50 protein-coding genes and 1 riboswitch are annotated in these 56,425 nt (G+C 72.3%); of the genes, 24 read left to right on the top strand and 26 right to left on the bottom strand.

Features of this window, described 5'->3' with window-relative positions; genetic code table 11:
* Positions 1-166: 166 nt before the first annotated feature.
* Positions 167-1,123, top strand: coding sequence for a transposase (locus E1266_RS06410; RefSeq protein WP_243718261.1), 957 nt, complete (start codon positions 167-169; stop codon positions 1,121-1,123).
* 71 nt (positions 1,124-1,194) lie between these two features.
* Here E1266_RS06410 and E1266_RS06405 read toward each other — a convergent pair whose 3' ends face one another.
* The 3 genes from E1266_RS06405 to E1266_RS06395 form a co-directional block, all read right to left on the bottom strand.
* Entirely contained in the window at positions 1,195-1,491 is a 297-nt protein-coding gene (locus E1266_RS06405) for a hypothetical protein (RefSeq protein WP_132044733.1), read from the bottom strand.
* An 11-nt stretch (positions 1,492-1,502) separates the two neighbouring features.
* A complete protein-coding gene (locus E1266_RS06400; RefSeq protein WP_132044731.1) occupies positions 1,503-1,694 on the bottom strand; it encodes a DUF1059 domain-containing protein in 192 nt (63 codons plus the stop codon).
* Positions 1,695-1,876: 182 nt separating this feature from the next.
* A complete protein-coding gene (locus E1266_RS06395) occupies positions 1,877-2,755 on the bottom strand; it encodes an alpha/beta hydrolase (protein WP_132044728.1) in 879 nt (292 codons plus the stop codon).
* 69 nt (positions 2,756-2,824) lie between these two features.
* Between E1266_RS06395 and E1266_RS06390 the strand changes: the two genes are divergently transcribed.
* Positions 2,825-3,511, top strand: a complete 687-nt coding sequence (locus E1266_RS06390; protein ID WP_132044726.1) for a glycerophosphodiester phosphodiesterase — start codon at positions 2,825-2,827, stop codon at positions 3,509-3,511.
* A gap of 56 nt (positions 3,512-3,567) precedes the next feature.
* On the opposite strand, the gene E1266_RS06385 is transcribed toward E1266_RS06390, so the two are convergent.
* The 8 genes from E1266_RS06385 to ligD (E1266_RS06350) form a co-directional block, all read right to left on the bottom strand.
* Positions 3,568-5,082, bottom strand: a complete 1,515-nt coding sequence (locus E1266_RS06385) for a DEAD/DEAH box helicase (RefSeq protein ID WP_243718262.1) — start codon at positions 5,080-5,082, stop codon at positions 3,568-3,570.
* Positions 5,083-5,585: 503 nt separating this feature from the next.
* Positions 5,586-5,870, bottom strand: a complete 285-nt coding sequence (locus E1266_RS06380; protein WP_132044741.1) for a GlsB/YeaQ/YmgE family stress response membrane protein — start codon at positions 5,868-5,870, stop codon at positions 5,586-5,588.
* Between the two features lie 117 nt (positions 5,871-5,987).
* The gene (locus E1266_RS06375; protein ID WP_132044724.1) at positions 5,988-6,221 is read right to left on the bottom strand and encodes a DUF3107 domain-containing protein; all 234 of its coding nucleotides are present in this window, start codon (positions 6,219-6,221) and stop codon (positions 5,988-5,990) included.
* 145 nt (positions 6,222-6,366) lie between these two features.
* Positions 6,367-6,996 carry a TetR/AcrR family transcriptional regulator gene (locus E1266_RS06370; RefSeq protein ID WP_132044722.1) on the bottom strand — a complete coding sequence of 210 codons (630 nt, stop codon included), beginning with the start codon at positions 6,994-6,996 and terminating at the stop codon, positions 6,367-6,369.
* Positions 6,997-7,182: 186 nt separating this feature from the next.
* Positions 7,183-7,392 (bottom strand): hypothetical protein, encoded by a 210-nt coding sequence (locus tag E1266_RS06365; protein WP_132044720.1) that lies wholly within the window; start codon positions 7,390-7,392, stop codon positions 7,183-7,185.
* A gap of 39 nt (positions 7,393-7,431) precedes the next feature.
* On the bottom strand, positions 7,432-8,781 hold the full coding sequence (locus tag E1266_RS06360; RefSeq protein WP_243718260.1) for an NAD(P)/FAD-dependent oxidoreductase: 1,350 nt from the start codon (positions 8,779-8,781) through the stop codon (positions 7,432-7,434).
* A gap of 150 nt (positions 8,782-8,931) precedes the next feature.
* Positions 8,932-9,843, bottom strand: coding sequence for a non-homologous end-joining DNA ligase (gene ligD / locus E1266_RS06355; RefSeq protein WP_132044718.1), 912 nt, complete (start codon positions 9,841-9,843; stop codon positions 8,932-8,934).
* Between the two features lie 14 nt (positions 9,844-9,857).
* Complete coding sequence (gene ligD, locus E1266_RS06350) at positions 9,858-10,832, bottom strand: non-homologous end-joining DNA ligase (RefSeq protein WP_132044716.1); 975 nt, start codon at positions 10,830-10,832, stop codon at positions 9,858-9,860.
* Positions 10,833-10,961: 129 nt separating this feature from the next.
* Between ligD (E1266_RS06350) and E1266_RS06345 the strand changes: the two genes are divergently transcribed.
* Positions 10,962-11,864, top strand: a complete 903-nt coding sequence (locus E1266_RS06345; protein ID WP_132044714.1) for a Ku protein — start codon at positions 10,962-10,964, stop codon at positions 11,862-11,864.
* A 51-nt stretch (positions 11,865-11,915) separates the two neighbouring features.
* Here E1266_RS06345 and E1266_RS06340 read toward each other — a convergent pair whose 3' ends face one another.
* The 3 genes from E1266_RS06340 to E1266_RS06330 all read right to left on the bottom strand — a co-directional run bounded on the left by E1266_RS06340 (position 11,916) and on the right by E1266_RS06330 (position 16,852).
* Complete coding sequence (locus E1266_RS06340; protein WP_132044712.1) at positions 11,916-12,218, bottom strand: hypothetical protein; 303 nt, start codon at positions 12,216-12,218, stop codon at positions 11,916-11,918.
* A gap of 174 nt (positions 12,219-12,392) precedes the next feature.
* Complete coding sequence (locus E1266_RS06335) at positions 12,393-14,540, bottom strand: MMPL family transporter (protein WP_132044710.1); 2,148 nt, start codon at positions 14,538-14,540, stop codon at positions 12,393-12,395.
* 140 nt (positions 14,541-14,680) lie between these two features.
* Complete coding sequence (locus E1266_RS06330) at positions 14,681-16,852, bottom strand: MMPL family transporter (protein ID WP_132044708.1); 2,172 nt, start codon at positions 16,850-16,852, stop codon at positions 14,681-14,683.
* A 179-nt stretch (positions 16,853-17,031) separates the two neighbouring features.
* On the opposite strand from E1266_RS06330, the gene E1266_RS06325 reads away from it, so the two are divergent.
* Together E1266_RS06325 and E1266_RS06320 are read left to right on the top strand one after the other, a co-directional pair.
* Complete coding sequence (locus E1266_RS06325; RefSeq protein ID WP_132044706.1) at positions 17,032-17,751, top strand: TetR/AcrR family transcriptional regulator; 720 nt, start codon at positions 17,032-17,034, stop codon at positions 17,749-17,751.
* Positions 17,752-17,768: 17 nt separating this feature from the next.
* On the top strand, positions 17,769-18,350 hold the full coding sequence (locus E1266_RS06320) for a GNAT family N-acetyltransferase (RefSeq protein WP_132044704.1): 582 nt from the start codon (positions 17,769-17,771) through the stop codon (positions 18,348-18,350).
* Positions 18,351-18,394: 44 nt separating this feature from the next.
* On the opposite strand, the gene E1266_RS06315 is transcribed toward E1266_RS06320, so the two are convergent.
* From E1266_RS06315 to moeZ, 3 genes are all read right to left on the bottom strand, one after another.
* The gene (locus tag E1266_RS06315; RefSeq protein WP_132044702.1) at positions 18,395-19,498 is read right to left on the bottom strand and encodes an SGNH/GDSL hydrolase family protein; all 1,104 of its coding nucleotides are present in this window, start codon (positions 19,496-19,498) and stop codon (positions 18,395-18,397) included.
* Positions 19,499-19,524: 26 nt separating this feature from the next.
* A complete protein-coding gene (locus E1266_RS06310; RefSeq protein ID WP_165965955.1) occupies positions 19,525-20,598 on the bottom strand; it encodes an SGNH/GDSL hydrolase family protein in 1,074 nt (357 codons plus the stop codon).
* Positions 20,599-20,761: 163 nt separating this feature from the next.
* Positions 20,762-21,943 (bottom strand): adenylyltransferase/sulfurtransferase MoeZ, encoded by a 1,182-nt coding sequence (gene moeZ, locus E1266_RS06305; RefSeq protein ID WP_132044698.1) that lies wholly within the window; start codon positions 21,941-21,943, stop codon positions 20,762-20,764.
* A gap of 296 nt (positions 21,944-22,239) precedes the next feature.
* Between moeZ and E1266_RS06300 the strand changes: the two genes are divergently transcribed.
* The 7 genes from E1266_RS06300 (at position 22,240) to E1266_RS06270 (ending at position 32,706) form a co-directional block, all read left to right on the top strand.
* Positions 22,240-22,986, top strand: a complete 747-nt coding sequence (locus E1266_RS06300) for a hypothetical protein (protein WP_132044696.1) — start codon at positions 22,240-22,242, stop codon at positions 22,984-22,986.
* 28 nt (positions 22,987-23,014) lie between these two features.
* On the top strand, positions 23,015-24,349 hold the full coding sequence (locus E1266_RS06295; protein WP_132044694.1) for a S8 family serine peptidase: 1,335 nt from the start codon (positions 23,015-23,017) through the stop codon (positions 24,347-24,349).
* Positions 24,350-24,366: 17 nt separating this feature from the next.
* Positions 24,367-24,675, top strand: coding sequence for an MGMT family protein (locus tag E1266_RS06290; RefSeq protein ID WP_132044692.1), 309 nt, complete (start codon positions 24,367-24,369; stop codon positions 24,673-24,675).
* Between the two features lie 118 nt (positions 24,676-24,793).
* A complete protein-coding gene (locus tag E1266_RS06285; RefSeq protein ID WP_243718259.1) occupies positions 24,794-28,045 on the top strand; it encodes an ATP-dependent DNA helicase in 3,252 nt (1,083 codons plus the stop codon).
* Between the two features lie 46 nt (positions 28,046-28,091).
* Complete coding sequence (locus E1266_RS06280) at positions 28,092-31,460, top strand: ATP-dependent DNA helicase (RefSeq protein WP_132044688.1); 3,369 nt, start codon at positions 28,092-28,094, stop codon at positions 31,458-31,460.
* A 94-nt stretch (positions 31,461-31,554) separates the two neighbouring features.
* Positions 31,555-32,334, top strand: a complete 780-nt coding sequence (locus E1266_RS06275; protein WP_132044686.1) for a methyltransferase domain-containing protein — start codon at positions 31,555-31,557, stop codon at positions 32,332-32,334.
* A gap of 54 nt (positions 32,335-32,388) precedes the next feature.
* The gene (locus tag E1266_RS06270) at positions 32,389-32,706 is read left to right on the top strand and encodes a hypothetical protein (protein ID WP_132044684.1); all 318 of its coding nucleotides are present in this window, start codon (positions 32,389-32,391) and stop codon (positions 32,704-32,706) included.
* 20 nt (positions 32,707-32,726) lie between these two features.
* Here E1266_RS06270 and E1266_RS06265 read toward each other — a convergent pair whose 3' ends face one another.
* Both E1266_RS06265 and E1266_RS06260 read right to left on the bottom strand, forming a co-directional pair.
* Complete coding sequence (locus E1266_RS06265; RefSeq protein ID WP_132044682.1) at positions 32,727-33,761, bottom strand: restriction endonuclease subunit S; 1,035 nt, start codon at positions 33,759-33,761, stop codon at positions 32,727-32,729.
* Entirely contained in the window at positions 33,754-35,148 is a 1,395-nt protein-coding gene (locus tag E1266_RS06260) for a class I SAM-dependent DNA methyltransferase (protein WP_132044680.1), read from the bottom strand. Before E1266_RS06260 ends, E1266_RS06265 begins: the two co-directional genes overlap by 8 nt.
* Before the next feature lie 76 nt (positions 35,149-35,224).
* On the opposite strand from E1266_RS06260, the gene E1266_RS06255 reads away from it, so the two are divergent.
* The 4 genes from E1266_RS06255 to metH all read left to right on the top strand — a co-directional run bounded on the left by E1266_RS06255 (position 35,225) and on the right by metH (position 42,050).
* The gene (locus E1266_RS06255) at positions 35,225-36,418 is read left to right on the top strand and encodes a glycosyltransferase (RefSeq protein ID WP_132044678.1); all 1,194 of its coding nucleotides are present in this window, start codon (positions 35,225-35,227) and stop codon (positions 36,416-36,418) included.
* A 173-nt stretch (positions 36,419-36,591) separates the two neighbouring features.
* The gene (locus E1266_RS06250; RefSeq protein ID WP_132044676.1) at positions 36,592-37,845 is read left to right on the top strand and encodes a lipase family protein; all 1,254 of its coding nucleotides are present in this window, start codon (positions 36,592-36,594) and stop codon (positions 37,843-37,845) included.
* Between the two features lie 59 nt (positions 37,846-37,904).
* The gene (locus E1266_RS06245) at positions 37,905-38,297 is read left to right on the top strand and encodes a DUF6221 family protein (RefSeq protein ID WP_132044674.1); all 393 of its coding nucleotides are present in this window, start codon (positions 37,905-37,907) and stop codon (positions 38,295-38,297) included.
* A 36-nt stretch (positions 38,298-38,333) separates the two neighbouring features.
* Positions 38,334-38,414: riboswitch (S-adenosyl-L-homocysteine riboswitch) on the top strand.
* Positions 38,415-38,423: 9 nt separating this feature from the next.
* Positions 38,424-42,050, top strand: coding sequence for a methionine synthase (gene metH, locus E1266_RS06240; RefSeq protein WP_132044672.1), 3,627 nt, complete (start codon positions 38,424-38,426; stop codon positions 42,048-42,050).
* Positions 42,051-42,107: 57 nt separating this feature from the next.
* Here the strand turns inward: metH and E1266_RS06235 are convergent, their stop codons facing one another.
* Positions 42,108-42,899, bottom strand: a complete 792-nt coding sequence (locus E1266_RS06235) for a DUF2249 domain-containing protein (protein WP_132044670.1) — start codon at positions 42,897-42,899, stop codon at positions 42,108-42,110.
* Between the two features lie 63 nt (positions 42,900-42,962).
* Here E1266_RS06235 and E1266_RS06230 point away from each other — a divergent pair, with 63 nt between their 5' ends.
* Together E1266_RS06230 and E1266_RS06225 are read left to right on the top strand one after the other, a co-directional pair.
* The gene (locus E1266_RS06230; protein WP_132044668.1) at positions 42,963-44,069 is read left to right on the top strand and encodes a hypothetical protein; all 1,107 of its coding nucleotides are present in this window, start codon (positions 42,963-42,965) and stop codon (positions 44,067-44,069) included.
* The gene (locus E1266_RS06225; RefSeq protein ID WP_132044666.1) at positions 44,066-46,573 is read left to right on the top strand and encodes a multicopper oxidase domain-containing protein; all 2,508 of its coding nucleotides are present in this window, start codon (positions 44,066-44,068) and stop codon (positions 46,571-46,573) included. Before E1266_RS06230 ends, E1266_RS06225 begins: the two co-directional genes overlap by 4 nt.
* Here the strand turns inward: E1266_RS06225 and E1266_RS06220 are convergent.
* The 4 genes from E1266_RS06220 to E1266_RS06205 all read right to left on the bottom strand — a co-directional run bounded on the left by E1266_RS06220 (position 46,563) and on the right by E1266_RS06205 (position 51,098).
* Positions 46,563-46,952: an STAS domain-containing protein gene (locus E1266_RS06220; protein ID WP_132044664.1), complete on the bottom strand. Its 390-nt coding sequence runs from the start codon at positions 46,950-46,952 to the stop codon at positions 46,563-46,565. The two genes, E1266_RS06225 and E1266_RS06220, sit on opposite strands and share 11 nt — an antisense overlap.
* Positions 46,953-47,111: 159 nt before the next feature.
* Positions 47,112-48,413, bottom strand: coding sequence for an ABC transporter substrate-binding protein (locus E1266_RS06215; protein ID WP_132044662.1), 1,302 nt, complete (start codon positions 48,411-48,413; stop codon positions 47,112-47,114).
* Positions 48,394-48,822 carry a DUF742 domain-containing protein gene (locus tag E1266_RS06210; protein ID WP_132044660.1) on the bottom strand — a complete coding sequence of 143 codons (429 nt, stop codon included), beginning with the start codon at positions 48,820-48,822 and terminating at the stop codon, positions 48,394-48,396. Before E1266_RS06210 ends, E1266_RS06215 begins: the two co-directional genes overlap by 20 nt.
* On the bottom strand, positions 48,822-51,098 hold the full coding sequence (locus E1266_RS06205; RefSeq protein ID WP_165965954.1) for a nitrate- and nitrite sensing domain-containing protein: 2,277 nt from the start codon (positions 51,096-51,098) through the stop codon (positions 48,822-48,824). Before E1266_RS06205 ends, E1266_RS06210 begins: the two co-directional genes overlap by 1 nt.
* 362 nt (positions 51,099-51,460) lie before the next feature.
* On the opposite strand from E1266_RS06205, the gene E1266_RS06200 reads away from it, so the two are divergent.
* The 4 genes from E1266_RS06200 (at position 51,461) to E1266_RS06185 (ending at position 54,528) form a co-directional block, all read left to right on the top strand.
* Positions 51,461-52,627: an SRPBCC family protein gene (locus E1266_RS06200; RefSeq protein WP_132044656.1), complete on the top strand. Its 1,167-nt coding sequence runs from the start codon at positions 51,461-51,463 to the stop codon at positions 52,625-52,627.
* Between the two features lie 68 nt (positions 52,628-52,695).
* Positions 52,696-53,796, top strand: a complete 1,101-nt coding sequence (locus E1266_RS39825; protein ID WP_132044654.1) for a hypothetical protein — start codon at positions 52,696-52,698, stop codon at positions 53,794-53,796.
* Positions 53,793-54,065 carry a hypothetical protein gene (locus tag E1266_RS06190; RefSeq protein WP_207945454.1) on the top strand — a complete coding sequence of 91 codons (273 nt, stop codon included), beginning with the start codon at positions 53,793-53,795 and terminating at the stop codon, positions 54,063-54,065. Before E1266_RS39825 ends, E1266_RS06190 begins: the two co-directional genes overlap by 4 nt.
* Before the next feature lie 10 nt (positions 54,066-54,075).
* Positions 54,076-54,528 (top strand): hypothetical protein, encoded by a 453-nt coding sequence (locus tag E1266_RS06185; protein ID WP_132044652.1) that lies wholly within the window; start codon positions 54,076-54,078, stop codon positions 54,526-54,528.
* Positions 54,529-54,597: 69 nt separating this feature from the next.
* Here the strand turns inward: E1266_RS06185 and E1266_RS06180 are convergent, their stop codons facing one another.
* Together E1266_RS06180 and E1266_RS06175 are read right to left on the bottom strand one after the other, a co-directional pair.
* Positions 54,598-54,903, bottom strand: coding sequence for a hypothetical protein (locus E1266_RS06180; RefSeq protein ID WP_165965953.1), 306 nt, complete (start codon positions 54,901-54,903; stop codon positions 54,598-54,600).
* An 87-nt stretch (positions 54,904-54,990) separates the two neighbouring features.
* Positions 54,991-55,380 carry an ATP-binding protein gene (locus E1266_RS06175; RefSeq protein WP_132044648.1) on the bottom strand — a complete coding sequence of 130 codons (390 nt, stop codon included), beginning with the start codon at positions 55,378-55,380 and terminating at the stop codon, positions 54,991-54,993.
* Positions 55,381-55,557: 177 nt separating this feature from the next.
* Here E1266_RS06175 and E1266_RS06170 point away from each other — a divergent pair, with 177 nt between their 5' ends.
* Together E1266_RS06170 and E1266_RS06165 are read left to right on the top strand one after the other, a co-directional pair.
* Positions 55,558-56,334 carry a helix-turn-helix transcriptional regulator gene (locus E1266_RS06170; RefSeq protein WP_165965952.1) on the top strand — a complete coding sequence of 259 codons (777 nt, stop codon included), beginning with the start codon at positions 55,558-55,560 and terminating at the stop codon, positions 56,332-56,334.
* On the top strand, positions 56,331-56,425 hold a 95-nt coding region (locus E1266_RS06165), incomplete at its 3' end, for a DUF397 domain-containing protein (protein WP_132044644.1). The genes E1266_RS06170 and E1266_RS06165, both read left to right, overlap by 4 nt.

The following is a 56,425-nucleotide window of genomic DNA, read 5'->3' as shown; positions in this document are numbered from 1 at the left end:
GGGGGAGGCCGATCCGCCTCCGGGCGGGTCGGTGTCGCTCTCGGCGGCGTCGAGGGTTTCCTCCAGTAGGTGGAGGATCTGGGAGTTGAGGGAGCGCCGGTCTCGGGCGGCCTGCTCGACCAGCCGGGCGTGGAGTTCTTCGGGAAGCCGCAGCGATATCCTGACCATGGCACTACGGTGGCTGCATGGCGACGCCAGGTCCCGGGCCAAGGCGCTCAAGGACATCGCCGCGGGCCTGCCGGTGCGGCGGCGGGCGGGGATGCCCCGGTTCAAGAAGAAGGATGTGGCCGATCCGACGCTGAACTACACCCGCCGCGGGTTCCGCCTCAGGGACGGGCGGCTGCATCTGGCCGGGGGGATCGCGGTGCGGGTGGTGTGGTCGCGGGATCTGCCCGCCGGCCCGTCCTCGGTGCGGGTCTACCGCGATTCGCTCGGGCACTGGTACGCCTCCTTCGTCGTCGCGGCGCGGGTCGAGCCGCTGCCCGCCACCGGGCGGGTGATCGGCGTGGACTGGGGTGTGACCGAAACGGCGACCACCACCAGCGACGATCACGACCTGCCGCACTCTGGGCACGGGGAGAAGGCCGCTGCGCGGATCGGCCGGTACCAGCGGCAGATGGCCCGGCGCCGCGCCCCCAGCGGCGGCAAGCAGACCAAGGGGTACCGCAAAGCCCGGCGGCAGGCGGCCAAGGCGCATGAGAAGGTCGCGCGGCAGCGGACCGACGACGCCCGCAAGTGGGCCAAGAAGGTCGCCCGCGACTTCGACGCGGTCGCGGTCGAGGACTTCCGCCCCAGGTTCCTGGCCCGCTCGACGATGGCGCGCAAGGCCGCCGACGCCGCGATCGGCGCCGCCAAGCGGGCCCTGGTCGAGATGGGCCGCAAGCATGGCCGGGATGTCCGGCTGGTGGACCCGGCGTACACCACGATGGACTGCGGTGAGTGCGGTGCGAGAGCCAAGCATCGCCTGCCGCTGTCCGAGCGCATCTATACCTGCACCGCGTGCGGAGCTTCCCGGTCCCGGGACAAGAACTCCGCGCGTGTGATGCTGGTCCGGGCGGGTCTGGACCCGGACGGTGCCGATGGCGCAAGACCTCCCGCCCCGCCGGGGCGGGAGGCGGCCTGAGCCGTGAATCCCCGCATTTCTCATGACGGGAGGGGACAACGAGAATCCCCTCCCTTCAGAGAGGGGAGCAGTCAAATCGGTTCGTCGCGGATGACGTCCAGGTTCATGAAGCGCGGGCCGCTGGTGCAGCGGGCCTGGAGCTCCGCGGCGATCTGCTGGGTCTCGGGCAGGTCGTTGTTCAGCATCGCCGCCTCGTAGGACGGGAACTCCACGATCTCCACGAAGTGGGCCGGGTTCTCGCGGTCGCGCGTGTGCGTGTCGCGGGACACCGTCCGCTTGCCCTCGGTCGCCGCGGCCCACCGGTCGAACAGCGGGTCCAGCTCGTCGGGACGGTCGGTCTCGTACTCGATGATCTGCATGAAAGTCATGTGCTGCCCCCCTAACGGACGCTCACGTGCTCGTCCTTGAGCGAGTGGCGGATCTCTTCGCGGAACTCCGGGCTGTCGGTGTGCCCGTGCACCGATGCCGCGTGCTCGGCGGCGGCGCGGACGACCTCGTCCTCCTCGCCGCTGATGGTCAGCGTGCATCCCGACTCGCTCGGCATCTCCCGGCAGTCGGCCACTTTGCGCATCGTTCCTCCCCGTGTCGGTGGCCGGGCGGCCGACGCGTGCGGAGGAGAACATGCTTCGCGGCGCCGGCCTCCTGGCCGTCCCCATGCACCGCCGAATCACTACTTATCGTGACATACCCCCAGGTCAGCCGGAACTATCCGGGGAGAGTCTGCCCGGCCCTTCCGGAGAGCGCCACGCCCTTTCAGCGGGAGTTCTGCTCTGCCTCGTGCCAGAAGGTGCGGAGGGCGGCGGCGGTGGTCTCCGGTGCCTCCCAGGCGGGGGAGTGGGCGGCGCCGGGGATCACGACCTTGGACGCGTTGAGGCGCTCGGCCATCGCGGCCTGGGCGGCGGGCAGCCAGGCGTCGTCGTCCTCCCCGTAGAGGACCAGGACGCGCAGGTTCGTGCCGGCGCAGTGCTTGGCGAGCTCGTCGACGCGGTCCGGGGCGGTGAGGATCTCGTTCGCCATGCAGATCAGGCCGGTCTCGGAGTTGCCGAGGGTGCGGGCCTTGACGAAGGCGATGATCTCCGCTTCGAGACCCTTGCCCGTGTAGTCGGGTTCGAGCGCGATCTGCCAGATGGTCTCCATGCCGAGTTCCGGGATGGCGTCGCGGAGTGCCTTGGCCCGGTCGGCGGTCGGGCCGGTGACGGCGGCGGGACCCGAGCTCATCAGGGTGAACGAGGCGGGGCGGACCGCGCCGGCGAGCACGGCCTCACGGCAGACCAGCCCGCCGAACGAGTGGGCGACGAGGTGCGCCGGGTCGGGGCCGAGGGCCTCCAGCAGGGACGCGATGTCCTCGCCGAGCGCGGCCCGGGTGTAGGCGGCCGGATCGTCCGGGCCGATCGACTCGTACTGGCCGCGCATGTCGATCGACACGACCCGGCGGCCGGACGCGGCGAGCGTCTGCAGGACGGCGAGGAAGTCCTCCTTGCTGCCGGTGAGGCCGGGCACGAGGAGGGCGGGAGGGCGCTCGGGCACACCGGATCCCGGGAGGGCCTCCAGGGCGGCGAACGAGCCTCGGGAGGTCTCGATGTTCGTCCGGCTGACGCCGGGGGGCAAGGTCAGGAACCGGGGCGTGCTCACGGAGGACCACCATACTCAATCGGCGGCAACGGACACCCGTGAAAAACCTTCGGTGGTAGCGTCGGCAGAGTGCGTCCGAAGCCTGCCATCTCCGCGCACCGCCGTGACGAAGCCGGGCTGACCGGCCTGTCCATGGCCGTCGACTCCGGTGCGGAGTACGTGGAGATCGACATCCGGCGGACGGGGGACGGGCGCCTCGTCGTCCACCACGACGCCGAACTCGCCGGGCTGCCGCTGAACCGGCTCACCTACGACCGGGTGCAGGAGCTGGCGCCGCGGCCCGTCCCGCTCGTCAGCGAGGCGATGAAGATCATCGGGGGCCGGGCGCAGGGCCATCTGGACCTCAAGGAGCGCGGCACCGAGCACGAGACGGTGGAGCTGGCCATCGAGGCGTTCGGACCGGACCGCTTCGTCGTCACCACCCGCGAGGTGCTGTCGCTCGTGCAGATCAAGCGGGCCTTCCCCGAGGTGCGGACGGCGCTGTCGGTCGGACGCAACCTGTGGGAGCGCGGCATCGCGCACGACTTCGCGCCGCTGCGCCTGCTCCGCAAGGCCGGCGCCGACATGGTCGCCGTCAACCACCGGCTGGCGCGCGTCGGCGTGCTGCGCCAGTGCGGCCGCGCGGGGATCCCCGCCATGGTGTGGACGGTCAACGCCGAACCGGTGATGCGGCGGTTCCTCGGCGACCCGCGCGTCGCCGTCCTCGTCACCGACCACCCCGACGTCGCGCTGAAGCTGCGTGACGGGCGGCCCTGACGGGGACCGCGACTCAACCGCGAGACCGGCGGGAGGCCCCGCGGTTGATGCCGGTGCTAGGCGCTCTGCGGCGCCTCGGTCGTGTCCGCGGCCGGCTTGCCGGCGCGGGTGCGGCGACGGTTCCGGCTGCGCTTGCGCTCGGTCGCCACGGCGTCGACGACGTTGTCGTCGGCGCCGCCCTCCGAGCGGGCGGACGAGCCCCCGCGCCCCCCGGCGGCCGTGCCGCCGGCCTCCGCGGCGGTGTTCTTCGCCGCGGCCTCGACGGGCTTGCCGCCGCGGGTGCGGGCCCGGTCGCGCTTGCGGCGCCGCGGCCGGGGACGCTCACGCTCCCGGTCGTGCCCGCGTTCGGTGCTGCGGGTCCGGCCGGTCTCGCCGATGTCCTCCAGCTCCTCGGCGTCCAGCCCCGCGCGGTCGTGCCGCTTGTCCTTGGGCAGCCGGCCCTTCGTGCCCTCGGGGATGCCGAGGACGGAGAAGAAGTGCGGGGACGTGGAGTAGGTCTCCTCGGGAGCGGCGAACGGCAGGTCGAGCGTGCTGTTGATCAGCTTCCACCGGGTGAGGTCGGACCAGTCGATGAACGTGACGGCCACGCCCTCCTTGCCCGCGCGGCCGGTCCGGCCGATGCGGTGCACGTAGGTGTCGGCGCTGTCGGGGCACTCGTAGTTGACGACGTGCGTGACGTCGTCGACGTCGAGGCCGCGGGCGGCGACGTCGGTGGCGACGAGCACGCCGATCTTGCCGCTGCGGAACGCGCGCAGCGCCCGCTCGCGCTGGCTCTGCCCGAGGTCGCCGTGGACGGCGGCGGCGTCGAAGCCCCGCTGCACCAGGTCGGCGGCGACCCTGTCGCAGGCCCGCTTGGTCTGGCAGAAGATCATCGTCAGCCCGCGGCCCTCGGCCTGCAGGAGACGGGCCACCATCTCCGGCTTGTCCATCTGGTGGGCCTGGAACACGTGCTGGACGACCTGCGGCGTCGCGTCCGACTCGGTGTGCGACTCGGCCCGGACGTTGGTCGGGCGGGTCAGGTAGGCGCGGGACAGCGCGACGATCTCGCCCGGCATGGTCGCCGAGAACATCATCGTCTGCCGCTTCGCCGGGATCCGCTCGATGATCCGCTCGATGTCCGGCAGGAAGCCGAGGTCGAGCATCCGGTCGGCCTCGTCCAGCACCAGGATCTCGATCTGCGAGAGGTCGAGGTGCTTCTGCTTGACGAGGTCGAGGAGGCGGCCCGGGGTGCCGACGACGACGTCGACGCCCTCCCGGAGCGCGTCGATCTGCGGCTCGTACGCGCGCCCGCCGTAGACGGACAGCACGCGGGAGCCGAGCTTGCCGCCGGCGACCAGGAGGTCGTCGGTGACCTGGAGGGCCAGCTCGCGGGTCGGCGCCACGACGAGCGCGCGCGGTGCGCGGCCGCCGTGCTCGATGCGCTGCAGCAGCGCCGCACCGAACGCGAGGGTCTTGCCGGTGCCCGTGCGGGCCTGGCCGATGATGTCGTGGCCGCCCAGCGCGATCGGCAGGGCGAGCTCCTGGATGGGGAACGCTTCTACGATGCCCTCTGCTTCAAGGGCGTCTGCTATCTCGGGGACGACCCCGAGTTCACGAAAGGTAGTCAGGGCTTTCAGCCTCCAATATGCGGGGTCTCCTGCTCCCGGGTGCGGCGCGGCGCGCGGCGGGCGCCACCGCGTGGGCACACCCGCCTAGCGTCTGCCATGGCCGCGCGCTCGCGCGGGAGGGACCAGCCGTTGCTCAAAATCCGTCGGCGACCGCAGTCAGGGGTTGAAAGCAGTCACTCGCTGTGGCTGCGTGCGGTCACACTCCGCGACGCAGTGTACCGACCGTCTGTTGCATACACCAATAGCCGATCACCGGATCAAACGCGGCCGCGCTTTCGGCTATTCCATCGCCCGCCCCGCCAGGGGGCGCCGAAGGTCCGCCGCGTCGGGGCGGAGGGGGCGGATGCTCCTGTTGAGAAGGGTGTCAGAACGGCCACATCCGGACAGCCGGGCCCGGGGACGGGGGAAGCCCCCGCCCGTTCGGGCGGGGGCTTCCGGCCGTTCATGTCGCCGTGCTCGTCATGGGGTCAGTAGGAGCGGCGACCGGTGCGCCAGCCTCGGCGTCCGCCGCCGCGCGTGTTGAGCGACGTGAGCGCCACCACCCCGATGGCCGCGATCACCAGCGCGAACACGATGGCGACGAGGGTGCCCGCGCCCAGCGCGTCCGCGATGACCCCGCCGAGGACGGCACCCGCGATCCCGACGAGGATCGTGAGCAGAATGCCGATCGGATTGCGGCCGGGGACGAGCAGCCGCGCCAGGGCTCCGACGACGGCACCGACGACGATGAACCAGAGAATCGTCGTGAGCATATCGATCATCCATTCCTTTCGTGGGCCGGCGGCCCGTGGTCGGGAATCGATATGCCCTTCCTGCCGGATTCAAACAAAGCGGAGGTCAAGACACCGTGTCGCCGTGCCGAAGCGCGATCAGGCGTACTGGGAGCCGAATCCGACGTTGCGCTGCTCGTCCTCGGAGATCTCCAGGTAGCCGACGCGTTCGGCCGGGACGACGATCCGCCCGGCGCGCCGGTCCTGGAGGGCGAAGATGCCGCCCGGCCGGGACAGCGCGTCCGCCAGCGCGTCCTGGACCTCGTCGGCCGACTGCGCGGTGTCGACCACGAGTTCCTTCGGCACGTTCTGCACACCGATGCGCACCTGCACGCGATGCTCCCGTCGTCCGTCACGTCCCGCCGCCCGCCGGCGGGCCCCTCCCACGATGGTCGCACGGAGATCACCGGTACCGCCCGCACTCCCGTTTCACCGAGCGTGAAACGGCCGCGCGGCGGCACCGGTGCGGGCGGAGGCGTCAGCTCGGCTCGGTGCTCATGGGGAAGCCGGAGATCCCGCGCCAGGCCAGCCGGGCGATGATCTTCTCGGCGGTGTCCTTGGGGATGGCCCGGTGCTGCGAGAGCCAGTAGCGGGCGCTGACCTCCGCCATGCCGACGAGCCCCATGCCGAGCAGGTACGCCTCGTCGGTGGGGGCGCTGGTGTCCTCCGCGATGACCTGGGCGATCATCTCGGCGCACTGCTGGTTGGCGCGGTCGACGCGCGCTCGCACGGGCGCGACGTTGCGGAGGTCGGACTCGAAGACCAGGCGGTACGCCTCGCCGTCGCCGGCCACGAAGTCGTAGAAGGCCTGCATGCTCGCCTGGACGCGCATCTTGTTGTCCGTGGTGGACTCAAGCGCGTCTCGGACGATCTTCACCAGGGCCTCGGCGTGCTCGTCCAGCAGGGCCAGGTACAGCTCCAGCTTGCCCGGGAAGTGCTGGTAGAGCACGGGTTTGCTGACGCCTGCGCGCTCGGCGATCTCGTCCATCGCCGCTGCGTGGTACCCCTGCGCGACGAACACCTCCTGGGCCGCGCCGAGCAGTTGCCTGCGGCGCGCCAGTCGCGGCAGCCTCGTGCCGCGGGGGCGTGCGTCCGGGGTCGCGGTCACCACACTCTCCGATCAACGATCTTTGCGGCGGACGGGGGCCCCTCCGCCGCGCGGGAACAATCTCATCATCCTACGCGCGGGTAACTCCGCCGGTCACGGCCGAAGCGCGCGGACGTTCCTTCACGCAGGTCAGTGTATTTACGGCGGGGAGCCCGGGCACCCTCATCCGGCCTTCCCCCGCCGGTGTCACCGGTAGTCGTCCTCGTCGAGCGGCACCTCGTACCGCTGCTCGACGGCGTCCGCCTCGTTGACGTCGTCCGGCACCTGCGCGGTCCACTCCACGGGCCCTTCCTCGTCGCCGATCGCGGCGCGCTGCTCGGCCGCGTCGGCCTCGTCGGCCTCACCGTCCCCGCCGGGGCCGGCGACCGCCGGGTCGAGGTCGTCGGTCTCGCTCATCACACGTCCTCCTCACGGGGCCCGCGTCGCGGTGCCGCCTCACAGGTTCGCCGCCAGCTCCCGCAGCGGAGCCTCGACGGACTCGCCGTAGGTCGGGAACGCGTGGACGACGTCGGCGAGCAGGCTCAGCGGCGTCTCCGCGCGGATGGCCAGCGTGATCTCGCTCATCCACTCCTCGGCGTTGCGCCCGGCCGCGGCGGCGCCGACCAGCAGGCCCCGCGACCGGTCGGCGTACAGTTCGACCCGGCCGCGCTCGTCGGCCTCGACCGCCGCCCGGACCGTCGCGGCGAGGTCGTACCCGGCCGTGAGCAGGTCTATGCCGAGTTCCCCGGCCGCGCTGGGCGAGACCCCCACCGAGTAGACGGTGGGCGTCGTGTAGACGACGCGGGGGATCGCGCGGTAGTCGGTCTCGCGGCGCCGTCCGAGGAGGTTGGACAGCACCACCTGCGCCTGGTAGCGCGCCGCGTGGGTCGTGCGGGCGATCCCCGTGACGTCCCCGGCCGCCCACACGCCGCCCGCCCGAGCATCGTCCGCGCCGTCCGCCTCGCACGGCACGCGGCAGGTCTCGTCCACCGGGAGGCCCTGCCCCGGCGTGACGGCGACGCCGAGGTTCTCCAGGCCGAGGCCCTCGACCCGCGGGCGGCGCCCGGCGGCGACGAGGACGCGGTCGGCGTCGATCGTGCCGCCGTCCGACAGCCACAGCCGCAGGCCGGTGTCCTTGCGCCCGGCGTGCCCGGCGGCGGCGCCGAGCCGCAGGTCGACGCCAGTCCGGCGGAGCGCGTCGGCGAGCACCTCCCCGGCGAACGGCGCCTCGGCGGTCAGCAGCCGCCCGGACGCCTCGACGAGCGACACCTGCGAGCCGAACGAGGCGTACACCTGCGCCAGCTCGCAGCCGACCGGGCCGCCGCCGAGGATCGCGAGCCGGCGGGGCAGGTCGGGCACCGACAGCGCCTCGTCGCCGGTCCACAGCGGGACGTCGGCGAGGCCGTCGACGGCCGGGATCACCGGTTCGCTGCCGGTGCAGACGACGAGGTCGCCGAAGCCGTGCGCGGTGCCGTCGACCTCGATCAGCCCCGGCTCGGTGACGTGGCCGCGGCCGCGCAGGACGGTCACCCCGGCCTCCGCCATCCGCGCGACGGCGGGGTCGTCGCGGCGGTACCGGGCCAGCGCGTCGCGCCGGGCGAGCGCCGCCTCCCACGTCTCGCCGCGCCGCGCCGACAGCAGCAGCGACTTCGACGGCACGCACGCGAAGTACGGCGACACCCCGCCGACCAGGTGCTTCTCTACGAGCGCGACGTCGCGGCCCGCGCGGGCGAGCCCGGACGCCACCAGCTCGCCCGCCGTCCCCCCGCCCAGCACCACGGCGTCGTAGTGGTGGTTCTGCGTCAACTGTCCGGCCCCCCGCCCCGTGCGTCGTCCTCCGGACCATGGTGACGGAATCCGGCGCCGGAGAGTGCCGGTTCGAACACATAGGGCATGCGAAATGTCACGGGCCGGGCGGGGTTGCGGCGGTCCGGCGGGCCGGTCAGGGGAGAGGCGTCAGGGGAGGGCCGGCCGGTCCTCGGCGAGCAGCGGTTCCAGGAGGTCGCCGTGCTCTTCGACGCGGGCGAGGACGTCGTCCGGGCCGAACACCAGGTCGGCGGCATCCTCGCAGGACTCCAGCTCGTTCCAGGTGATGGGGGTGGACGCGGACGGGCGGTTCGCGGCGCGCAGCGAGTACGGCGCGACGGTCGTCTTAGCCGGGTTGTTCTGGCTCCAGTCCACGAAGATCTTGCCCTTGCGCAGCCGCTTCTCCATCTTCGCGACGACCAGCTTGGGATGCTCCTCGGCCAGGCGCTGCGCGGCCGCCTTGGCGTACTCGGACGTCCGCTCCGCCTTCGCCGGCTCCTTGATCGGGACGTACAGGTGCAGCCCCTTCTTGCCGCTCGTCTTGGGGAAGGACTCCAGGCCGTCCTCGGCGAGCACGTCGCGCAGCAGCGCCGCCACCTCGCACGCCTCCACGATCGTGGCCGGAGGGCCCGGGTCCAGGTCGAAGACGACGAGGTCGGGGGTGTGCACCTTGCCGCGCGGCCCGACCTTCCACTGCGGGATGTGCAGTTCGAGAGCCGCGAGGTTGGCGCACCAGACGAGCGTGGGCAGGTCGTCCACGACGACGAAGTCGAGGGTGTCGCGCCCCGTGGAGCTGCCGGGGGTGGGGATCGTGGCGGTCCGCACCCAGTCCGGCGTGTGGGACGGCGCGTTCTTCTCGAAGAACTTGCCGCCGTCCACGCCGTCCGGCCACCGGATCCGGGTCGCGGCGCGGTCCTTCAGGTGCGGCAGCATCACCGGGGCTATGCGTGCGTAGTAGTCGATGACCTCGCCCTTGGTGAACTCGGGGTAGAGGTTCTTGTCGAGGTTGGAGAGGGACACCTGCTGCCCGTCGACGTCGACGGTCGTGCGCTTACTCGCCACAGGTGCTCCAGGGCTCACTGCTCACTGGTGACCTCCAGGGGGTCCTTGTCGTCGCGGAGGCCGCGCCAGGACGGGAAGCGGAGGCGGCCGTCCCGGGTGCGGGCGCTGTAGGCGACCTCCCCGACGAGCCGTGGCTCAACCCATTGGGCGTCACGGGCGAACTCACGCGGGACGGGGTCGTCGTAGGGGCTGGTGGGGCGGCGCAGCGGCCAGAGGATGTCGTACAGCTCGTCGAGGGCGCGGTCGCTGAAGCCGGTGCCGACGTGGCCGACGAAGCCGAGGAGCCCCTTGACGTCGTACTCGCCGAGCAGCAGCGACCCCACGCCGCCTTCCCGCCGTCCCTTGCCGGGCTTCCAGCCGCAGATGACGACCTCGCGCGTCATGAAGTTCTTGACCTTGAGCCAGTAGTCGACGCGGCGTCCCGGGCGGTAGGGCGAGTCGAGGCGCTTGGCGAGCAGCCCCTCAAGGTGCTGTTCACGGGTGAAGGCGAGCAGTTCGTCCACCTGCGCGGTGTCGCCGCCGTGCAGGTACGGGGGGACCTCCACGGGTCCGGTTCCGGCCAGGTCGAGGTCGTCGAGGAGTGTGCGGCGCTCTACGTACGGCATGTCGTACAGGACGTGCCCGTTGAGGAACAGGACGTCGAAGACCACGTACCGGACGGGTACCTCACGGATCAGCCTGGGGTCGGGGTGGGCCACGTGCATGCGGCGCTGGAGTCGTTCGAAGCTGGGGCGCCCCTCCTCGAAGGCGACGACCTCCCCGTCCAGGATGACGTCGTGGCTGGGGAGGAGGTCGGCGAGTGCGGACAGTTCGGGGTAGCGGCTCGTCACCTCGCCGCCGCGCCGCCCGGTGGCACGGACGCCGTCGGCGGAGACGTGCGCCAGGACGCGGACGCCGTCCCACTTCAGCTCCAGCCCCCACTGCTCGCCGTCGGAGGGGAGTTCCCCGGTGGCGGCCATCATCGGCTCAACGGGCCACGGCATGGTCATACCGCCGTCTTACCCGGTGCCCGCACCGCAGAAAAGGATCAAGAGTCCGTTCTGGCGCAAATCGAACGGGGTTGCGACGCTAAGAGCGGGAAACGTGCTGGGGCGCGACTTGGTGGGTAGGGACTGGTCATGCGCAGTATCTGGAAGGGCGCCATCTCGTTCGGGCTGGTGACGATCCCCGTGAAGCTGTACTCGGCGACCGAGCAGCGGGATGTCCGCTTCCACCAGGTGCACCGGGAGGACGGCGGGCGCATCAAGTACAAGCGGGTGTGCACGGTCGACGGCGAGGAGGTCCCGTACTCCGACATCGCCAAGGGGTACGAGCTGCCGAGCGGCGAGATCGTCGTGCTGACCGACGAGGACTTCGCCGACCTGCCGCTGTCGTCCAGCCGCCGGATCGACGTTCTGCAGTTCGTGGAGGCGGCGGAGGTCGACCCGATCTACTTCGCCAAGTCCTACTACCTGGAGCCCGACGCGCAGGGCGCCAAGCCGTACGTGCTGCTGCGGGACGCGCTGGAGAGCTCCGGCCAGGTCGCCATCGTCAAGATCGCGATCCGGCAGCGGGAGTCGCTGGCGACGCTGCGGGTCCGGGAGGGCGTGTTCGTCCTGGAGACGATGCTGTGGCCGGACGAGGTCCGCACCCCCGACTTCCCGTTCCTCGACGAGGACATCGAGGTCCGCAAGCAGGAGCTGTCGATGGCGACGTCGCTGATCGAGTCGATGGAGGCGGAGTTCGACCCCGCGGAGCACAAGGACGCCTACCGGGAGGCCCTCCAGGCGGTCATCGACGCGAAGGTCGAGGGCCGCGAGGTCGCGCGGCCCGCCGAGGAGGCCGAGGAGGAGCCCGCGGCCGACCTGCTCAGCGCGCTGCGCGCGAGCGTCGATGCGGCGAAGAAGAGCCGGGGCGAGAAGAACGGCAAGGCCGCGTCCGGCAAGGGCGCGGCGGAGAAGAAGCCCGCCGCGCGCAAGTCGTCCGCGAAGTCGGGGCAGAAGAAGGAGCCGGCGAAGAGCCGCACCCGCAAGTCCGCCTGAGCCCCGCCGGCCCGGTGCCGGCCGCCGCCATTGCCGCCGCCAAGGCCGCCGCTAGTTGCCGCCGCGGGCGGCGAGGACGCGGCCGAGGGCGTCGGCGGCCGCGGCGGGGTCGGCGCACGGCGCGATCCGCTCGCCCCAGCCGTAGAAGTACGACCAGGCGTCGCCCGACCGCTCGCGGGCCGCGATGACGTTCTCCTCCGCCGCCGGGGTCCGCGGGTCGGCCACCAGGGCGCACGGCCAGCGGTCGGCCGGGGCGGCGACCTCGACGCTCCAGCCGCGGGAGCGCAGCTCGTCGGTCAGCCGCTCCAGGTGCCCGAGCGCCGTGTCGGCGTCGCTGATCACCTGCGTGGACATGGTGCCTCCAAAGGAATGACCCGTGTGTCGCGTGGGAGATCCCGGGGAGTGCCGTCGCGGGGCAGGTCACCGGCAGGTGCGCCACCGGTGGAACGACGCTGTGCCCCCGGTCGAATGACGTTCAGTCTTCCGCCGGGTGAGTGAGATCACAAGCGGTTTGCGCGCATTGGCGGATCACCGCGCGGGTTCCGGCTCCCGCACCGGGGAGGGGCCGCCCTCGCGGACGCCGTACCGGCGGTAGACCTTGGCGAGCGGCCCCGGCGCCCACCAGTTCGCCCGGCCCATCAGGCGCATCACGGCCGGGACGAGCAGCCCCCGGACGATCGTCGCGTCCAGCAGGATCGCGACGGCCATGCCGACCCCGACCATCTTGATCGACGTGATGCCGGACGTCGCGAAGGCGCCGATGACGACGATGAACAGCAGCGCGGCGCTGGTGATGACGGCGCCGGTGCGCTCGACGCCCGCGGCGACGGCCGCGGTGTTGGAGCCGGTCAGGTCGTACTCCTCGCGGACCCGCGACAGCAGGAACACCTCGTAGTCCATCGAGATCCCGAACAGGATGACGAGCATCAGGATCGGCATGGCGGGGGCGATCGAGCCCGTCGGGGTGAAGCCGAGCAGGCCCGACAGGTACCCGTCCTGGAAGATCAGCACGACCGCGCCGAACGTGGCCGACAGCGACAGCATGTTCATCGCGATCGCCTTCAGCGGCAGGACCACCGACCCGAACGCCAGGAACAGCAGCACGAACGTCGCGCCCCCCACGAGCAGCGCGAGCCAGGGCAGCGTGCCGCCGAGGCCGGCCACCTCGTCGACGATCCGGGCGGTGGGGCCGCCGACCTGGACCTGCGCTTCTGCGGGCGGCGGGACGTCCCGGACCTCCGCCACCAGGTCGCGCGCCGTGCCGGAGTAGGGGTCGGCGTCGAAGCGGAGCGCGATGCGGGTCGTGGTGCCCTCGGCGCCGGTCACCTCGGTGTCCGCGGCGCCGGGGAGCGCGGCGAGGCGGTCCCCGTACGCGTCGATCGCGGCCCGGTCGGACGTGCCGGTCACGACCGCCTCGATCGGGCCCGTGGCGTTGCGCGCGAACCGGGTGTCGAGCGCCTCGGCCACGCTTCTGGCCTCGGCGCCCTCCGGCAGCGCCGTGGCGTCGATCGCGCCCCACTCGATGCGCAGGAACGGGGCGCCGAGCGCGAGGAGCAGCGCCACGGTCGCCGTCGCGTAGACGGCCGGGCGGCGCATGACGCTGCGGGCGACGCGTCCCCACCAGCGCCCGGACGGCCCGCGTCCGCGCCGCCGGACGGACAGCGCGTTCACCTTCGGGCCGAGGACGGCGAGCAGCGCGGGCAGGACGGTCAGCGCGCCGGCCATGCAGACGAAGACGGTGGCGATGCCGCCGTAGCCCATGGAGACGAGGAACTGCTGGTCGAAGAGGAGGAGGCCGGACAGCGAGACCGCGACGGTGATGCCGGAGACGGCGACGGTGCGCCCGGCGGTGGCCATCGTCGTGGCCACGGCGTCCTCGATCGAGGTGCCGTCCCTGCTGAGTTCCTCCCGGAACCGGCTGACCACGAACAGCCCGTAGTCGATCGCCAGCCCGAGGCCGAGGAAGGTGGAGATGTTCACCGCGAAGCTCGACACGTCGGTCGCGTACGTCAGCGCGTGCAGGGCGGTGAACGAGCCGAGGATCGCCAGCCCGCCGACGAGCAGCGGCAGCGTCGCCGCGACCAGGCCCCCGAAGATCAGCACGAGCAGGACGAGCAGCACCGGGATCGCGATGGCCTCGGCGCGCACGATGTCCGAGGCGACGCGGTCGTCGATGGCCGCGGCGGTGCCGACCGTCCCGCCGACCTCGGCGGTGAGCCCTCCGCCGACGCCGGTCAGGGCGTCGTCGATCGCCCGGTAGGACTCCTCCTTGGCGGCCTCCCCGGACCCGGCGAGTTCGAGGACGGCATAGGTGGCGGTGCGGTCGTCGCTGACGAACTGAGGCGCCCCTGTGGACCAGTACGTGCTCGTCGCGGTGACCTTGTCCGGCGGGAGGGCGTTCAGCGCCTGCTCCACCGAGGCGCGGTAGGCGGGGTCGTCGACGGTCGTGCCGCCCTGGTAGAGGACCACGACGTCCGCCGCGTCCCGTCCGAGGTCGCGTTCGGCGATCTGGGCGGCCCGGGCGCTCTCACTGCCGGGCGTGTCGAAGCCGCCGGACGAGGACAGCGCCCCGAAGACGCCCGTGCCCCACACGCCGGCGAAGACGAGCGCGGCCCCGGCGATCGCGAGGACCCAGCGCCGCCGCCGGTGCACCCACCGGCCCCACCGATCGAGCATCGCCGTCCCCCGCCCGCCATGACTCTCTCAATAGCCATCAAGCAGGGTAAACTACGCATAGTGCTGGTTTGGGTATGAAACGGTGGCCGACGGCGTGTGCCGCCGGCCACCGGCCGTTCGTGCCGCTGCGGTGCCCGGGCTCAGCCGACGGGCTCCATGTCCGGCGACGCCGGGGGGACCGGGGACGCCGGTGAGTCGCCCTCGCGGATCCCGTACCGGCGGTAGAGCCCGGCGAGCGGTCCGGGCGCCCACCAGTTCGCCCGGCCGAGGAGCCGCATGGTCGCGGGGACCAGCAGCCCCCGGACGACCGTCGCGTCCAGCACGATCGCGATGACCATCCCCACGCCGACCATCTTGATGAACGTGATGCCCGAGGTCGCGAACGCGCCGATGACGACGATGAACAGCAGCGCGGCGCTGGTGATGATCGCGCCGGTGCGCTGGACGCCGGCGGCGACCGCGGCGGTGTTGTCGCCCGTCAGGTCGTACTGCTCGCGGACGCGAGACAGCAGGAACACCTCGTAGTCCATCGAGATCCCGAACAGCATCGCCAGCATGAGGATCGGCATCGCGGGGGCGATCGAGCCGGTGGCGGTGAAGCCGAGCAGGCCGGACAGGTTGCCGTCCTGGAAGATCAGCACGACCGCGCCGAACGTGGCCGACAGCGACAGCATGTTCATCGCGATCGCCTTCAGCGGCAGCAGGACCGACCCGAACGCGAGGAACAGCAGCGCGAACGTCGCGCCCCCGACGAGGACCGCCAGCCACGGCATCGTCGCGCCGATGCTGCCCAGCGAGTCGACGACCTCGGCGGCGGGGCCGCCGACGTGGACCTGCGCGCCCGCGGGCGGCGGGACGTCCCGGACCTCCCGGACGAGGTCGCGGACGGCCCCGGAGTCGGGGTCGGCGTCGTAGGTCAGCGCGATCCGGGTCGTGGTGCCCTCGGCGCCGGTCACGGTCGCGTCCGCCGCGCCGGGCAGCGAGGCCAGGCGGGCCCCGTACGCCTGGATCGCGCCCTGGTCGGACGTGCCGGTCACGACCGCCTCGATCGGGCTCGTCGTGTTGCCCGGGAAGCGGGTCTCCAGCGCCTCGGCGACGACCCTGGCGTCCGCGCCCTCCGGCATGACCTTGGCGTCCATGCCGCCCCAGTTGATGCCGAGGAACGGGGCGCCGAGCGCGAGGAGCAGCGCGACCGTCGCCGTCGCGTAGACGACCGGACGGCGCATGACGCTGCGGGCGACGCGTCCCCACCAGCCGTCGGCGCGCCCCCCGGCCGGCCGGCGCCGCCGGATCGACAGCGCGTTCACCTTGGGGCCGAGGACGCCCAGCATCGCGGGCAGCACGGTCAGCGCGCCGGCCATGCAGACGAGCACGGTGGCGATGCCGCCGTAACCCATGGAGATGAGGAACTGCTGGTCGAACAGGAGGAGGCCGGACAGGGAGACCGCGACGGTGATGCCGGAGACGGCGACGGTCCGCCCGGCGGTGGCCATCGTCGCTCCCATGGCGTCCTCGGTCGACCGGCCGTCCCGCGCCAGCTCCTCGCGGAACCGGCTGACCATGAACAGCCCGTAGTCGATCGCCAGCCCGAGGCCGAGGAACGTCGTGATGTTCACCGCGAAGATCGACACGTCCGTCACGTACGTCAGCGCGTGCAGCGCGGTGAACGAGCCGAGGATCGCCAGGCCGCCGACCAGCAGCGGCATGCTCGCCGACACCAGGCCGCCGAAGATCAGCACGAGCAGGACGAGCAGCACGGGGATCGCCATGGCCTCGGCCCGGCCGATGTCGGAGGAGACCCGCTCGTTGACCGCGGTCTCCGTGCCGACCGCCCCGCCGACCTTGGCGGTGAGGCCGCCGCCGACCCGGGTCAGCTCGTCCTCGACGGCCTCGTAGGCGGCCTGGCGGGCGGCCTCGTCGGAGCCCGCGAGTTCGAGGACGGCATAGGTGGCCGTGCGGTCGTCGCTGACGAACTGCGGCGCCCTGGTGGACCAGTACGTGCTCGTCGCCGCGATCTTGTCCTGCGGAAGGGCGTTCAGCGCCTGCTCGACGGAGGCGCGGTAGGCGGGGTCGTCGACGGTCGTGCCGCCCTGGTAGAGGATCACGACGTCCGCCGCGTCGCGCCCGAGGTCGCGCTCGGCGATCTCCGCGGCCTTTGCGCTCTCGCTTCCCGGAGTGTCGAAGCCGCCGGACGAGGACAGCGCCCCGAAGACGCCCGTGCCCCACACGCCGGCGAAGACGAGCGCGGCTCCGGCGACCGCCAGCACCCACCGGCGCCGCCGGTGCACCCACCGGCCCCATTGATCCAACATCGTCGTCTCCCGTGCTCGGTGATGTCCACTAACTCTGGTGAACACTGTAAACTGCGAACACCGTTAACTATGCATACGGTGTTAGCTTCCGTCAAGGGGGTTTCTCGGGAATCATGCGGGGACGGCCGGAACGAACAGGGCCTCGAACAGGGCCTCGGACGGCGAGAGAGGGCGGCGAAGTGCAGACACGGCGCGATCGGCTCCGCGCGGCGACGGTCCGGGAGATCTCCGAGACCGCCCGCCGGATCCTCGTCGAGGAGGGGCCGGAGGCGGTGACGCTCCGGGCCATCGCCCGGGAGATGGGCATGACCGCGCCGGCCCTGTACCGCTACTTCGGCAGCCACGGCGAGCTGCTGCGGCACCTGATCGGCGACCTCTTCACGGAGCTGACCGACGAGCTGCACGCCGCGGCGAAGGAGGCGGACCCGGGCGATCTCGGCGGCAAGTTCCTGGCGGTGGCCCGCCGGTTCCGCCACTGGGCCCTCGCGAACCCCCGCGAGTACGGACTGCTGTTCGGCTCGCCCGTGCGCGGCCGCCACGAGCACGAGGAGGTCGACTTCGCCGAGGAGTCCGCCCGCAGGTTCGGCTGGACGTTCATGGCCCTGTTCCTGGAGCTTTGGAACAAGCAGCCGTTTCCCGTCGTATCGGACGAGGAGATCGACCCCGCCCTGCGCTCCCAGCTGGCCCGCTACCGTGATGAGGTCGGCGTTGACCTCCCGCTGGGCGTGATCCAGCAGTTCCTCAAGTGCTGGGTCAGGCTCCAGGGCGGCGTCAGCCTGGACGTCTTCGGCCACCTGGAGTTCGCCCTGGACGACGCCGAGCCCATGTTCGAACTGATGCTGTCCGAAATAGCACCCGAGGTAGGGCTGACCTACACTCCGCCGCCCCGGGACGCCTGACCGACCGGGAGTACTTCGTGATCACCTGGCGCCGGGTCACCGAGGACGACTTTCCGCTGCTCGGCCACTGGCTGCGGCAGCCGCACGTGGCGCGCTGGTGGAACCACGAGACCGAGCCCGAGGCGGTCGCGCGCGACTTCGGTCCCGCCGCCCGCCGCGAGGAGCCGTCCGAGGACTGGCTGGCCCTCCTGGACGGGCGGCCGTTCGGCCTCGTCCAGCGCTGCCGGCTGGCGGACTACCCCGCGTACCGCGACGAGCTGTCCGCCGTGCTGACCGTCCCGCCCGGCGCGGCGACCATCGACTACCTGATCGGCGACCCGGAGCTGACCGGACGGGGTCTCGGGCCGCGGATGATCCGGGCGATGATCGAGCGGACGTGGGACGACTATCCGGAGGCGTCCTGCGTCATCGTCCCGGTGGTGGCGGCCAATGGCGCGTCCTGGCGGGCCCTCGAAAAGGCGGGCCTGAAGCGCGTGGCCGAGGGCGACCTGGAACCGGACAACCCGATGGACGACCGAGCCCACGTCGTCTACCGCATCGACAGGGACGCCCACCGGCCTTCACCGGGGGCCGCGCCCCCCGCCGACCAGTCCCCTTAGGCGACCGGAGGCGCGGCGGCACCTTCGTTCAGACACACTTCCGCTCAGACACACTGCTCTGCGGCTTGGGCGAACTCGCTGGTGTAGGCGAGCCTGCCCACCGCGTTGAGATGGATGTCGTCGCTCCCGAACCAGACCTGCGGGTTGTTCGGCATGTAGCTGTGGTGGTCCCAGGAGTGCTCGGCGAAGTCCTGGAGCTTGACGAGATCCGTCGCCGAGGCGTTGGCCAGGCTGCGCATCTCGTGTGTGAGCTGCTGGGCGGACCAGGCGTAGAGCCAAGGGTCGGAGCCCCAGTAATGGGCCAGGTTGTCGGGCGGGGTGATGAGCACGACGCACTTGCCCGCGGCGGTCAACTCGGACACGTACTGCCCGATCGCGGCCTTGGCGGCGTTGATGCGGGTCTGGCGTTCGGCCGCGTCGGAGATCCAGGCGACCTGGCCGGCGTCGTTGGCGCCGAGCGCGAGCACGAATCCGTCGGGATCGTGCGCGAGAAGGCCGCGGACCTCGTCGAGGAGCTCGTATCCCGCCTTGTCGATCCCGGTACGCGGCTGCCCATGGGAATCCGGTGGCGCAAGCCAGTACTTGCCGCTCTGACCTTCGACCTCGGCCCGTATCCCGGCCGCGTTGAAGTTGCCTTCGATGTACCCCTGGATATGAGTCTGGTTGTAGGTGGCGTCGTTGAGCGAGGCGGTCAGGCTGTCACCTGCGGCGACGACCTTGGGCTGATTCGCCGAGCCGTTGGAGAACGGATGGGTGTACACGGTGCACGCCCCGTCGGGAGCGACGAAGCGAGGCGACAGATATGTCACCACGGGGATGCCCTGGAGCGTCGAAAGGTCGCCGGGCTCCTGGGTGAAGCCGCCGGGGGTCTCGCTCGGCAGGTCGTCGCGGCGCAACTCCCAGGTCTCGGTGGACGCGTCGGTCCACGAGCCGCCGGGGAGCGTGCGGCGCTGCAGCGCGGTGGCGGTCAGCACCGGGCCGTAGACCGAGTTCTGGGTCTGGTAGTCGACGCGCCAGGCGACACCGGGTGCCTGGCAGGTCGCGGTGCCGGTCGCGGCGGAGGCGGCCGGCGGAGCCGCCGCCATCACGCCGAGGAGGGCCGCGCCGACGGCGGCGATGATCGCGGGTCTGCGGACGCGTGAGGTCATGGGCGGTCGTCCCCTGGGAGCGTGGGTTACGGGCACTGCTCAGCGGCTTGGGTGATCTCGCTGGTGAGATGGAGCTTGCCGAGGCCGTTCAGGTGAAGGTCGTCGCTTGTGAACCAGACGTCCTGGCCCTGGCTGTAGGTGTGGTGGTTCGCCGAGAGCTGGGCGAAGTCGCGGAGCTTGAAATCGTCCGTGGCGGACGCGTTGGCCTGGGCGCGCAGCTCCTGGTTGATGGACTGTGCGGCCCACGCGTAGTGCCAGGGGTCGGCGGTCCAGTAGGTCGCGAGGTTGTCGGGGCCGGTCACGAAGACCACGCACTTCCCCGACGAGCGCAGCTCGTCCATGATCGTGCGCAGCCCGGTGATCGTGGCGTCGAGCCGGGCCTGCCGGGCGGCCTGCGTGCCCGCGAGCGCGATCCACCCCGCGTCGTTCGGGCCGAGCTCGATCACGTACCCCTGCGGGTCGTGCTGAAGCAGGCCGCGGTACTCGTCGAGCAGGTAGTTGTCGGCCCTGGCCAGCCCGGTCGCACCGGGATCGGCGACCCAGCGGCGTCCGCCGTGCCCCTCGACCTCGGCCCGCATACCGGCGGAGTTGAGGTTGCCCTGCACGTACCCCTGAAGGTGCTGCTGGTTGTAGCCGGAGTCGTTGAGGCTCTGCGTGAGGCTGTTCCCCAGCACGGCGATCTTCGGGTCACCGGCGCTCCCGTTGGCGAACGGGGCGAGATACACGGTGCACGCCCCGCCGGGGGCGACGAACCGAGGCGACAGGTAGGTGACGACCGGGGTCCCGCCGATCGCCGCGAGGTCTCCCTGCAGCTGCTGGAAGGGGCCTGCGAGGGGGTTGTCCCACGCGTTCGGCAGGTGGTCCCAGCGCAGTTGCCACGTTTGCGTCGAGGCGTCGGTCCATGACCCGCCCGGGAGGGTCCGGCGCTGCAGTCCCGTGGCGTGGGCGACCGGCCCATAACCCGAGCTGGTGATTTCGTAGTCGACCCGCCAGGAGACTCCCGGCCCCTCGCATGTCTGGGTGCCGGTCTCGGCGACGGCGGGCGGCGCGTTCACCAGTCCGCCGGCGGCGAGCACCGCCGCGCTCGCTCCAATAGCCACTGACCTGCGGATACGCGATGCCACTGGTGACCGCCTTCGTGAGGGGTTCCCGCGCTCCCACCATCCCACGAATCGTGCCACCGAATACTGGCCTAGTTTGGCCACCCCCACGCGTGCGAAGGCCCCCGGAGCTCTCGGTGAGTCCGGGGGCCCTCGGATGTCCTCAGTAGGAGGGCTGGCTGGGGTCGATCTGCTTGACCCAGGCCAGGACGCCGCCGCCCACGTGGACCGCGTCGGCGAAGCCGGCGTTCTTCACGACGGCCAGGGCCTCGGCGGAGCGGACGCCGGACTTGCAGTGCAGGACGATCTTCTTGTCCTGCGGCAGCCGCTCCAGGGCGGAGCCGTTGAGGAAGTCGCCCTTCGGGATCAGCGTCGCGCCCGGGATCGAGACGATCTCGTACTCGTTGGGCTCGCGGACGTCCACCAGGAAGATGTCGTCGCCGTTGTCCTGCATGGCCTTCAGGTCGGTGACGGTGATGGTGGAGTCCTGGGCGGCCTCGGCGGCCTCGTCGGAGACCGCGCCGCAGAAGGCCTCGTAGTCGTCCAGGAGCGCGGTCTGCGTCGGGTTCTTGCCGCACAGCGGGCACTCGGGGTCCTTGCGGACCTTGACCGACCGGTACGTCATCTCCAGCGCGTCGTAGATCATCAGGCGGCCGACGAGGGGCTCGCCGATGCCGGTGAGCAGCTTGATGGCCTCGTTCACCTGGATGGAGCCGATCGAGGAGCACAGCACGCCCAGGACGCCGCCCTCAGCGCACGACGGGACCATGCCGGGCGGCGGGGGCTCGGGGTACAGGCAGCGGTAGCAGGGACCGTGCTCGGCCCAGAAGACGGAAGCCTGGCCGTCGAAGCGGTAGATGGACCCCCACACGTACGGCTTGCCCAGCAGGACGGCCGCGTCGTTCACCATGTAGCGGGTCGCGAAGTTGTCGGTGCCGTCGAGGATCAGGTCGTAGCCGGAGAAGATGTCCATGACGTTGTCGTTGTCGAGCGCGGTGTCGTGCACGACCACGTCGATCAACGGGTTGATCTCACGGACGGTCTCGGCGGCGGACTCGACCTTCGGCTTGCCGAGCGACGACTGCCGGTGGATGATCTGCCGCTGCAGGTTCGACTCGTCGACGACGTCGAAGTCGATGACGCCGAGCGTGCCGATGCCCGCGGCGGCGAGGTAGAGCAGGGCGGGGGAGCCGAGCCCGCCGGCACCCACGACCAGGACCTTGGAGTTCTTCAGTCGCTTCTGCCCGGACATGCCCACGTCGGGGATGATCAGGTGTCGCGAGTAGCGGTTGACCTCGTCGCGGGTGAGCTCCGCTGCGGGCTCGACCAGAGGTGGCAACGACACGGTGGATGCTCCTGTGCTGACGTACGGCTGAGGTAGGGCGGGGACGTCTTCGTCCTCATCCCGCACAACCTTGCCATGTGCCGCCGCATTCCCGGGCGGCGGCGCGGCCGCAACGCCGTCCGCACCCCGATGTCAGGGCGTAATGTCGCGAAGCACAGTTAATCTTGACTGTTGTGGCATTCCTGCCTCCCTCCCAGCAGCCGCCCCCTCCGCGGCCTCCGGGCATGCCCGGGGGGCCGCCGGCCGGTCCGTACCAGGGTCCGCCGGGTCCGCCGGGTCCGCCGCCCGCGCCGCCGGTGACCGTCCTCGGCCTGCGCGGACGGCAGTGGATGGTCGTCGCGCTCGTCCTCGGATGCTGCTACCTGGTCACCACCGGCATCTCCTTCACCGGCGCCTGGACCACCCTCAACCGCGAGCCCACCACCGCCGAGCTGCAGCGGGCCGCGAACAAGGAGGTCGCGCAGCGGTGGCGGGCGTGGCCCGCGCAGCGCGTCTTCCCCGGGCGGATCCCCTACGTGCCGGGGAGGGGGCACACCGAGTACGCGTCCCGGACGGGCATCGTCCCGGACACCGCCTGCAGCCAGGCCGCCGAGCCCGAGATCGCCGAGATCGTCGGCAGGCACGGCTGCAAGGCCGTCCTGCGCGCCACCTACGTCGACGAGCTCGAAGGCGTCGCCGTCACGGTCGGCGTCGTGGTCTTCGCCGACCCGTTCAAGGCCGACAGGGCGTACAAGGAGCTGCCCCGGTCGAAGAACTCGCAGGGGAGCGGCACGGTCAGTCCCGCACTGCACGCGGCGCCGTTCCCGGGGACCGCGTCGGCCCGGTTCGGCGACGACGCCCGGCAGGACCGAACCGTCGACCGCGCCGGCCCGTACGTGGTGCTGACGACGTCCGGGCAGACCGACGGCCGCCCGGCGTCGGCGGTCAAGAAGAAGCGGCCGGGCGCGCCGTTCGCGGTGGCGCCGCAGCTCGGGCACGCGATCGCGCGGGCGCTGGCCGCCAAGTCGCTGCCCGACTGCTCCAGGCCCGAGTGGCAGTGCTGACATGGACGCCGGCGGGACGGGAAGGGCGATGAGGGGATTGCGGAAGGTCGCGGGCGCCGTGGCCGCGGTGGCATTGGCCGGGGTGTGGCTCACGCCCGTCCCCGCGCACGCCGACGTGGTCCGCGACTCGCAGGGACCCGTCCTCGTCACGCTCGGCATGGAGGCCGCCTGGAAGGTCACCAAGGGCGACGGCGTGACCGTCGCCGTCGTCGACACCGGTGTCGACCCGAACCACCCGGATCTGAAGGGTTCGGTCACCACCGGCCCCAACATGCTCAAGGAGATCGACGACGGAGCCGCCCCCCTGCGGGTGCACGGCACCGCGATGGCGTCGCTGATCGCCGGGCACGGCCACGGCCCCGGCGGCCGCGACGGCATCATCGGGATGGCGCCGGAGGCCAGCGTCCTGTCCATCCGGGTGATCGCCGAGGAGGGGGACGAGAACTACCGGCGCTTCCGGACGACGGACGAGGCCGAGGACGCGCTGGCGCGCGGCATCCGCTACGCCGTCGACCACGGCGCCGACGTGATCAACCTCTCGCTCGGCGGGGCCGGCGCTGCCGACGGGGACCGCGCCGCCATCGGCTACGCCATCGGCAAGGGCGTGGTGGTCGTCGCCGGGGTCGGCAACGACGGCGACAAGGAGCGCTTCGTCGACGAGGACGGATTCACGCGGTACTCCTACCCGGCGTCCTATCCGGGCGTCATCGCGGTCGCCGCGACCAGACTGGACGGGACCCGCGCGGAGTTCTCGAACCGCAACTACTCCGTCCTGCTGTCCGCGCCGGGCCAGGGCCTGTTCGCCGCCCGGCCCGGCGACGGGTACCACGTCAGCAGCGGGACCAGCGACTCCACCGCGCTCGTCTCCGGGATCGCCGCGCTGATCCGCGCCCGGTACCCCGACCTCCCGCCCGCGCTGGTCTCGCAGGCACTGATCGAGAGCACCGGGAACGGCCGCTCCCGCGACTACGACGCCGGGCTCGGGTTCGGCTCGGTGCACGCGTCCCGCGCCCTCGCGGCGGCCGGAGCCCTGGCCTCCGCCGATGCCCGCGCGGACGAGGACAAGCCCGCCGGGCAGCGGTTCGGGGCGGACCCCGGCCCGGTGGAGGTCATCGAGCGGCCCGCCTGGGTCCGCCCGCTGATCATCGTGATCGTGCTGGCCGGGATCGGCGGGACCGTCGCCGCGGGCGCGATCTCGCTGGCCTTCCGGCGCCGCCACCCGAAGCCGCCGCCCCGGCCGCCGGCCGCCGAGCCGCCGGCGAGGGGACCGTCGACGGGCGGCCCGCCGGCGCCCCGCCCACCTGCCGGCGGGCGGGCGTTCAATCCGTACGGTCCGCCCTACGGTGGCGGCGGGAGGCGTTGAGCGGCCAGAATCGGCGGGTGCACGCAGACCCTGACGAGTTCGCCGAGGCCGTCCTGGACGCGGTCGAGCTGATCCCGCCGGGCCGCGTCCTCTCCTACGGCGACGTCGCCGAGCTGGTCGGGCGCGGCGGGCCCCGCCAGGTCGGGCGCGTCATGTCCCTGTACGGGGGCGGCGTCCCGTGGTGGCGGGTCATCCGGGCGGACGGGAGCCCGCCCGCGTGCCACGAGGGACGCGCCCACGAGCACTACCGCGCCGAGGGGACCCCGCTGCGCCCCGGCGGCCGCCGCGTCGACATGGCCCGGGCCCGCTGGTCCGGCCCCTCCTGACCCACACGGGTCCCTCCGCCGCCGCGAGACCACCTTGGCGACATGCGTGCGTTGTGGTCAGAACAGTCACGGTGATCTGTTCCAATGAACTGTTGTGCCGTCTGCTTCCTACCGTCTCGTGCGCCGCGCGGGCCCCGCGCGGGCCGTCCCGCCCGTGCTCGACGCGCAGCAGCGGCGGGTGGTGGAGCATGCCGGCGGGCCGATGCTGGTGCTCGCGGGGCCGGGCACCGGGAAGACGACGACGATCGTCGAGGCCGTCGTCGACCGCATCGAGAACCGGGGCGCCGACCCGGAGCGCGTCCTCGTCCTGACCTTCGGCCGCAAGGCGGCCGGGGAACTGCGGGAGCGCATCACCGGGCGGCTGCACCGCACCACGCGGACACCGCTCGCGCTCACCTTCCACAGCTACGCCTACGCGCTGCTCAGGCGGGACGCCGTGCTGAACGAAGAGCCCGCGCCGCGGCTGCTGTCCGGGCCGGAGCAGCTCCTGGAGGTGCGGCGCCTGCTGGAGGGCGAGCTGGCGGACGGTGCCCGTGACTGGCCGGAGCGGCTGAGGGCCGCCCTGGCCACCCGCGGGTTCGCCGAGGAACTGCGCGACTTCAGCCTGCGCGCGGCGGAACGGCGGTACTACGCCGAAGACCTCGTCGCGCTCGGCCGCATGCGCGGGCGCGACGACTGGCCCGCCATCGGCGGGTTCATGGAGCGGTACGCCGACCGGTTCGCGCTGGACCCCGTCCCCACCTACGACTACGGCGAGCTGATCCACATGGCCGCCGCGATGCTCGCGGACGAGGAGGTGCGCATCCGCGAGCGCAACGCCTACGACGTCGTGTTCGTGGACGAGTACCAGGACACCGACCCCGCGCAGGAGGCCCTGCTGCACCACCTCGCGGGGGAGGGCCGCGACCTCGTCGTCGTCGGCGACCCCGACCAGTCCATCTACGGGTTCCGGGGCGCCGACGTGCGCGGCATCCAGGAGTTCCCCAACCGCTTCCTCACGCTGGACGGCGACCCCGCGCCGGTCGTCGCGCTGCGGACGTGCCGCCGGATGGGCCCGGAGATCCTCGCCGCGTCCCGCCGCATCGCGCGCCGCCTGCCCGCGGGCACGGCGGGCGCGGCCGAGCACCGCGCGCTCCACCCGGTGGAGGAACTCGACGACCGCGAAGTGCGTGCTGCGTCTGTCAGGGGGGGCGACCCCCCTGGACCCCCCGATGAAGTGCGTGCTGCGTCTGTCAGGGGGGGCGACCCCCCTGGACCCCCCGATGAAGTGCGCGCGGTGATCGCCGACTCCGAGAGCCAGGAATCGGCCCTGGTGGCCGACGAACTGCGCCGCGCGCACCTGCTCGACGGCGTCCCGTGGTCGCGGATGGCGGTGCTCGTGCGGAGCGCCGTGCGGCAGGTCCCGGTGCTCCGGCGCGCGCTCGCCCAGGCCGGTGTGCCGGTGGTCGTCGCGGGCGACGAGGTCCCCCTGATCGGTGAGCCCGCCGTCCGCCCGTTCCTGATCCTGCTGCGCGCGGCCTTGAAGAAGGACTACCTGGACGAGGTCGTCGCAGAGGACCTGCTGACCGGGCCGCTGGGCGGGGCGGACGCGCTCGCCATGCGGAGACTGAAGCGGGCCCTGCGCGACCTGGAGGAACTGTCGGGCGGGCAGCGTCCCCTCGGGGAACTGCTGATCGCGGCGGTGAACGACCCGCGTGAGCTCGTGCTCGTCCACGAGAGGGTCCGCGCGCCGGCCGAACGGGTCGCGCACCTCATCGAGATGGCGCGGCGCAGCGCCCACGACGGCGGCACCGCCGAGGACGTGCTGTGGGCCGTGTGGAAGGAGAGCGGCCAGGCCGACGTGCTGCTGGAGCAGAGCGCCAAGGGCGGGACGCGCGGCGCGGCGGCCGACCGCGACCTCGACGCCGTCGTTGCGCTGTTCGACCATGCCGCCCGGTTCGTGGACCGGCTGCCCCAGGCCGGGCCGGAGCTGTTCGTCGACAACATCGCGTCCCAGGAGATCGCCGGTGACACGCTCGCCGAGCAGGCGCCCCAGGGGGAGGCCGTCCGCATCCTCACCGCGCACCGCTCCAAGGGCCTCGAATGGGACGTCGTCGTGGTCGCCGGCGTCCAGGAGGGCGTGTGGCCCGACCTCCGGCTGCGCGGGTCGCTGCTGGGCGTCGAGGAGATGGTCGAGCATGCCGCGGGGTCCGAGGCGGACGGCGAGGCCGTGGCCGGCGCCTCCATGGCGGCGAAGATGCTGGACGAGGAGCGCCGCCTGTTCTACGTGGCCGTCACGCGCGCCCGGCGGCGGCTCGTCGTCACGGCCGTCGGAGGCGACGACACCGAGGAGCGCCCGTCCCGGTTCCTGAACGAGCTCCTCCCCGGCGCGATCGAGCGCTCGCAGCTGGACGAGCGGACGCGGTGGCTCTCGCTGTCCGCGCTGGTCGCCGACCTGCGCTCCGCCGTCGCCGACCCGTCCCGCCCGGAGCCGCTGCGGCGCGCCGCGGCCGCGCACCTGGCGCGGCTGGCCCGCGCGGGCGTGCGGGGCGCGCGGCCGGAGAACTGGTACGCCATCACCGCCCTGTCCGACGACGGGCCCGCGTTCGCCGGCGACGAGCCCATCACGATCTCCCCGTCGCAGGTCGAGACGTTCACCACCTGCGGGCTGCGCTGGCTGCTGGCCTCGGCGGTCGGCGCGCAGGAGGGCGGCCCCAACGAGTACAGCACGATGGGCAAGGTCATCCACGCCGTCGCCGAGATGGCCGGCACCGACGACGGCGTCGACGAGGTCCACGTCGCGCAGCGGCTCGACGAGATCTGGAACGACCTGGAGTTCCGCAGCTCCTGGTACTCCGAGAAGCAGCGCGAGCAGGCCGCCCGGATGGTGGACAAGTTCCTCGCCTGGCACCGCGACAACCCCAACGAGGTCGTCGCGCTGGAGGAGTCGTTCAAGGTCGACCTCGGCCGGGTCGTCATCAAGGGCCGCATCGACCGCGCCGAGCGCGACGAGCAGGGCCGCGCCGTCATCATCGACGTCAAGACCTCGTCCACCGCCGTCCCCAAGGACGACCTCGCGCGGCACCCGCAGCTCGGCGTCTACCAGTACGCGGTCATGCTCGGCGCGTTCGAGCGGCACGGCCTGATCGAACCCGGCGGCGCCAAGCTCATCCAGGTCGGCAAGGCCGCGTTCGCCGCGAAGGCGCGCGAGCAGGCGCAGCCGCCGCCCGCCGACGACGCGGACCCCGAGTGGCCCAAGAAGCTGATCGAGCTCGTCGCGACCGGCATGGCCGGCGACGTGTTCCAGGCGAGGGCGAACGACAAGTGTCGCACCTGTCCCGTACGCTCGTGCTGCCCCGTCCATGACGAGGGCGGCCAGGTAGGCGAGTAGCCGGGCGGGCGAGTAGCCGTCGGGCACCGGGCTCGGGGGGAGTGGGGTGATCACGCCGGGAGAGCTGGCCCGGCTGCTGGAGATCCCGGAGCCGACCGACGAGCAGGCCCGGGTGATCGAGGCTCCGCTGGCGCCGATGGCGGTGATCGCGGGCGCCGGGTCCGGCAAGAGCGAGACGATGGCCGCACGGGTCGTGTGGCTGGTCGCGAACGGCTTCGTCCGGCCGGAACGCGTCCTCGGCCTCACCTTCACCCGCAAGGCCGCCGCCGAGCTGGGCGCACGCGTCCGCAAGCGGCTCGACACGCTGCGCGAGGTCCTGCCCGGCGACGAGCTGGAGCGGCTCGGCGGCGACGCCCTGTTCGACGGCGAGCCGATGGTGTCGACGTACCACTCGTACGCCGCGCGGCTGTTCGGCGACCACGCGCTGCGCGAGGGCCTCGAACCGACGATGCGGCTCATCTCGCCGGCCGTGGCCTGGCAGATCTGCTCGCGCGTCGTGGACGCCTACGACGGCCCGATGGACCGCGTCGACTGGCAGCCCGACACCGTCACCAAGGCCGTCATGGACCTCGCCGGAGACCTCGCGGAGCACCTGCGGACGCCCGAGGACGTCCGCAAGGTCGGCGCGTGGCTGGACGAGCGGTTCGCCGAGGTGAAGAAGCCGCTGAAGGCCCAGCGCGACATCCTCGCCAAGCACGCCGTCCGGGAGCAGCTGATGCCCCTCGTCGAGGCGTACGGGCGGGCCAAGGCCGGCCGGGAGGTCGTCGACCACGGCGACCAGATGGCACTGGCGGCGCGGATCGCCTACAAGCATCCCGAGGTCGGGATGATCGAGCGGTCGCGGTTCTCCGTCGTGCTGCTCGACGAGTACCAGGACACCAGCCAGGCGCAGCTCGTCCTGCTGAAGTCGCTGTTCGCGGGCGGGCACCCGGTGACGGCCGTCGGCGACCCCTGCCAGTCCATCTACGGGTGGCGGGGCGCCAGCGCGGGCAACCTGCTGCGGTTCGCCCACGACTTCCCGCTGCGGCCGGGGGCCGCCGGGGGGCGCCCGGTGCCGGCGCCCGTCGTGCAGCTGAGCCGCTCGTTCCGCAACGGCGAGCGGATCCTGGAGGCCGCCGCCACGGTCCAGGAGGAGCTCCGCGCGGAGACGAAGGCCGTGCCCCGGCTGATCCCCGGCGCGGGGCGGGAGGGCCGGGGGCGCGTCGAGTGCTCGCTGTTCCCCACCGTCGAGGACGAGGCCGACCACATCGCCGCGCGCATCGCCCAGCTCATCGCCGCCGACCCGGGCACCGCCCCCGACGGCGGCCCGCAGCCGGAGCCGCTCCGGTACGCCGACGTCGCCGTCCTGGCCCGGAAGCGGTCGCAGTTCCCGCTTCTGAGGCGCGCGCTGGAGGCCCGCGGCATCCCGGTCGAGGTCGTCGGCCTCGGCGGGCTGCTCACCGTCCCCGAGGTGCAGGACGTCGTCGCCACGCTGCGCGTCATGCACGACCCGACGGCCGGCGCGTCCCTGGCCCGGCTGCTCACCGGCCCGCGCTGGCGGCTCGGCCCGCGCGACCTCGTCGCCCTCGGCCGCCGCGCCCGCACCCTCGCCCAGGAGGCGGCCCGCGACGTCACCCCGCCGGAGACGGCCCAGGAGGCCGAACCGCCGGAGGAGGCGGGCGACCAGCCACCGGAGGACGGCGCGGACCCGCTCCGGCAGCTCGTCAGCGAGCTGAACCAGGAGACCGGCAGCCTGGTCGACGCGCTCGACGACCTCGGCCCACCGGACGCGTACTCGCCGGAGGGCTACGGGCGGCTGCGGCGGCTCCGCGACGAGCTGCGCACGCTGCGCGGCCAGGTCGGGCTGCCGCTGCCCGACCTCGTCAACGAGGTGGAGCGCGCGCTCGGGCTGGACATCGAGGTCGCGGCGCGCTCCGGGCTCGACCCCGTCACCGCCCGCGCCGACCTCGACGCCTTCATCGACGCCGCCGCCACGTTCGCCGGCGACGCCGAGGACCCGACGCTCGGCGCGTTCCTCGCCTACCTCAAGGCCGCCGAGACCGAGGAGTTCGGGCTGGAGGCCGGGCGGGTCGGGGAGACCGACAGCGTCAAGCTGCTCACCGTGCACGCGTCCAAGGGGCTCGAATGGCCGGTGGTCGTCGTCCCCGGCCTGTCGTACGTCCCGCAGAAGAACGGCGCGCCCGCCAAGGGCTCGATCTTCCCGTCGCCGCCGCAGAACGCCACCCGCTGGACCGCCAACCCCCGCGTCCTGCCGTTCATGCTGCGCGGCGACCGCGCCGACCTGCCGCCGCTGAACGGGCTCGGCAAGGACGACCTCGCCGCCTTCGAGCAGGCGTGCTCCGACCGCGACCTGCGGGAGGAGCGGCGGCTCGCCTACGTCGCGGTCACCCGCGCGTCCAGCCTGCTCATCGCCACCGGCTACTGGTGGGGGTCGTCGGGCCGCCCGCTCGGCCCGTCGCCCTTCCTGGAGGAGGCGCGTGCCGCCTGCCTCGCCGGCGCCGGGTCCGTCGCCGTGTGGGCCGACCCGCCCGAGGAGGGGGCCGCGAACCCGCTGCTCGCCGACCCCGACGAGGAGCAGTGGCCGGTGGCGCCGGGCGACCGCGGCCGGTCCGACGTCTCGGCGCGGGAGCGCTACGAGGCCGTCGTCGAGGCGGCCCGCATGGTCGGGGACGAGATGGCCGGGCGGACGCGGCACTGGTCCGGGGACGCCGGCCTGTCCGACGCCGACCGCGCCCGCATGACCGCGTGGGCGCGCGACGTCGAGCTGCTCCTCGCCGAACGCGACCGCGGCCGCGGCGGCGACGGCCTGCTGGTCGAGCTGCCCGCGCACCTGTCGGTGTCGTCGCTGGTGTCGCTGGCCCGCGACCCGGCGGCGCTGGCCCGGCAGATCCGCCGCCCGATGCCGCGCCCGCCCGCCCCGTACGCGCGGCGCGGCACCGCGTTCCACGCCTGGCTGGAGGGCCGCTGGGGGCAGCAGCGCCTCCTCGACCCCGACGAGCTGCCCGGCGCCGCCGACGAGGGCGCCGCCGACGACGCGCACCTGGAGCGGCTGCGGTCCCGGTTCGAGGAGTCGGAGTGGGCGGCGCGGGAGCCGCTCGACATCGAGGTCCCGTTCGAGACGATCATCGGCGACCGGCTGGTCCGCGGCCGGATGGACGCCGTGTTCCGCTCCCGGGACGGCGGCTACGAGGTCGTCGACTGGAAGACCGGCTCGCCGCCGTCCGGGGACGAGGCGCGGTTCGCGGCGGTGCAGCTCGCGGCGTACCGGCTGGCGTGGGCGGAACTGGCCGGGGTGGACGTCGGGCGGGTCAGCGCGGCGTTCCACTACGTCGGCGCGAACGTCACCGTCCGTCCCGCGGACCTGCTCGACGCCGCCGGCCTCGCCGCGCTGCTGGACGGCGTCCCCGCCGCCTGATTTTCCCGGAATGTCGGGTGATGTGCCGCACGCACCCCTGTTCACCGAACGTCGTTTCAGGGATGATCCGGGCAACAATCCGAGGAGGCGGGACGTGACGGTGACCCATGACGAGAAGGTCGTACGCGAGTTCTCCAAGCAGGCGGCGGGCTTCGCCGACCCGGCGCGCAACTCCGCCTTCACCCGTCATCTGGACCGGCTCGTCCATTTCATGGAACCGGAACTCGACCTTGAGGACATCGTGCTGGAGGTCGCGGCCGGCACCGCGCTCGTGTCCCGCGCGATCGCCCGGCGCGTCCGGCATGTGACGGCCCTCGACCTCACCCCGGCGATGCTCGCCGAGGGCAAGCGCGACGCCGACCACGCCGCCCTCATGAACATCACCTTCGCGCACGGCGACGCGACGGCCCTGCCGTTCCTGGACCGGTCGTTCACGCTGGTCGTCACGCGCTTCTCGCTCCACCAGGTCGCCGATCCGGAGGCCGTCGTCCGGGAGATGTGCCGGGTCGGCCGCCCCGGTGCCGCGCTGATCATCGCCGACCTGGTCCGCCCCGACGGCGTGCCGGGCGACCCGGACCGCATCGAGCGCCTCCGCGACCCCTCGCACGGCACCGCCCTCACCGAGTCGCGCATCGCCGAGATCGTCACGGCCTGCGGCGCGGACGTGAAGCGGTCCGACCGGTTCGACTGGGTCCGTCCCCTCGATCCGTGGCTGGAGTTCTCCGAGACCCCCGACGACGCCGCCGCGCGGATCCGCCGGGAGCTCGCGGACGAGCTGGCGGGCGGCCCGCCGACCGGCATGCGCCCGAGCGAGGTCGACGGCGTCCTGCACTTCACGCACACCTACCTCTTCCAGCAGGCGATCGTCGGGTAACGTTTTCGACCAAGTGTTCGACGCGAGTCGCTCATGTGTTCTATCTTGTCGAACATGGGTTCTAGCACCGTGGGTTCTGTCGCCGGGCGGTCCCTCGATCGCGAGCCGGCCGCGCTGGCGATGCGCATCGGCGTCGTCGCGGCCGAGGCGGCCCTCGCCACCTTCGCCCGCAACCTCGACCTGGACGACCTGGCGGACGGCGTCGACTTCCAGGGCGCCATCGGCCCCGCCGAGTGGCCGGTGTTCTCCCTGGTCATCGACACCCTCGCCGAGGCCGGGCCGGGCGACGACCGGTCCCTGGACGAGCGCCGCGCCGACGCCCTCAACGACCTGGCCCGCATCTGCATGGCCGCGAAGGCCCGCGTCGCCTGACCGCCGCCCGCGGGCGCCGGTCAGGGGATGAGGGTCGGCAGGAGCCGGTCGCGGAGCGCCGCCAGCGTCCGCGTCTCGGTGGCCGCGGCCGCCACCCGTTCGGCCAGCGGGGCGACGAACTCGCCGAACGCGCGGGCCCGCCGCTCGTCCCAGGGGATCTCGTAGGCGGCGATGTCCGCCCACTTCACGCGGGGCATCCGGGTGCCGTCGCCGACGGCGGAGGCGTGCGCGATGACCTCGTCGCTCGCCAGCGCCGCCAGCAGCCAGCCCCGGTGCGCGGCCTCCTGCGGGCGGACGACGAGGATGTCGGTCGACGCGACCCCGTCCACGAAGGCGAGCCCGACCTTGTGGAAGTACGGGCGGAGCTTGCCGAAGAGCACGTCGCCCGACCGGAAGCGCCGCTTCGCGCTGCCGACGGCGGACGAGTCCGCCCACGTGGAGAGCCACATCCGGCGCCTGGGCATGTGCTCCAGCGCGATGTAGTTCTCGTCCCGGCCGATCCGCCCGGCGGGGACGCTCGACCGCACCAGGGACCCCACCCGCCCGAGCGGGACGGACGCCGCAGCCGCGGCGGCCGCCTCCCGGTAGCGGGCGCGGATCAGCTCGTCGGCCAGCGCGGCGATCCGCGCGTTCACCGCGATCTTGTCGTCCAGGGCCCCGAGGACGGCGGCCGCCGAGTCCTGCTCCGGCCGGGTCGCCCGCCGGACGGTGAGGCGGTTCAGCAGCCCCTGGGTGAGGAGGGGCTGGCCCGAGCCGATCCGGTACCTGTTCAGGTCGAGCCTCTTGAGCAGGTAGTAGACGTAGCGGGGGTTCACGCCGGGTTCCGGGGTGGCGATGATGGCGTTGTCGGTGACCCAGCACCGGGCTTCGCTGTAGTGGACGGCGCCGCAGTTCGACCCGACGCGTCCGACGATGGTGGTGTGCGGAGCCGCGTTGCACCGGGAGGACGTGCCGATGGCGCCGTTGGCGCCATAGGTCGTGAAGCCGGTCCCCTCGGACGGATGCGAGCTCCCGTTCGTGAAAGTGACGAGTTCCGCCAGCCGCACGTCAGTCACGCAGCCGTTCCAGTTCCGTGCGGACGACCCGGTCCAGGCGCGCCGACTCCTCGAACTGGGCGAACAGCTCTTCGGTGAGCCGCTCGACCTCGTCGGTGACCGGCTCGCCGCCGGCGGACGGCTCCGCCGCGCCGACATAGCGGCCGGGAGTCAGGACGTGGTCGTGGGACCTGATCTCGTCCAGGCCCGCCGAATAGCAGAATCCGGGCACGTCGGAGTGGGAGCCGCCGCGCCAGGAGTGGTACGTGCCGGAGATCCTGGCGATGTCGGCGTCGGTGAGGACGCATTCGGTGCGGTCGACCATCGTGCCCATGGCCCGGGCGTCGACGAACAGCACGCCGTCGCGCGCGTCCCGGTCGAAGAACCACAGGCAGGAGGGGATCGGCGTCGTCCGGAAGAGCCGGCCCGGCAGCGCGACGACGCACGAGACCAGGCCGGCCTCCACCAGCGCGGCGCGGATCCCGCTCTCGGCCGCCCGGCGGGACGACATCGACCCGTTCGCCATCACCACGCCCGCGCGGCCCCGCGGGCCGAGCTTGGCGACGATGTGCTGGATCCACGCGAAGTTCGCGTTGCCCGCGGGCGGGACGCCGAACCGCCAGCGGGCGTCGTCCGGGCACCGGTACCAGTCCGCCATGTTGAACGGCGGATTGGCCAGCACGTAATCGGCCTGGAGTCCGGGATGCGCGTCCTCGTAGAAGGTGTCCGCCCAGCGTTCCGCGAGGTCGCCGCTGATCCCGTGCACGGCCAGGTTCGTCTTGGCCAGCCGCCAGGTGCGCTCGTTCGCCTCCTGCCCGTAGACGGCGATGTCGTCGCGCCGCCCCCGGTGCCTCAGCACGAACTTCTCCGCCTGGACGAACATCCCGCCCGACCCGCAGCACGGGTCGTACACGCGGCCCTTGAAGGGTTCGAGGACCTCGACCAGCAGCTTCACCACGCTGGACGGCGTGTAGAACTCCCCGCCGCGCTTGCCCTCCGCGCGGGCGAACCTCTCCAGGAAGTACTCGTAGACCTCGCCGAGCACGTCCCGCCGCCCGCCGAACTCCGCGCGGCCGAGCAGCGTCACCAGCTCGCCGAGCCGCCGCTGGTCCACCCCGTCCCGGCCGAAGATCTGGGGGAGGACGCCGGCCAGCGGCGGATTGGCCCGCATGACCGCCCCCATGGCCGCGTCGACGAGCGCGCCGATCTCGCTTGATCCCGCGTGGGCGGCGATGTCCGGCCACCGCGCGCCGTCCGGCACCCGGAACCCGCCCTCGCCGGACGAGTCGGACACGTACTTGAGGAAGACCAGCCCGAGGACGAAGTCCCGGTACCGCGACGCGTCGACGGAACCGCGCAGCTTGCCGGCGGCCTTCCACAGGACGTCCTTCTCCGCGCGGCCCGGCATCGCGCTCCCTCCTCCCGACTCGCGCAGAAGCCTACGGAGTTGGACGCGCGCCCAGGGGCACTGCGAGGCTGCCGACGTGTCGGTGTTGGGCGTTCTGGCGCTGGCCGCCCTGGCGGGGTGGCTCTACCTCGCGCTGGGCCACGGCGGCTTCTGGCGGACGGGCCCGGGGCTGCCGGAGTGCGCCGACCCGCCCGGCTGGCCGCCGGTGGTGGCGGTGGTCCCCGCCCGCGACGAGGCCGCCGTGCTCCCGGAGACCCTGCCGACCCTGCTGGCCCAGGAGTATCCGGGCCCCCTCGCCGTGATCGTCGTGGACGACGGAAGCGCCGACGGCACCGCGGACGTCGCGGCCCGCCTCGGCGGCGGTCTCCCCGACGGGCTCGGCGGGCTTCGCGTGGTCCAGGCGGGGGAGCGGCCGCCGGGCTGGGCGGGCAAGGTCTGGGCGATGTCGCGGGGTGTGGAGGCGGCGGGCGAGCCGGAGTACCTCCTCTTCACCGACGCGGACATCGCCTGCGCGCCCGGCACGGTGACGCGGCTCGTGCGCGTCGCGACGGCCGAGCGGCGCGACCTCGTGTCCCAGATGGCGACGCTCAGCACGCACACCCGGTGGGAGCGGCTGATCGTGCCCGCCTTCGTGTACTTCTTCGCCCAGCTCTACCCGTTCCGCCGCGTCACCCGCGACGGCGCCCGCACGGCCGCCGCGGCCGGCGGCTGCATGCTCGTCCGCCGCGCGGCCCTGGCCCGCGCCGGCGGCCTCGCCGCGATCCGCGGCGCGCTGATCGACGACGTCGCGCTCGGGCGCCTGCTCAAGCGCGCCGGCGGCCGCTGCCGCCTGGACCTGAGCCGCGACGTGGTCAGCCGCCGCCCCTACCCGCGCCTCGCCGACCTGTGGACGATGATCGCCCGCAGCGCCTACCACCAGCTCCGCTACTCGCCGGTCCTCCTCGCCGGCACGGTCGCCGCGCTGCTCCTGATCTACGTGGTGCCGCCCGTCGCGGCCGTCACCGGAGGGGCCGGCCTCGCCCTGGGCGCCCGGCACGCCGCCGTCCCCGCCGCGGCGGGCCTCCTCGCGTGGACGATCATGGCCGCCACCTACGTGCCCATGCTCCGCTTCTACCGCCTGTCCCCGCTGCGCGCCCCGGCCCTCCCGCTCGTCGCCCTGATGTACGCGGCCATGACCGTAGATTCGGCCCGCCGGCACCGCGCCGGACGGGGCGGCGCCTGGAAGGGCCGCACGGTCACTCCCCGGGAGAGCCGGACGACGGGCAGCTGAACCGGTGCTCCAGGCAGGCGCGCAGCAGGTCCCCGGCGGGCGTGCTTAGCAGGATCGAACAAAACCGATATCCGCATCCATCGTTCGACGCTATTGGAGTAAGTGTCCAGTGACGTTACGGTCAGGTGGCCGTCGCCCGGACGGTATGGGGGATGACGAAGGGTTACGGGCCGATGTCCATCACAGTCCGCCATGTCCTGCGCGCCGTGCTGGCGTCCTGGCTCGGGGTCGCCCTCGCGGTGACCGCGCTGCAGGCGCCGGCCGCCGCGGCTCCCCAGGACGCCAAGCCTCCCGCCGAAGATCCTTTCTACCGCCCGCCGGAGCCGCTGCCGGAAGGGGCATCCGGCGACATCATCAGGTCGCGCCCGGCCGCGTTCACCGTCGACCCGTTCGGCGGGTCGCCCGTTCAGGACGTCACGTCGTGGCAGGTCCTGTACCGGTCGGAGAACGTGCACGGCACGCCGATCGCCGTGTCGGGGATCGTCCTCGTGCCCACCAAGCCGTGGACGGGCGAGGGGCAGCGGCCACTCGTCTCCTACGCGGTGGGCACGCGCGGCCTCGGCGACTCGTGCGCCCCGTCCTACACCCTCACCACGGGCCTGGACTACGAGGCGCTGATGATCATCGACGCGCTCAACAAGGGCTGGGCCGTCGCCGTCACCGACATGGAGGGCCTCGGCACGCCGGGCGGGCACACCTACGAGGTCGGCCGCTCCCAGGGCAAGGCCGTGCTGAACATGGCGCGGGCCGCGCGGCGCCTTCCGGACGCCGGGCTCGGCGGCTCGCCCGTCGCGGTCTGGGGCTACTCCCAGGGCGGGACGTCGGCGGGCTGGGCGGCGGAGCTCGCCGGTTCCTACGCGCCGGACCTGCCGATCAAGGGCGTCTTCGCCGGGGGAGTGCCCGCCGACCTGCACGCCGTCGCCGAGGGGCTCGACGGGTCGCCCTTCATCGCGCTGATGTTCATGGCCGCGGTCGGCTACGACTCCGCCTACCCCGAGCTGGACCTGGAGGGGTACCTCAACGACGCGGGCCGCGAGCTCCTGGAGAACGCCCGCGAGATGTGCCTGACCAGCGTGGACGGCGCGTCCACGCTCATCAACACGGCCTTCAAGCGCATCAGCGACTACTCGACGGCCAACCCGCTGGACGACCCCGAGTGGCGCGCGGCGCTCGACGCCAACAAGCTCGGCGGGACGGCCCCGGGCGTCCCGGTCCTGCAGACCCAGGCCGTCTACGACCAGATCATCCCGTTCCAGCAGGCCGACACCCTGCACCGGGCGTGGTGCGCCAAGGGCGCCAACGTGACGTGGAAGACCTACACGCTCGCCGAGCACGCCACCGGCATGCTCTGGAGCCACCCCGACGCCATGAAGTTCATCACCGATCGCTTCGCGGACAAGCCCGTTCAGGGCAACTGCCCCCGCTGATCTGAGCCGGCACCGCCGGCCGAGGCCATCCTGTCCCCTCCGCGGGGCAGGATGGCCTCATGGATTTGGTGGAGTTCCTCCGAGCACGGCTGGCGAGGGACGAGCAGATCGCCCGCGACTGCTCCGGCCTCGCCTGGAAGACCGGGCCCTCCGGCACGATCCACACCGACCCGCGGCCTCCCGGCGACCCTGGTGACGCCGCCTACGTGGCGAAGGCGGAGAACGGCGCGTACGCCGAGCACATCGCCCGGCACGACCCGTCCCGGACCCTCGCCCAGGTGGCGGCCGTCCGCCAGATCCTCGACGACTACGAGAAGCAGGCGTGGATCCTCGAACAGGGCCACCGGACGCCGGAGACCGAAGCGGCCCAGGTCATCCGCGAGAACGTGCTGCGCCGCCTCGCGCTGCCGTACGCGTCGCATCCCGCATACCGAGATGATTGGCGGCCCTGACAGACAGAGGCGGGGCCCGTTATGTAACCTCGATGAGAGGCCGAGAGGCGCTGCAACGGGCGAGAGCCCGCCACGCTCGGCCTCGGAAGTCGGTGGAACAAGGGCGCCTCCCACTCAAGACGGGAGGTGCTCGAAATCAACGGCAACAAACTTCGCGAGCTACTGGACCGGCGGATCGCGGTCCTGGACGGGGCCTGGGGCACGATGCTCCAGGGCGCCGGACTGGCACCCGAGGACTACCGCGGCGACCGCGTGGCCGATGACCATCCGAAAGACGTCACCGGCGACCCCGACCTGCTCAACCTGACCCGCCCGGACGTGATCCTCGACGTCCACCGGCAGTACCTGCGCGCCGGCGCCGACATCACGACGACCAACACGTTCACCGCGACCTCCATCGGCCAGGCCGACTACGGGCTCGAGGGCCTCGTCCACGAGATGAACGTCGCGGGCGCCCGCCTCGCCCGCCAGGCCGCCGACGAGTTCGGCGGGCGGTTCGTCGCCGGCTCCGTCGGCCCGCTGAACGTCACGCTGTCGCTGTCCCCGCGCGTCGAGGACCCCGCGTACCGCGCCGTCACGTTCGACAAGGTCAAGGACTCCTACGCGGAGCAGATCCGCGGCCTCGCCGAGGGCGGCGTCGACCTGCTCCTCATCGAGACGATCTTCGACACGCTGAACGCGAAGGCCGCGATCGCCGCCGCTCGCGAGGCGGCCCCCGAGCTGCCGCTGTGGATCTCGGTGACGATCGTGGACCTGTCCGGCCGGACGCTCTCCGGGCAGACCGTCGAGGCGTTCTGGCGCTCGGTCGAGCACGCCGAGCCCCTCGTCGTCGGCGTGAACTGCTCGCTGGGCGCCGACGAGATGCGCCCGCACGTGGCGGAGCTGGCGCGCATCGCCGGCACCTACACCGCCAGCTATCCGAACGCCGGGCTGCCGAACGCGTTCGGCGGCTACGACGAGACGCCGGAGGAGACGGCGGCCAAGCTCGCCGAGTTCGCCGCGTCCGGCATGGTCAACGCGGTCGGCGGCTGCTGCGGGACGGGCCCCGGCCACATCGCCCGCATCGTCGAGGCCGTCCGGGACGCCGCGCCCCGCGAGGTCGCACGGCCGCCGAAGGCGTCGCGGTTCAGCGGGCTGGAGCCGTTCGAGATCGGCCGCGACACCGGCTTCATCATGATCGGCGAGCGGACGAACGTCACCGGCTCCAAGCGGTTCCGCAGGCTCATCGAGGCGGGCGACCACCAGGCCGCCGTGGACGTCGCACTGGACCAGGTGCGCGGCGGCGCGAACCTCCTCGACGTCAACATGGACGCCGACCTGCTCGAAAGCGAGCGGGAGATGACGACGTTCCTGAACCTGATCGCGACCGAGCCCGAGGTGGCCCGCATCCCGATCATGGTGGACAGCTCGCGGTGGAGCGTGCTGGAGGCGGGGCTGAAGACCGTCCAGGGCAAGGGCGTCGTCAACTCGATCAGCCTCAAGGAGGGCGAGGAGCAGTTCCTGGAGCAGGCCCGCCGCATCCGCGACTTCGGCGCCGGCGTCGTCGTCATGGCGTTCGACGAGACCGGCCAGGCCGACACCACCGAGCGCAAGGTGGAGATCTGCGGGCGCGCCTACGACCTGCTCACGCAGAAGGCCGGCTTCCCCGCCGAGGACATCGTGTTCGACCCGAACGTCCTCGCGGTCGCGACCGGCATCAGCGAGCACAACGGGTACGCCAAGGCGTTCATCGACGCCCTGCCGCTCATCAAGGAGCGCTGCCCTGGCGCGCGCACCAGCGGCGGCATCTCGAACCTGTCGTTCTCGTTCCGGGGCAACGAGGTCGTCCGCGAGGCGATGCACTCGGCGTTCCTGTACCACGCGGTCCGCGCCGGCCTCGACATGGGCATCGTCAACGCGGGGCAGCTCGCCGTCTACGAGAACATCCCGGCGGATCTGCTGGAACTCGTCGAGGACGTGCTGTTCGACCGCCGCCCGGACGCCACCGACCGGCTCGTGTCGTTCGCCGAGAACGTCAAGGGCGAGGCGACCAAGCGCGAGGTCGACCTCTCGTGGCGGGAGGCGCCCGTCGAGGAGCGCCTGGCGCACGCCCTCGTGCACGGCATCGTCGACTTCATCGAGGAGGACACCGAGGAGGCCCGCCAGAAGTCCGCCCGCCCCCTCGACGTCATCGAGGGCCCGCTGATGGACGGCATGAAGGTCGTCGGCGACCTGTTCGGGTCCGGGAAGATGTTCCTGCCGCAGGTCGTCAAGAGCGCCCGCGCGATGAAGCGGTCGGTCGCCTACCTCGAACCGTTCATGGAGCGGGAGAAGGAGGAGGCGCTGCGCGCGGGGCGGGCGCACACCGAGCGCGGCCAGGGCAAGATCGTCCTCGCGACGGTCAAGGGCGACGTGCACGACATCGGCAAGAACATCGTCGGCGTCGTGCTCGGCTGCAACAACTACGATGTCGTGGACCTCGGCGTGATGGTCCCGGCCGCCAAGATCCTGGACACCGCGATCGCGGAGAACGCCGACGCCGTCGGGCTGTCCGGGCTGATCACCCCGTCCCTGGACGAGATGGTCTCCGTCGCGGCGGAAATGGAGCGGCGCGGCATGCGGCTGCCGCTGCTGATCGGCGGCGCCACCACGTCCCGGCAGCACACCGCCGTGAAGATCGCGCCCGCCTACGAGGCGACGACCGTGCACGTGCTGGACGCGTCCCGCGTCGTCGGCGTCGTGTCGGACCTGCTGGACGAGGGCCGCGCCGAGACCCTCGCCGCGGCCAACCGCGAGGAGCAGGCCAGGCTGCGCGAGCAGCACGAGAAGAAGCAGCGCCGCCCGATGCTCACCTACGAGCGGGCGCGGGAGAACCGCGAGGTGGTCGACTTCGGCGACCTGCCGACCCCGGCCTTCACCGGGGTGCGGGTGGTCCAGCCCGAGATCGCCGCGATCCGCGAGATGATCGACTGGCAGTTCTTCTTCCTGGCGTGGGAGCTGAAGGGCAAGTACCCGGCGATCCTCGACCAGCCCGTCGCGCGGGAGCTGTTCGACGAGGGCAACGAGCTGCTCGACCAGATCATCGCGGACGGCTCGTTCGAGGCCCAGGGCGCCTACGGGTTCTGGCCCGCGCACTCCGACGGCGACGACATCGTCCTACCCGACACGCGGTTCCCGATGCTGCGGCAGCAGACGTCCAAGCCGGAGGGCCGCCCGAACCGGTGCCTCGCCGACTACGTCGCCCCGTCCGGCGACCACCCCTTCCCCGATCACCTGGGCGGCTTCGCGGTGACGATCCTCGGCGCCGAGGACCTCGCCGCCCGGTACGAGGAGCAGCAGGACGACTACAAGTCGATCATGGTGAAGGCGCTCGCGGACCGGCTGGCCGAGGCGTTCGCCGAGTACGTCCACCTGGAGGCCCGCCGCGCCTGGTTCGAGCCGGACGCCGACCCCCTCCTGGAGGACCTGCACGCCGAGCGCTTCCGCGGCATCCGGCCCGCGCTGGGCTACCCGGCGAGCCCCGACCACAGCCTGAAGCAGCGGCTGTTCGACCTGCTTGACGCGGGCCGCCTCGGCATGAAGCTGACCGAGTCGTTCGCGATGACCCCGGCCGCCAGCGTCAGCGGCCTGATCTTCGCGCACCCGGATTCGCGCTACTTCACGGTCGGGCGCGTCGGCAGGGACCAGATCGAGGACTACGCCCGCCGCAGCGACCTCCCGGTCGCCGAGGTCGAGCGCTGGCTGGCCCCGAACCTGGCGTACGACCCGTCGTAACGGCCGGAACGCCCGGCGGCCGCCGCGCCGCGGCCGCCGGGCGTGCTCACCTGGCCGTCAGGCCCAGGGGCGCCCGATGCGGACGCGCCAGACCTCTGGGCCGGTCTCCAGGTAGTCCCAGGTGAAGTCGCCGGGGTGCTCGGCGGCGAACTGGTAGTACAGCGGCTTCGGGTCGTGGTCGTTGACCAGGATGAACGCCCCGCCGTGGTCCAGCGCGCGGTACGCGGCGAAGATCTGCTCGTGCCGCTGCGCGGGGGCGAGGACGCGCACGTCCAGTTCCCCGTCGTCGAGCTCGGCCTTCGCGCCGGGCGTGCCGGGGTCGTCGTGGCCGCCGCACGTGCAGTGGTGCCCGTCCGCCCCGTCCCGCGGGCTCTCGGCGTCCGCGCCGAGGATCTCGTGCATCCCCGCGAGCAGCGCGCCGAGGTCGACGCCCGCGTCGACGAGCGCCGGCAGCAGCAGTTCGTTCTCCTTGTGCAGGTGCGACGCGAACAGCGCGCTGAGGGCCGACGCCGCGGCGATCGTCTCCCCGGGCGTGCGCGCCGCCTCCAGCTCGGCGAGCCGCTCCTTCAGCACGGTGTGCTCGCGCAGCATGGCGCGCAGCAGGAGGCGGGCGTCGGGCAGGTCCTCGGCCGCCCGGTAAAGGGTCTTCTCCTCGGCCTCGGCGTGCGGGACGACCTCCTCGGCGCAGAACGCGACGAGCCGGTCGCGCCGCTCGTGCGGCGCGGCGAGCTGGTCGGCGGCCCGCGCGATCGTGAGGACGTGGTCGGCCATGGTGCGGCCGAGCCGCTCGTGGTGGTCGAGGATCGCCCGCACGGTCTCCTGCTGCGGGCTCGCGGTCGATGTGGTCATGAGCACTTCACTCCTCGTGCCGAGCTGTTTTTTTACAACCGTACTTGTATTTATAGTAGCGGTATGGAGAAACTGGAGACGAGGGGCGGCCCCCGGCCCCGGGTGGCGGCGCGCCGGTTCCCGTTGCTCGCCGGCGCGCTGCTCGGGCTCCTCGCGGGCCTCTGGGGCGCCCTCGGGCTCCTCGGCCTCGACGTCCCGATGCCGCGCACCTCGTTCGCGCGGGAGCACGGCGCGCTGATGGCGCTGGGCTTCCTCGGCACGCTCATCTCCCTCGAACGCGCCGTCGCCCTCGGCCGCCCCTGGGGCTACGCCGCCCCCGCCCTCGCCGGCCTCGGCGCCGTCACCACCGCCCTCGGCCTGACGCTCCCCGGGAAGCTCCTGCTCACCGCCGCCGGCGGCTGGCTCGTCGCGGTCTACATCGCCGTCCTCGGCCGCCGCACCGGACGCGACCTCGCGATCCAGCTGGCCGGGGCGGTCGCCTGGTACGCCGGCGCCCTGCTGTGGCTGTCCGGGCGGCCGGTCGGCGAGATCGTCCTGTGGCTCGCCGCGTTCCTGGTCCTCACGATCGCCGGGGAGCGCCTCGAACTCGCCCGCGTCGCGTTCCTCGGCCGCCGCGCGTCCGACGGCCTCCTGGTCGCCGCGGCCCTGGTCGGCGCGGGCGCCGCCGCCTCCACCGGATGGCCGGACGCCGGATGGCGGCTCACCGGGCTCGGCATGGCCGCCCTCGCCGGGTGGCTCGCCGTCCACGACGTCGCCCGCCGCACCGTCCGCGGGACGGGCCTGCCCCGCTACGCCGCCGCCTGCCTCCTCGCGGGATACGCCTGGCTGGCCGTCGCCGGGACGATCTGGCTCGCCGCCGGGCGCCCCGCCTCCGGCGGACTCAACGACGCCGCCCTGCACGCGGTGTTCCTCGGCTTCGTCATGTCGATGGTCTTCGGGCACGCGCCGGTGATCCTGCCCGCGGTCCTGCGCGTCCGGCTGCCGTACCACCCCGTCCTGTACGCGCCGCTCGTCCTGCTGCACGCCTCCCTCGTCGTCCGCGTCGCCGGTGACCTCGGCGGGTCCGGCGCCCTGCGGACCGTCGGCGGCGTCCTCGGCGAGGTGTCGCTCCTGCTCTTCGGCGGATGCGCCGTGGCCGCGTCGCGCCTCCTGCGAAGGGAACCGTCATGACGTCCGTCGGCATCCGGCCCAGGCCCGCGGCCACCGAACCGCCCGCGCGCCGCCCGGCCCGCTCCGCCTGGCACGCGGTCGCCAACGGGGTCGTGCTCGCGTGGCTGGCGCTGACCGCCGTGGCCGCGCTCGTCCAGCCCGGCCTGCCCGCGCCCCGCTGGCTGCTGATCCACCTGTTCCTGCTCGGCGCCGTGACCAACGCGATCGTCACCTGGACCGAGCACTTCGCCACCGCGCTGCTGCGGATCCCGCCGCCGCCGCGCCGGTGGCCGCTGGCGCGGCTGGCGGTCCTGAACGCCGGGATCGCCGCCGTGCTGGGCGGTGTCGCCGGGGGGTACGCCCTGCTCGCCTCCGGCGGCGCCGCGACGGTCGTCGCGGTCGTCGCCGCGCACGCCACCGTGCTCGCCGTGCGCGGGCGGGGCGCCCTGGGCGGGCGGTTCGCGCACGTCGTCGGCTGGTACGTGTGGTCCGGCGTCGCGCTCGTCGCGGGCGGGACGCTCGGCGGCCTGCTGGCGTCCGGCCGGGCGCCGTCCGGCTGGCACGCGCCGGTCCGCGCCGCGCACGAGCACGTCAACATCCTCGGCTGGGTCGGCCTGGCCGTGCTCGGCACCCTGTTCACGCTGTGGCCGACGGTCCTGCGCACCCGGATGGTGGACGGCACCGGGCGGATCGCCCGCTGGTCGCTGCGCGCCGCCGTGCCCGGCCTGGCCGTCGCGGTCGGCGGCCTCCTCGCCGATCTCCGCTGGCTCGCCGCCGCCGGCCTGCTCCTCTACGCCGCGGCCGCCGCGCTCGCCCTCGTCCCGTTCGTGCGGACGCTCCTCCGGCGCCGCCCGCACACCCCGGCGTCGTGGATGCTCGCCGCCGGGACCGCCTGGTTCGCGGTGACCCTCGCCGCCGACGCGGCCCGGCAGAGCCTCGACGGGCTGCTTCCGCTCGTCCTCGTGGGCTTCGTCGGGCAGACGCTCCTCGGCGCGCTGACGTTCCTGCTGCCCGTCGTCCTCGGCGGCGGGCCCGCGGCGCTCAAGGCCAACGCGGCCGTGCTCGAACGCCTCTGGCTGCCGCGCGTCGCCGCCGTCAACGCCGCGGTGCCGCTGCTCGTCCTGCCCGTCCCCGGCTGGCTGACCCGCGCCGCCTGGATCGCCGCCATCGCCGCGCTGGGCTCGTTCGTCGTGCTCGCCGCGGCGACCGTCGTCCGCACCCGCCGCCCGTCGCCGGTCGTCGCGGGCATCACCGCCGGTGTCCTGCTCACCGCACTAGCCGCCGGGGTCGCGGCCGGGAGCGCGGCCCGGTCCGGCTCGTCGGTCGCGGCCTCGGGCACCCGCACCGTGGACGTCGCCCTCGTCGACATGCGCATCCGCCCCGGGACAATCGAGGCCGCGCCCGGGACGCGGCTCGTCCTGCGAGTCACCAACGAGGACGCCATGCCGCACGACCTGCGCCTCGCCACCGGCCAGGCCACCCCGATGCTCGACCAGGGCGAGACCGCCACGCTGACCGTCCCGCCGCTGGAGGAGTCGATCGACGGCTGGTGCACCGTGCCCGGCCACCGCGCCGCGGGCATGACCATGCGGATCAACATGACGGAGGGACCGGCGCCGGAACACGCCCAGCACGGCACCCACCAGGGCACAGGCCCGCTCGACTTGGCGGCCCCGATGTCGCCGGAGTGGCGTCCCTACGACGCCGCTCTCGAACCCGCCCCAGGCGGCAAGGACCACCGCGTCGAGATCCGCGCGACCGACCGGGAGCTAGAGGTCGCCCCGGGCGTCCGCCAGCAGATGTGGACGTTCAACGGCACCGTTCCCGGCCCCGTCCTGCGCGGCAAGGTCGGCGACGTCTTCACCGTCACCTTCGTCAACGACGCGGCCATGGGGCACGGCATCGACTTCCACGCCGGGTCCCTCGCGCCGGACCGCCCCATGCGCACCATCCAGCCCGGCGAGCGCCTCACCTACCGCTTCAAGGCCGAGCACGCCGGGGCTTGGCTGTACCACTGCTCGACGATGCCGATGCTCCAGCACATGGGCAACGGCATGTACGGCGCCGTCATCATCGACCCGCCGGACCTGCCCCGGGCCGACCGCGAGTACGTCCTCGTCCACGGCGAGCTGTACCTGGGACGGCCGGGCTCCGCGGAGCAGGCGGCGAAGATGCGCGACGGCCGCCCCGACGCGTGGGCGTTCAACGGCACGGCCGCCGGCTACGACCACGCCCCGCTGACCGCCCGCGCCGGAGACCGCGTCCGCGTCTGGGTGGTCGGCGCGGGCCCGGCGTCCGGCACCGCGTTCCACATCGTCGGCGCCCAGTTCGACACCGTCTACAAGGAGGGCGCCTACCTCCTCCGCGAGGGCGACGACGGCGGCGCGCAGATCCTCGACCTCGCGCCGGGCCAGGGCGGCTTCGTGGAGGCGGTCGTCCCGGAGGCCGGCCACTACCCGTTCGTCGACCACGACATGCGGCACGGCGAAGCCGGAGCGCACGGGATCCTGAAGGTCACCGGCTGAGCCGGCGGACGACCGGGTTCCCCTCCGGCGGGGTCCCCGCGAGTTCCACCGGGATCATCCGCGTCACCCCGGCGATCGAGCACGTGCGCCGCACCATGCCGTGCTCCGGCAGCCGGATCGACAGCGGGATCCCCGCCGTCTTGGCCCGGACATAGGTGCGGAGAATGACGTTCAGCCCACTGGAATCACAGAATTGACATTCGGTGAGATCGAGGACCAATGACCGGATGCCCTCGTCGAGGAGTTGCCGCGACAATGCGTGCAGGTCAGCACAGTTTCGGACATCCGCCTCCACCGGGAACAGCAGAGTCGCTTCCTGGTCCGTGCGGCGGACGGTCGCCCCGCCCGAAGTGGTGAACTCCATGGTCGCCTCGCTCAAGGTCGATACCGGAGTGTGCCGCGCTAATGGGACTGCCGAGCATTGCCCTAAGTGGACCGAATCCAGGATCAATCTACAAGCGGCGGAAAGTCAAACCATGTTCAAGACTTCTCGGGTCATTCTCCGCGCGGAAATTGTTGACGTGGGAAAGCACCGTCCTCAGCCGGCGGCGTAGCAGGGGGAGGCGAGGTTGTGGCCGGTGGCGGTCGGGCCGGAGATGAAGTCCGTGATCACCTTCACCCCGGTGAACTCCCGCTCGTCGGGACGCCCGACCACCGACTCGCGGAAGGCCGCCGCGTTCGGGCTGCCGGAGAAGTTGCCCGCCTTCCTGGGCAGCATCCCCTCGTAGTCCACGGTGGTGACCTGCCGGAGCGCCTCGTACACGCCCTCGCGGGTCAGGTCGCCGTTCGCCGCGGCCTTCTCCAGCACCGTCTTCAGCGGGTACTGGAAGATCCAGCCCGAGGTGAGCGCGTTGTCCGGCTCCACCTGGCCCAGCGCCAGCCGCATCGCGGTGTGCCCGGGGGAGTCGGCGGGGAACGTCTTCCACGGCGCCACCACCAGGTAGCGGGCCTTGAGCACCTCGGCCGCCGGGGTCTTCAGCAGCGACCCGACCCAGGTCGGGTTGCTGCCCATGAACCGGCCCTGGAAGCCCGCCTCCACGGCCTTTCCGGCGATCGCGGCGGTCTCGGCGGGACCCACCGTGAGCATCACGACGTCCGGCCGCCGCTCGAGGATCGCGCGTACGGCCTCGGCCTGCTTCGCCGCGCCCTGCTGCGTCTCCACCTCCGAGTAGCGCAGGCCGCGCGCCGTCGCCGCGAGCCTGGCGCCCGCCGCGCCCTCGCCGCCGTAGTCGCCGGGGTAGTAGACGGCCAGCACGCTCTCGGCCTGGAAGGTGTCGACGGCGTAGTCGATCGCGTTCATGGCCTCGAAGCAGTACGAGGCGCCCGACTCCAGGATCACGTCCTCGAACTCCCACCGGGACGGGTACGACCCGGGCACCGCGATCATCCGGGCGGCGCGCAGGTCGCCCAGGATCGCCTCGGTGGTCGGCGAGCCCAGGCTCTGCGCCAGCGCCAGCACCTTGTCCTTGATCTCGATGTACGCGCTGCGGTGCGTGGCGGGGTCGTACTTGTTGTCCCGGATGTAGGTGTGCACGTCGACGTCGTAGCCGCCGATGCCGCCCTGCCGGTTCACGCGGTCCCAGAACGCCTTCTGCGCCGTCACCATCGGCACGCCGAGACCCGTGAACGGCCCCGTGGTCAGGTCGGAGATGATGCCCAGGTAGATGCAGCCGTGGTCGCGGTTCACGGCCTTCGGGCACGGCTCCGCGGTGATCCCCGGGACGTCCGCGGCGGGGCCGCCCTCGTCCGTTCCGGAGGCGCAGCCCGCCAGCCCCGCCAGCAGCGCGGCCGCGGCGAGCAGGGACCTGATCCTCGGCCTGTCAGAGCGCGCGGAGACCATCGATCACTTCCTTGAGAATGCGGGCGTCCGGGCGCCCGGGCGGCGCGGCGGCGCTCTGCACGTGCATCAGCCCGCGGTCGAGCAGGTCGCTCACCAGCACGCGGACCACGCCCACCGGCAGCCGCAGGGCGGCCGACAGCTCGGCCACCGACACCGGGTTGATGGAGAACTCCAGGATCCGCTCGTCCTCGGGGCCGAGCGTGAGCGGATCGGGCATCGGCACCTCGGCGGTCACGACGACCGCGATCAGGTCGAGCTGGCGGCCGCGGCGGCGGGACCTGGTGCGGCCCCGGGTCACCGCGAAGGGACGGACGACGGGCCCGGCCTCCTCGTCCGCCCAGAGGTCGTCCGGCCGCGCCCTGCGGTCCCGGCCCGGATCCGCGGATCCGCCCGGCAGCTCGCCGGACATCACGGACCGCCGTCCCCCGCATCGGCGGCGCGGCCCCGCCGCCAGCCGCGCTGCACCGTGGACATGAAGTCGCGGGCGGCCTCCGGCGACCGCTCCTCCCCGCCCGTCCCGGACGGCTCCTCCCGGGTCTCGGCGGTGCGCCTCAGCTGCGGCGCCAAGTGGGTCTGGCGCCGCCGCACGGGCAGGTCGGCGGGCGGGTCCGCGACCGGGTCCGCGGCAGGGTCCGTGAAGGGGGGAGTGACCAGCGCGAGGTGGTCGCTCGACGGCGGCTGCGACGCGGACCGGACGGGCGGCGCGGGCAAAGCGGAACCGGCCACGGCCCACTCGCCGGTGTCGGTGACCTCGTGGCCGCCGGGGCGCTCGGGCGGCCGCGCCACCAGCTCCCGCGGGATCAGCGCGATGGCGGTGATCCCCCCGTACGGGGAGGCGCGCAGCGTCACCTTGATGCCGTGCCGTGCCGACAGCCTCGCCACGACGAACAGGCCGAGCCGGGCGCTGTCGTCCAGGTCGAGCTCGGGGGCGGTGGCCAGCAGCCGGTTGAGCTCCGCCAGCATGTCGGGCGCGATGCCGAGCCCGCGGTCCTCCACCTCCATCACGAACCCGTGCGCGACCTCCTGCCCGGTCACCCGGATCGTGGTGTTGGGCGGCGAGAACACCGCCGCGTTCTCGATCAGCTCGGCGATGAGGTGGATGGTGTCGGCGACCGCGGGCCCGAGCAGCGCCGCGCGGCCCATCGGCACGACCTCGACGCGGGTGTAGTCCTCGACCTCGGACGCCGCGGCGCGCGCCACGTCCACCATCCGGACCGGGTCGGCCCAGGTCCGCCCCGACGGACGGCCCGACAGGATGACCAGGCCCTCGGCGTGCCGCCGCATCCGGGTCGCGAGCGCGTCCAGCTCGAAGAGCCGCTCCAGCTCGTCGGGGTCCTCGGTGTCGCGCTGCATGGTCTCCAGCATCCGCAGCAGCCGCTGGAGGAGGGACTGGTTGCGGCGGGCCAGCGTCACGAAGATCTCGTTCAGGCGCCGGTTCGCGCGGGCCTCGTTCTCGGCGGCCCGCACGACCGCCCGCTTGGTCTGCGCGAAGGCGCGGTCGATCTGGTCGACCTCGGTGACCCGGAACCGCCCGCTGTCGCGTCCGCCGCCGCGTCCGCCGCCGCGTCCGCCGCCGCGTCCGCCGTCCGGGGCGTCGCCCGCGGCGAGCTCCTCCAGCGGCTCCTCGCCCCGCCGCGCCCGCTCGTTGATCAGCGGCAGCCGCCGCTGCGCGAACTCGTCGACGGCCGCGGCCATGGCGCGGCTCTCCACGATCAGCCGGCGGCCGGCCCGGATCGCGAACAGGATCGCGGCGATCACCGCGAGCAGCCCCAGCCCGCCGGTCAGCGCCAGCCGCAGCAGCACCGCGTTCGCCTCGTCGCCGGCCCGCCGGGTGTTCTCCTCGCGGATCTCGGACGACAGCGCCGCCAGCTGGGCGTCCACCGCCTCGGTCGCGGTGTGCCACGCGCCGATGTCCACGCCGGGACGCCCGCCGGCGGAGCCGCGCTGCATCAGCCGGTTCTGCAGCTCGTCGAAGCGGCGGAACTCCGGCCCGGACACGATCTGCTCGTACCGCACCCGGTAGGAGCCCTGGAGCTCGCGCGCCGCGTCCCCGTAGAGGAACCGGTGCGCCCCGGCGAACTCCACCAGCTGCAGGCGCTCTTCCTCGCTCAGCCGCCCGGCCGCCAGCGCGCCGGTGACGAGCGCGTCCTCGCGGGAGAGGTTCTCCCGGGCGTTCTCGAGCGTGCGGAGGACCCGGTTCTGCCGCACGAGGTCCGGGTCCAGCGAGTGGACCTCGTCGTAGATTTCGCTGGCCATCTCGATGTACTCGGTGTAGCGCGCCATCGCCTCGGCCCGCCCGAGGCTGCGGTCGTCGATCTCGGCGCGCAGCGGCTCCAGCCCGCCGAGCGCGTCCGCGAACCGGGTCATCCGCTGCCGCGTGACGGGACGGGTCGCGCCCCTGATCTCCTCGTCCTCCGCGGAGGCGCGGAACGCCGCGTCGGCCCGGTCGGTCGCCTCCCGCTGCGCCTCGAACCCGGCGCGGCCGATGGTCGCGTCGTCGCCCAGGGCGGACAGCGACATGCGCCGCTCGTCCTGCAGCGCGGCGATGACCTGGTCGGTGGGTTCGAGGACCTTCGTGGTGAACGTCTGCGCCCTCGCCTGCCGCAGGCTGTCCTGCAGCGAGGTGGTCGCGGCCACGCCCCACAGGACGACCAGTGCCGTGACGGGCGGGACCAGCAGCAGCACGATCCGCGATCTGACGGACCTGGCTCTGCCCCGGAGCACCCCGTGCCGCCTTCTCCCGGGCCGGCGCCTCATGCCCCGGGTCCCCGGCGATGGCCAACGCTCATGAGGACCTCCGCGCTGCTGTGATCTAGGTCACTCGATCGCCCAGGACGCTACTACATGCTCATGAGACACTCGGGCGATCTGCCTCACCCGCCCGAATTGTTATCTACGTGTAATTTGTGCACTCGCGGCAAAGCGCGCACCCGCGGCGGGTCGGCGGCCGGTAGATTTTTCGTTATCGCTGGTCAGCGGCATTCTGAGGGGTTTTGAGTCGATTCGTGGGGCTATGGCCCGTCTCGACATCGTCTAGAAGCGAAGTGATGACCATGGCGGAAAAAGGTACGGAAGGCAACGGCCGCGCCCTCACGGACGATCTGCCCGTCGACCAGCTCAAGGACGCGGGGCGGGAGCTCGTCCAGGCGCTCATGGTGCGGACGCTCACCGGGGCCAGCGGGAAGATCCAGGACGTGACCCAGCGGCTGACCGACGCCGCGGACGGCGGCGCGAAAACGAAGATGGCCGCGACCGGGGTGAAGAAGCTCGCCGAGGGCGAGTCCCCGCTCAAGGCGGGCCTCAGCGCGGGCGCCACCGGCGCGAAGGAGAAGGTCAAGGAGGCCGTGAGCTCCATCGGCGGCGGCGGCAAGGACGGCGGCGGTGGCGGCTACAAGGGCGACAAGAAGAAGGTCACCAACATCCTCGAGTCGTTCGACGTGGGCCTGCCCCGCCGCGTCGCCTACGACCAGTGGACGCAGTTCGCCGACTACCCGAGCTTCACCAAGAAGGTCGAGAGCGTCGAGCAGGAGTCGGACGAGAAGCTCCACTGGCGGGCCCAGATCTTCCTCTCGCACCGCAGCTGGGACTCCACGATCATCGAGCAGGTGCCGGACGAGCGGATCGTCTGGAAGTCCAAGGGCCCCAAGGGGTACGTGGACGGCGCCGTGACGTTCCACGAGCTGGGACCGACGATGACCCGGATCATGCTCGTCGCCGAGTACCACCCGGACGGCTTCTTCGAGAAGACCGCGAACCTCTGGCGGGCGCAGGGCCGCCGCCTCCGCCTGGACTTCAAGCACATCAAGCGCCACATGATGACGCGCACGATCCTGGAGCAGGAGGAGGTCCAGGGCTGGCGCGGCGAGATCCGCGACGGCGAGGTCGTCAAGACCCACGAGGACGCCCTGAAGGAGGAGCAGGAGGCGGCCGGCTCCGAGGAGGACCAGGAGAAGAAGCCCGACGAGGAGCAGGCGGAGGCCGGCGAGGAGCGAGCCGAGTCCGAGGAGGACAAGGCCGAACCCGAGGGCGCCGAGCCGAAGGCCGAGCAGGAGTCCGCGGAGGAGTCCGGGCAGGATTCCGAGGAGGAGTCCGGGCAGGAGTCCGAGGAGGAGTCCGGGCAGGATTCCGAGCAGGATTCCGAGCAGGATTCCGAGCAGGAGTCCGGGCAGGAGTCCGAGGAGCGGGCGAAGGAGAAGGCCGAGAGCACCGCCTGACCACAGTCTGCACACGTTCCGACGTTTTCGCTGGTCGCGCCCGGGTAGCGGCGGCCTGAGGGGGAACCATGGGCACTAACGGGGACGCCGGTGAGCCGGAGGGCGCCGAAGGCAGGATCGTCTCACCGGACACGCGGGCGCGGCCGAGCGAGGGACCGGACGTCCATCTCGACGTCCCGCTCCTCAAGGTGGAAGAGATATCCCTGGAGGTCGAGAACCTGGAGGCGCACGTCTCGCTCGTCGCCCAGGTCCTCGACATGCTCCGGCTGAACGTCGGCGCCGACGTCACCCTCGGCCGGGTGAAACTGGAGATCAAGGGCGTCGAAGCCCAGGCGCTGCTCGACGTCCGGCTCGACAACGTCGCCATCATCGTCGACCGCGTACTGACCACGCTCGACCGCAACCCGGAGCTCCTCCAGCACATCGGCCGCGGCGTGGAGGCGGCCGTAGGCGAGGTGGGCGCCGGCGCAGGCAAGGCCGTAGGCGAGGTAGGCGAGGGCGCCGGCAGCGCGGTGAAGGACGTCGGCGAAGGCGCCGGTGGCGCGGTCAAGGACGTCGGCGAGGGCGCGGGCGGCGCGGTAAAGGATATCGGCGCAGGCACAGGCGGCGCGGTGAAGGACGTCGGAGAGGGCGCGGGCGGCGCGGTGAAGGACGTCGGAGAGGGCGCGGGCGGTGCCGTGAAGGACGTCGGCGAAGGCACTGGTGGCGCGGTCAAGGGGGTGGGCGAAGGCGCGGGCGGCGCGGCCGAAAAGGTGGGCGAAGGTGCAGGTGGAGCCGTCAAGGACGTAGGCGAAGGGGCCGGCGGCGCGGTGAAGGACGTCGGCGAAGGGACCGGCAGTGCCGCTGAGAACGTGGGCGAGACCGCAAGCGACACAGCGAAGGGTCTCACCGGCGACACCGCCTCCGACCAGGACAGCACCGCCTCCGACCAGGACAACACCGCCTCCGACCAGAACAACACAGCCTCCGCGCAGAAGGACGCACCCGCGCAGGGCGGCAACGGCGGGGACACCGAACAACCCGCCGCCAACGGCGAGCAGGAGATCACCGCGCTCCAGACCGCGCTGCAGGAGACGGAGCAGTCCGTGCGCGAGCTGGGCCGGGCGCTGGTCCGGATGATCGCCCCGCAGCCCCGCCCGCCGAGCGGCGGCGGAAACGAGGGATCATGAGCCCCCACGAGCAACGTCCGAGCGAGGACGTCATGCGATCGGCGGACATCCTCTTCACAGCCCACGTCAAGGCCGACGAACTGCGCTTCGAGGTCGTCCCGGAAACCTCCGTGGTGTTCACCGGCGACGCCGACGAAGCGTCCGCGTCCGGCAGCGACCGGACCAACCTCCCGGCCGAGGTCCGGGAGAACGTCACCTACCGCGACGTCCGCATCGACTACGCGATCGCCGCGAAGCTCGAACCGGGTGATGTTCGCGAATCGGGGTAGCGGAGCCGACATGCGTACTCTCATCAACGGATTGATCGCCGGGGCCGCGGGGACCACCGCGCTCAACGCGACCACCTATCTCGACATGGCCATCCGCGCGCGGGGAGGCAGCAGCACCCCGGAGGACACCGTCCAGAAGCTGGCGGACGGAGCCCACATCAGCCTCGGCGAGGAAGAAGAGAAGGCGGAGAACCGCAAGCAGGGCATCGGCGCCCTGATGGGCTACGGCACGGGCATCGGCGCGGCCCTGGCCTATGGGGCGATCACCCGCCGCCGCGGCGCCTCATGGCCGGTCGGCATCCTCACCCTCGGAACGCTCGCCCTCCTCGGCTCGAACGTCCCGATGACCGCCCTGGGCATCACCGACCCCCGCGCGTGGTCCGTCGCCGGCTGGGTCTCCGACATCGTCCCCCACATGATCTACGGCGCCGCCGCCTACGCAGCCTACGAACAAATGCGCTGACCCCTCCCGGCAGCCGGTCCGTCCCGAAGATCAGGGGCAGTCGCACCGTCCCCGCGAACTCGTCGCCAATCACGGCCGGGCCCCAAGGCCCGCTCCGAGCGCACGCGCGATTGCCTCGGCGGTCTCGGCCGGGGAGTCGGCCGCGCCGATCCTGTCGCCGGTTGGAGCCCAGGTGAACATCCAGCTCCCGTCGACGAAGTCGGCGCCGATCTCGGTGAACCTGCTGGGCGAATCGGTGTTGATCACGTAGAGGACGGGCGTGCCGCTGCGCGAGACGATTCCGCACGACATCCCGCCGCGCTCGCGCACGGCCTCATCGAGGGCGGAGAGGAACGGACGCCGTCCGCTCATGGCCGTCAGATGATCAGTGGCCATCTTCGTACTACCTCCCGTCGGGGGTCATGCCTGGGCTGCGGATGCGGACGTGCCTGTGGAGCCGTCCAGGGGGTGTGCTGAGATCCGCTACGGGTGCATTCGCGACCAGATCCACTTGCCGCCGGCCGGGTCGGCGGTGACGCCGCACTTGGCGGACATGGCCTGGACGATGTGCAGGCCCCAGCCGCCGTTGTCGTCGAACGCCTCCTCGGACAGGTCGAGGTCGTCCAAGGTGAGTTCGGTCATCGGCCTGGCTTTGGGTAGCTCGTGGTCCGCGTCCCAGACGGCGATGATGACGCCATAGGCGTCCCGGCTGAGCTGGAGGCGGATCTCCTCGTCCGGCGTCTGCCGGGCCGCATTGGTCACGAGCTCCGAGACGACGAGAAGCGCGCTGTCGAGAATGTGGGAGTAGTCCCATTTGCGGATTCGTGTGTCCACGAAAATGCGCGCCAGCCCCACTGCGGCGGGTGTGCCCATAAGGGACATTGTTGGCTCTACGGCCGCCGTCATCGCCATCGTCCTGTCCTTGCCCGAGATTCCGATTTCCTGCGACAAGGATCACCGACGTGTTCTAGTTTTTGGTGTACAGCCAAACTATTCCAAACAGGAATACGAATGCCTCTCGTTCGAGACCCGATCGAGCCTAGGCACTCGATGTATCACTTTCTGGCCTTCTACCTGCGGTTTCTTCGTGAGAGGGCGGGCCTGTCACTCACCCAGGTGGGAAAGATCATCGGTGTGGCCAGGTCGTCTGTTTGCAATATGGAGGCAGGTAGGCAGCGTCCTCAGGAAGATCATGTTGCAAAGCTGGATGAGCATTACGGAACCGGCAAGCTATTGCAGCTTTTGCTGTGGTTTGCCCGTTTGGCGCATGACCCGAACTGGTTCCGGCAGTACTCGGAATACGAGAAGCAGGCATCATCGATCAGGGCGTATCACGGGCAAGCTGTACCGCTCGCGCTCCAAACTGAGGACTACACACGAGCTCTTGTGGAGGCCGGTTCCAGTAGAGACATCGAGGGCGAAGTGGCTGAACGCGCTGAGCGCAAGGCCGCAATCCTCGATCGGGAAGACTTCCCGGACCTCTGGGTGATCATGGACGAGGGTGTGCTGGCACGTCTTGTGGGCGGAAGGTCGGTCATGGCGACCCAGCTTCGGCACCTGCTGGAGATGGCGGACGAGGGCCATGTGAGCCTCAGGATCGTTCCCTTCTCCTCGGGCGCGAACGTTGGCGTGGACGGGTCATTGCAGATCATGCGCTTGGAGACCCGCGATGTCGCGTATGCGGGCGCCCAAGGCGGGGGCCGCCTGATCGAATCGCCGGGCGAGGTCCGCCAGATGGGGGATAAATTTGAACGTATCGGCGTGAAAGCCCTCTCAGAGGATGGCTCACGCGACCTCATCAAGCATTACTTGGAGATGTACGCATGATCGTCCAGTGGCGAAAGAGCACTCACAGTGGCGGCGTTGACGATAAAGCGTGCGTTGAGCTGGGGCGACTTGCGCCGGGGGCCGGGGTCGG

Source organism: Actinomadura sp. 7K534, from assembly GCF_004348575.1.
Classification (GTDB): Bacteria; Actinomycetota; Actinomycetes; order Streptosporangiales; family Streptosporangiaceae; genus Spirillospora; species Spirillospora livida.
This window is presented reverse-complemented; position numbering and strand designations above follow the sequence as displayed.

What these genes read in the sequence shown, in the direction of transcription:
- E1266_RS06250 (WP_132044676.1), top strand. Translation starts at nt 36,592, where the DNA reads ATGTCCATCACAGTCCGCCATGTCCTGCGCGCCGTGCTGGCGTCCTGG.
- E1266_RS06170 (WP_165965952.1), top strand. Translation starts at nt 55,558, where the DNA reads ATGTATCACTTTCTGGCCTTCTACCTGCGGTTTCTTCGTGAGAGGGCG.
- E1266_RS06400 (WP_132044731.1), bottom strand. Translation starts at nt 1,694, where the DNA reads ATGCGCAAAGTGGCCGACTGCCGGGAGATGCCGAGCGAGTCGGGATGC.
- E1266_RS06225 (WP_132044666.1), top strand. Translation starts at nt 44,066, where the DNA reads ATGACGTCCGTCGGCATCCGGCCCAGGCCCGCGGCCACCGAACCGCCC.
- E1266_RS06190 (WP_207945454.1), top strand. Translation starts at nt 53,793, where the DNA reads ATGAGCCCCCACGAGCAACGTCCGAGCGAGGACGTCATGCGATCGGCG.
- E1266_RS06200 (WP_132044656.1), top strand. Translation starts at nt 51,461, where the DNA reads ATGACCATGGCGGAAAAAGGTACGGAAGGCAACGGCCGCGCCCTCACG.
- ligD (WP_132044716.1), bottom strand. Translation starts at nt 10,832, where the DNA reads ATGACCATGCCGTGGCCCGTTGAGCCGATGATGGCCGCCACCGGGGAA.
- E1266_RS06340 (WP_132044712.1), bottom strand. Translation starts at nt 12,218, where the DNA reads ATGTCCACGCAGGTGATCAGCGACGCCGACACGGCGCTCGGGCACCTG.
- E1266_RS06380 (WP_132044741.1), bottom strand. Translation starts at nt 5,870, where the DNA reads ATGCTCACGACGATTCTCTGGTTCATCGTCGTCGGTGCCGTCGTCGGA.
- E1266_RS06295 (WP_132044694.1), top strand. Translation starts at nt 23,015, where the DNA reads ATGAGGGGATTGCGGAAGGTCGCGGGCGCCGTGGCCGCGGTGGCATTG.
- E1266_RS06215 (WP_132044662.1), bottom strand. Translation starts at nt 48,413, where the DNA reads ATGGTCTCCGCGCGCTCTGACAGGCCGAGGATCAGGTCCCTGCTCGCC.
- E1266_RS06260 (WP_132044680.1), bottom strand. Translation starts at nt 35,148, where the DNA reads ATGCCGGGCCGCGCGGAGAAGGACGTCCTGTGGAAGGCCGCCGGCAAG.
- E1266_RS06330 (WP_132044708.1), bottom strand. Translation starts at nt 16,852, where the DNA reads ATGTTGGATCAATGGGGCCGGTGGGTGCACCGGCGGCGCCGGTGGGTG.
- E1266_RS06270 (WP_132044684.1), top strand. Translation starts at nt 32,389, where the DNA reads ATGGGTTCTAGCACCGTGGGTTCTGTCGCCGGGCGGTCCCTCGATCGC.
- E1266_RS06345 (WP_132044714.1), top strand. Translation starts at nt 10,962, where the DNA reads ATGCGCAGTATCTGGAAGGGCGCCATCTCGTTCGGGCTGGTGACGATC.
- E1266_RS06210 (WP_132044660.1), bottom strand. Translation starts at nt 48,822, where the DNA reads ATGTCCGGCGAGCTGCCGGGCGGATCCGCGGATCCGGGCCGGGACCGC.
- E1266_RS06245 (WP_132044674.1), top strand. Translation starts at nt 37,905, where the DNA reads ATGGATTTGGTGGAGTTCCTCCGAGCACGGCTGGCGAGGGACGAGCAG.
- E1266_RS06175 (WP_132044648.1), bottom strand. Translation starts at nt 55,380, where the DNA reads ATGGGCACACCCGCCGCAGTGGGGCTGGCGCGCATTTTCGTGGACACA.
- E1266_RS06180 (WP_165965953.1), bottom strand. Translation starts at nt 54,903, where the DNA reads ATGGCCACTGATCATCTGACGGCCATGAGCGGACGGCGTCCGTTCCTC.
- E1266_RS06185 (WP_132044652.1), top strand. Translation starts at nt 54,076, where the DNA reads ATGCGTACTCTCATCAACGGATTGATCGCCGGGGCCGCGGGGACCACC.
- E1266_RS06410 (WP_243718261.1), top strand. Translation starts at nt 167, where the DNA reads ATGGCACTACGGTGGCTGCATGGCGACGCCAGGTCCCGGGCCAAGGCG.
- E1266_RS06335 (WP_132044710.1), bottom strand. Translation starts at nt 14,540, where the DNA reads ATGCTCGATCGGTGGGGCCGGTGGGTGCACCGGCGGCGGCGCTGGGTC.
- E1266_RS06235 (WP_132044670.1), bottom strand. Translation starts at nt 42,899, where the DNA reads ATGACCACATCGACCGCGAGCCCGCAGCAGGAGACCGTGCGGGCGATC.
- E1266_RS06230 (WP_132044668.1), top strand. Translation starts at nt 42,963, where the DNA reads ATGGAGAAACTGGAGACGAGGGGCGGCCCCCGGCCCCGGGTGGCGGCG.
- E1266_RS06315 (WP_132044702.1), bottom strand. Translation starts at nt 19,498, where the DNA reads ATGACCTCACGCGTCCGCAGACCCGCGATCATCGCCGCCGTCGGCGCG.
- E1266_RS39825 (WP_132044654.1), top strand. Translation starts at nt 52,696, where the DNA reads ATGGGCACTAACGGGGACGCCGGTGAGCCGGAGGGCGCCGAAGGCAGG.
- E1266_RS06365 (WP_132044720.1), bottom strand. Translation starts at nt 7,392, where the DNA reads ATGAGCGAGACCGACGACCTCGACCCGGCGGTCGCCGGCCCCGGCGGG.
- E1266_RS06405 (WP_132044733.1), bottom strand. Translation starts at nt 1,491, where the DNA reads ATGACTTTCATGCAGATCATCGAGTACGAGACCGACCGTCCCGACGAG.